41 protein-coding genes and 1 riboswitch (1 of these 42 only partly in view) are annotated in these 57671 nt (G+C 57.4%); of the genes, 30 read left to right on the top strand and 11 right to left on the bottom strand.

Annotation, left to right across the window (positions count from 1 at the left end; genetic code table 11):
• Nucleotides 1-53, top strand: a riboswitch (SAM riboswitch) (it extends 64 nt beyond the left edge of the window).
• A gap of 117 nt (nucleotides 54-170) precedes the next feature.
• From HMPREF2845_RS03435 to HMPREF2845_RS03420, 4 genes are all read left to right on the top strand, one after another.
• The gene (locus HMPREF2845_RS03435) at nucleotides 171-1076 is read left to right on the top strand and encodes a methylenetetrahydrofolate reductase (protein ID WP_070633903.1); all 906 of its coding nucleotides are present in this window, start codon (nucleotides 171-173) and stop codon (nucleotides 1074-1076) included.
• Between the two features lie 147 nt (nucleotides 1077-1223).
• On the top strand, nucleotides 1224-3551 hold the full coding sequence (gene metE / locus HMPREF2845_RS03430; protein WP_070633902.1) for a 5-methyltetrahydropteroyltriglutamate--homocysteine S-methyltransferase: 2328 nt from the start codon (nucleotides 1224-1226) through the stop codon (nucleotides 3549-3551).
• Nucleotides 3552-4068: 517 nt separating this feature from the next.
• Nucleotides 4069-5508: an MFS transporter gene (locus tag HMPREF2845_RS03425; RefSeq protein WP_070593833.1), complete on the top strand. Its 1440-nt coding sequence runs from the start codon at nucleotides 4069-4071 to the stop codon at nucleotides 5506-5508.
• A gap of 107 nt (nucleotides 5509-5615) precedes the next feature.
• Nucleotides 5616-7598: a M13 family metallopeptidase gene (locus HMPREF2845_RS03420; protein WP_070633901.1), complete on the top strand. Its 1983-nt coding sequence runs from the start codon at nucleotides 5616-5618 to the stop codon at nucleotides 7596-7598.
• A gap of 119 nt (nucleotides 7599-7717) precedes the next feature.
• On the opposite strand, the gene HMPREF2845_RS03415 is transcribed toward HMPREF2845_RS03420, so the two are convergent.
• From HMPREF2845_RS03415 to HMPREF2845_RS03400, 4 genes are all read right to left on the bottom strand, one after another.
• Entirely contained in the window at nucleotides 7718-8455 is a 738-nt protein-coding gene (locus HMPREF2845_RS03415) for a DUF6318 family protein (RefSeq protein WP_049340842.1), read from the bottom strand.
• Nucleotides 8456-8556: 101 nt separating this feature from the next.
• Nucleotides 8557-9279, bottom strand: a complete 723-nt coding sequence (locus tag HMPREF2845_RS03410; RefSeq protein ID WP_049352829.1) for a DUF6318 family protein — start codon at nucleotides 9277-9279, stop codon at nucleotides 8557-8559.
• Between the two features lie 129 nt (nucleotides 9280-9408).
• Entirely contained in the window at nucleotides 9409-9648 is a 240-nt protein-coding gene (locus tag HMPREF2845_RS03405; RefSeq protein ID WP_049354346.1) for a hypothetical protein, read from the bottom strand.
• 237 nt (nucleotides 9649-9885) lie between these two features.
• Nucleotides 9886-10545, bottom strand: a complete 660-nt coding sequence (locus tag HMPREF2845_RS03400; RefSeq protein WP_049358424.1) for a hypothetical protein — start codon at nucleotides 10543-10545, stop codon at nucleotides 9886-9888.
• Nucleotides 10546-10814: 269 nt separating this feature from the next.
• Here HMPREF2845_RS03400 and HMPREF2845_RS03395 point away from each other — a divergent pair, with 269 nt between their 5' ends.
• The 3 genes from HMPREF2845_RS03395 (at nucleotide 10815) to HMPREF2845_RS03385 (ending at nucleotide 12474) form a co-directional block, all read left to right on the top strand.
• Nucleotides 10815-11573 carry an ECF transporter S component gene (locus HMPREF2845_RS03395; protein WP_236146169.1) on the top strand — a complete coding sequence of 253 codons (759 nt, stop codon included), beginning with the start codon at nucleotides 10815-10817 and terminating at the stop codon, nucleotides 11571-11573.
• A gap of 44 nt (nucleotides 11574-11617) precedes the next feature.
• Nucleotides 11618-11962, top strand: a complete 345-nt coding sequence (locus HMPREF2845_RS03390; RefSeq protein WP_052265082.1) for a hypothetical protein — start codon at nucleotides 11618-11620, stop codon at nucleotides 11960-11962.
• Nucleotides 11963-12132: 170 nt separating this feature from the next.
• The gene (locus tag HMPREF2845_RS03385) at nucleotides 12133-12474 is read left to right on the top strand and encodes a hypothetical protein (protein WP_210394518.1); all 342 of its coding nucleotides are present in this window, start codon (nucleotides 12133-12135) and stop codon (nucleotides 12472-12474) included.
• Between the two features lie 233 nt (nucleotides 12475-12707).
• Here the strand turns inward: HMPREF2845_RS03385 and HMPREF2845_RS03380 are convergent, their stop codons facing one another.
• On the bottom strand, nucleotides 12708-13223 hold the full coding sequence (locus HMPREF2845_RS03380) for a hypothetical protein (RefSeq protein ID WP_083308728.1): 516 nt from the start codon (nucleotides 13221-13223) through the stop codon (nucleotides 12708-12710).
• A gap of 364 nt (nucleotides 13224-13587) precedes the next feature.
• Here HMPREF2845_RS03380 and HMPREF2845_RS03375 point away from each other — a divergent pair, with 364 nt between their 5' ends.
• The 7 genes from HMPREF2845_RS03375 to HMPREF2845_RS03345 all read left to right on the top strand — a co-directional run bounded on the left by HMPREF2845_RS03375 (nucleotide 13588) and on the right by HMPREF2845_RS03345 (nucleotide 26884).
• On the top strand, nucleotides 13588-13965 hold the full coding sequence (locus tag HMPREF2845_RS03375; RefSeq protein WP_052265084.1) for a hypothetical protein: 378 nt from the start codon (nucleotides 13588-13590) through the stop codon (nucleotides 13963-13965).
• Between the two features lie 32 nt (nucleotides 13966-13997).
• Entirely contained in the window at nucleotides 13998-14528 is a 531-nt protein-coding gene (locus tag HMPREF2845_RS03370) for a hypothetical protein (protein ID WP_044150872.1), read from the top strand.
• Nucleotides 14529-14556: 28 nt separating this feature from the next.
• Entirely contained in the window at nucleotides 14557-15459 is a 903-nt protein-coding gene (locus HMPREF2845_RS03365; protein WP_070633900.1) for a hypothetical protein, read from the top strand.
• Between the two features lie 325 nt (nucleotides 15460-15784).
• Nucleotides 15785-18808: a chitinase gene (locus HMPREF2845_RS03360; protein ID WP_070633899.1), complete on the top strand. Its 3024-nt coding sequence runs from the start codon at nucleotides 15785-15787 to the stop codon at nucleotides 18806-18808.
• 149 nt (nucleotides 18809-18957) lie between these two features.
• Nucleotides 18958-20235, top strand: a complete 1278-nt coding sequence (locus tag HMPREF2845_RS03355; protein WP_246824591.1) for a type 1 periplasmic-binding domain-containing protein — start codon at nucleotides 18958-18960, stop codon at nucleotides 20233-20235.
• Between the two features lie 118 nt (nucleotides 20236-20353).
• Nucleotides 20354-24742 (top strand): FtsK/SpoIIIE domain-containing protein, encoded by a 4389-nt coding sequence (locus tag HMPREF2845_RS03350; protein ID WP_070633897.1) that lies wholly within the window; start codon nucleotides 20354-20356, stop codon nucleotides 24740-24742.
• Nucleotides 24743-24859: 117 nt separating this feature from the next.
• A complete protein-coding gene (locus HMPREF2845_RS03345; protein ID WP_070633896.1) occupies nucleotides 24860-26884 on the top strand; it encodes a serine/threonine-protein kinase in 2025 nt (674 codons plus the stop codon).
• 112 nt (nucleotides 26885-26996) lie between these two features.
• On the opposite strand, the gene HMPREF2845_RS03340 is transcribed toward HMPREF2845_RS03345, so the two are convergent.
• The 3 genes from HMPREF2845_RS03340 to HMPREF2845_RS03330 form a co-directional block, all read right to left on the bottom strand.
• On the bottom strand, nucleotides 26997-27374 hold the full coding sequence (locus HMPREF2845_RS03340; protein WP_052265085.1) for a hypothetical protein: 378 nt from the start codon (nucleotides 27372-27374) through the stop codon (nucleotides 26997-26999).
• 41 nt (nucleotides 27375-27415) lie between these two features.
• Entirely contained in the window at nucleotides 27416-33811 is a 6396-nt protein-coding gene (locus tag HMPREF2845_RS03335; protein WP_070633895.1) for a DUF6531 domain-containing protein, read from the bottom strand.
• Between the two features lie 178 nt (nucleotides 33812-33989).
• Nucleotides 33990-34274: a pyrophosphorylase gene (locus HMPREF2845_RS03330; protein WP_005507345.1), complete on the bottom strand. Its 285-nt coding sequence runs from the start codon at nucleotides 34272-34274 to the stop codon at nucleotides 33990-33992.
• Between the two features lie 302 nt (nucleotides 34275-34576).
• Here HMPREF2845_RS03330 and HMPREF2845_RS03325 point away from each other — a divergent pair, with 302 nt between their 5' ends.
• The 7 genes from HMPREF2845_RS03325 to HMPREF2845_RS03295 all read left to right on the top strand — a co-directional run bounded on the left by HMPREF2845_RS03325 (nucleotide 34577) and on the right by HMPREF2845_RS03295 (nucleotide 39589).
• Nucleotides 34577-35059: a DUF4190 domain-containing protein gene (locus tag HMPREF2845_RS03325; protein WP_070633894.1), complete on the top strand. Its 483-nt coding sequence runs from the start codon at nucleotides 34577-34579 to the stop codon at nucleotides 35057-35059.
• A gap of 176 nt (nucleotides 35060-35235) precedes the next feature.
• Nucleotides 35236-35895, top strand: a complete 660-nt coding sequence (locus tag HMPREF2845_RS03320; RefSeq protein ID WP_070633893.1) for a hypothetical protein — start codon at nucleotides 35236-35238, stop codon at nucleotides 35893-35895.
• Nucleotides 35896-35988: 93 nt separating this feature from the next.
• Entirely contained in the window at nucleotides 35989-36681 is a 693-nt protein-coding gene (locus tag HMPREF2845_RS03315) for a hypothetical protein (RefSeq protein WP_070598854.1), read from the top strand.
• A 74-nt stretch (nucleotides 36682-36755) separates the two neighbouring features.
• Complete coding sequence (locus tag HMPREF2845_RS03310) at nucleotides 36756-37415, top strand: hypothetical protein (RefSeq protein WP_070633892.1); 660 nt, start codon at nucleotides 36756-36758, stop codon at nucleotides 37413-37415.
• Between the two features lie 246 nt (nucleotides 37416-37661).
• Nucleotides 37662-38114 (top strand): hypothetical protein, encoded by a 453-nt coding sequence (locus HMPREF2845_RS09220; RefSeq protein WP_210394517.1) that lies wholly within the window; start codon nucleotides 37662-37664, stop codon nucleotides 38112-38114.
• Nucleotides 38115-38292: 178 nt separating this feature from the next.
• Complete coding sequence (locus HMPREF2845_RS03300; RefSeq protein WP_070633891.1) at nucleotides 38293-39003, top strand: hypothetical protein; 711 nt, start codon at nucleotides 38293-38295, stop codon at nucleotides 39001-39003.
• A gap of 337 nt (nucleotides 39004-39340) precedes the next feature.
• A complete protein-coding gene (locus HMPREF2845_RS03295; RefSeq protein WP_141744415.1) occupies nucleotides 39341-39589 on the top strand; it encodes a hypothetical protein in 249 nt (82 codons plus the stop codon).
• Nucleotides 39590-39685: 96 nt separating this feature from the next.
• Here HMPREF2845_RS03295 and HMPREF2845_RS03290 read toward each other — a convergent pair whose 3' ends face one another.
• Complete coding sequence (locus HMPREF2845_RS03290; protein WP_070633890.1) at nucleotides 39686-42682, bottom strand: choice-of-anchor M domain-containing protein; 2997 nt, start codon at nucleotides 42680-42682, stop codon at nucleotides 39686-39688.
• A gap of 290 nt (nucleotides 42683-42972) precedes the next feature.
• Between HMPREF2845_RS03290 and HMPREF2845_RS03285 the strand changes: the two genes are divergently transcribed.
• From HMPREF2845_RS03285 to HMPREF2845_RS03260, 6 genes are all read left to right on the top strand, one after another.
• A complete protein-coding gene (locus HMPREF2845_RS03285) occupies nucleotides 42973-45309 on the top strand; it encodes a TIGR03773 family transporter-associated surface protein (protein ID WP_070633889.1) in 2337 nt (778 codons plus the stop codon).
• Complete coding sequence (locus tag HMPREF2845_RS03280; protein ID WP_070633888.1) at nucleotides 45296-47041, top strand: anchored repeat ABC transporter, substrate-binding protein; 1746 nt, start codon at nucleotides 45296-45298, stop codon at nucleotides 47039-47041. The genes HMPREF2845_RS03285 and HMPREF2845_RS03280 overlap by 14 nt, the downstream gene beginning before the upstream one ends.
• A gap of 93 nt (nucleotides 47042-47134) precedes the next feature.
• Nucleotides 47135-48232: a TIGR03773 family transporter-associated surface protein gene (locus HMPREF2845_RS03275; protein ID WP_070633887.1), complete on the top strand. Its 1098-nt coding sequence runs from the start codon at nucleotides 47135-47137 to the stop codon at nucleotides 48230-48232.
• Complete coding sequence (locus HMPREF2845_RS03270; protein WP_012904336.1) at nucleotides 48229-49107, top strand: metal ABC transporter ATP-binding protein; 879 nt, start codon at nucleotides 48229-48231, stop codon at nucleotides 49105-49107. The genes HMPREF2845_RS03275 and HMPREF2845_RS03270 overlap by 4 nt, the downstream gene beginning before the upstream one ends.
• Nucleotides 49104-49958, top strand: a complete 855-nt coding sequence (locus HMPREF2845_RS03265; RefSeq protein ID WP_049350274.1) for an anchored repeat-type ABC transporter permease subunit — start codon at nucleotides 49104-49106, stop codon at nucleotides 49956-49958. The genes HMPREF2845_RS03270 and HMPREF2845_RS03265 overlap by 4 nt, the downstream gene beginning before the upstream one ends.
• 313 nt (nucleotides 49959-50271) lie before the next feature.
• Nucleotides 50272-51342 carry an alcohol dehydrogenase catalytic domain-containing protein gene (locus HMPREF2845_RS03260; protein ID WP_049352853.1) on the top strand — a complete coding sequence of 357 codons (1071 nt, stop codon included), beginning with the start codon at nucleotides 50272-50274 and terminating at the stop codon, nucleotides 51340-51342.
• Nucleotides 51343-51938: 596 nt separating this feature from the next.
• On the opposite strand, the gene HMPREF2845_RS03255 is transcribed toward HMPREF2845_RS03260, so the two are convergent.
• Nucleotides 51939-53261 (bottom strand): NADH dehydrogenase, encoded by a 1323-nt coding sequence (locus HMPREF2845_RS03255; RefSeq protein ID WP_049360724.1) that lies wholly within the window; start codon nucleotides 53259-53261, stop codon nucleotides 51939-51941.
• Nucleotides 53262-53531: 270 nt separating this feature from the next.
• Nucleotides 53532-55097, bottom strand: a complete 1566-nt coding sequence (locus HMPREF2845_RS03250) for an MFS transporter (RefSeq protein WP_049338178.1) — start codon at nucleotides 55095-55097, stop codon at nucleotides 53532-53534.
• Nucleotides 55098-55274: 177 nt separating this feature from the next.
• On the opposite strand from HMPREF2845_RS03250, the gene HMPREF2845_RS03245 reads away from it, so the two are divergent.
• The 3 genes from HMPREF2845_RS03245 to HMPREF2845_RS03235 all read left to right on the top strand — a co-directional run bounded on the left by HMPREF2845_RS03245 (nucleotide 55275) and on the right by HMPREF2845_RS03235 (nucleotide 57387).
• A complete protein-coding gene (locus HMPREF2845_RS03245) occupies nucleotides 55275-55853 on the top strand; it encodes a TetR/AcrR family transcriptional regulator (protein ID WP_070633886.1) in 579 nt (192 codons plus the stop codon).
• Between the two features lie 138 nt (nucleotides 55854-55991).
• Nucleotides 55992-56312 carry a putative quinol monooxygenase gene (locus HMPREF2845_RS03240; RefSeq protein ID WP_070593866.1) on the top strand — a complete coding sequence of 107 codons (321 nt, stop codon included), beginning with the start codon at nucleotides 55992-55994 and terminating at the stop codon, nucleotides 56310-56312.
• A gap of 262 nt (nucleotides 56313-56574) precedes the next feature.
• On the top strand, nucleotides 56575-57387 hold the full coding sequence (locus HMPREF2845_RS03235; RefSeq protein ID WP_070633885.1) for an NUDIX hydrolase: 813 nt from the start codon (nucleotides 56575-56577) through the stop codon (nucleotides 57385-57387).
• The last annotated feature ends 284 nt before the right edge of the window (nucleotides 57388-57671 follow it).

Here is a 57671-nt window from a genome sequence, read left to right as displayed (position 1 = left end):
CACCGTCACGGTGCAGGGTACGGACAAGGTGCTCCCGCCAGAACCGATAGAGAAGAATACCCTTCGGCACCCCTTGATGATGTGCACCCGCAAACCGGTACAGCACATCCTGCAGAAGAATTCGCGCACCCTCACGGTGCGTATCTATCGGGTGAACACGAAGGATGGTTATGGCTACAGTTCACCCGGCTCTTTCTTTTGAGCTATTCCCTCCGCGCTCACAGGCGAGCTGTGAGTCGCTGCTCCGCACCATTGCGGAGCTTGAGGGCACCAACCCCGACTACGTGTCGGTCACCTACGCCGGTGACGCTAAGCGCCGCCAGAAGACCTTGGCGCTGCTCGACCACCTAGTGCATGAAACCTCCCTCACCCCGCTGGCTCACCTGATTTGTGCAGGCCACTCGGTGCATGAGCTGGAGCGCGCAGTCCGCCTAATTCTGGGTCTGGGAGTGCGCGGCTTCCTGGCTCTTCGCGGTGATATTCAGGAAGGTCAGGTTTCTGAACTTCCTTTCGCCCGCTACCTGGTAGAGCTCATTCGCCGCGTGGAGCGTGAAGATTTCGCCCACCTGGCGGCTGGCAAGGTGTCGATTGGTGTGGCGGCGTACCCGCAGAAGCACCCCGAGTCCGCATCCCTGCTGCAGGATATTGAGATTCTGCTGTCCAAGCAGCGTGCCGGCGCGGACTTCGCGATCACTCAGGTGTTCTTTGAGGATGAGCGCTACAGCGCCCTGGTCGATTCGGCGCACCTGGCAGGCGTGGATATTCCGATTATTCCGGGCATCATGCCGGTAACCTCGCTGAAGCGGTTGCAGAATCTCTGCCAGATGGCGGGCATGGAAGTCCCGACGGACCTCGCCTACGCCCTAGAGACAGCAACCAGTAGCGCTGAGCTGCACCGCATCGGTGTTGAGTACGCGTTGAACCAGTGCCGCGCCGTGATGGACGCGGGCGCGCCGGGTCTGCACTTCTTCACCTTCAACGAGCATGCGGCGGTTCTGGACGTTCTGGACCAGCTGGACCTACCCCGATACAGCAACCGTTTCTCTCAGCCGCTGAGCGAACTGGAATACGCCTAACCCCCATAACGCTCCTTGTCGGATGCGTTTCCATAATCTCCCCCACAAATATTCCGGGAGTTACGACCCCCGTTTCACCGCCCACCGCTGGGTGGCGAAACACCGGAACTGACTCCCACATCTATCCCCAGTAAAGGAAAAATTACTATGTCGAACACCGCATTCCCCGCCGCAACCATTGTTGGTTACCCCCGCGTGGGCCGCTTCCGTGAGCTGAAGAAGGCTCAGGAGGCTTTCTGGAAGGGCAAGGCAACCCTGCAGGAGCTGCAGGACACCGCCGCTGACGTGCAGCGCACCTACTTCGAGCGCGTGACCGCTGCCGGCCTGAAGGCTGATAACTACTCGATTCCGGCAACCTTCTCCTACTACGACCAGGTGCTCGACGTTGTTCGCCTGTTCACCCTGGTTCCCGAGCGTCTGGCTGAGGCTAAGGATGCACGCGGTCTGCTGGATCTGCCCGGCTACTTCGCACTGGCGCGCGGTACCGAGACCCTGCCTCCGTTGGAGATGACTAAGTGGTTCGACACCAACTACCACTACCTGGTGCCCGAGATTGGTGCCGGCACCGAGATTAAGCTGAACCTTGAGGCCATTGACGAGCAGCTCGAGGTCGCTAAGGAGGCTGGTGTGAAGGTTCGCCCGCAGATTGTTGGTCCCCTGACCCTGCTGCTGGGCGCTAAGGCTGAGCAGGGTTCCGCTGAGGACTTCTCCCCCGTTGACCGTCTGGATGAGTTCGTTGCCGCTTACGCTCAGGTGCTGGAGCAGCTGGCTGAGCGCGGTGTTGAGTGGGTTCAGCTGGATGAGCCGGGCCCGACCGTGGACCGTGCCGACAACGCGAAGGTTGCTGAGCTTGCCGAGCGCACCTACCGCACCCTGGCTGCCGGCGAGAAGCGCCCGCAGATTCTGGTGACCAGCCCCTACGGTTCCCTGCGTGAGAACCTGCCGGCTCTGCTGGGTACCGGTATTGAGGCTCTGCACCTTGACCTGGTGCACGGCGTGTACTCGAAGGCTGAGCTGGAGTCCGTTTCTGCCGCTGGTGTGCACCTGGTTGCCGGTGTTGTGAACGGCCGTAACGTGTGGCGTGCCGATGTTCGCGCGGCTCTGAAGACTCTGGAGGCGCTGCCCGGCGCATCCGAGGGTGCCGTGTCGGTGTCCTCCTCGACCTCCCTGCAGCACGTGCCGCACGACCTGGCTCTGGAAGACCCCGCCGAGGTTCCCGTGGACGGCCTGGCATTCGCCGACCAGAAGGTTGCCGAGATCGCCCTGCTGGCTCGTGGCCTGGCTGAGGGTGAGGCTGCTGTTGAGCCGGAGCTGAAGGCTGCTGACGAGGCGCTGGCTCGCTTCGCCGCTGACCCGCGCAAGCACAACGACGAGATTCGTGCCCGCGCCGCAGCTGTGACCGCTGAGGACTTCAACCGCCCGACCATTGATGTTCGCCGCGCGGCTCAGGCTGACCTGAACCTGCCGAAGCTGCCGACCACCACCATCGGTTCCTTCCCGCAGACCGCTGAGATTCGCCGCCGCCGTGCGGAGGCTCGTGCGGGCAAGATTTCCGCCGAGGAGCTGAACGGCTTCCTGCGTGACGAGATTGCCTCGGTCATCAAGCTGCAGGAGGAGCTGGGCCTGGACGTGCTGGTTCACGGTGAGGCTGAGCGTAACGACATGGTTCAGTACTTCGCTGAGAACTTCGACGGCTTCGCAACCACCCGCCACGGCTGGGTTCAGTCCTACGGTTCGCGTTGCACCCGCCCCTCGATTCTGTTCGGTGACGTGAAGCGTCACGGTGAGGGTCTGCGCGGTGAGGCGTTCACCGTGCCGTGGAGCTCCCACGCACAGTCGCTGAGCGACAAGCCCGTCAAGGGCATGCTCACCGGCCCCGTGACGATTCTGGCGTGGTCCTTCGTGCGTGACGACCAGCCGCGCCGCGAGACCGCTAACCAGGTGGCTCTGGCTCTTGCCGACGAGATTGCCGACCTGGAGGAGGCGGGCATCCGCATCATTCAGGTGGACGAGCCGGCTCTGCGCGAGCTGCTGCCCCTGCGCCGCGATGAGCAGCCGCAGTACCTGGATTGGTCGGTGAACTCCTTCCGCCTGGCTACCAGCGGCGTGAAGGATTCCACTCAGATTCACACCCACCTGTGCTACTCGGAGTTCAACGAGATTATCGACTCGATTAACGCTCTGAACGCTGACGTGACCAGCATTGAGGCGGCTCGTTCGCACATGGAGCTGCTGGCTGACATTCCGGAGAGCTTCGTTTCCGGTCTGGGCCCGGGCGTGTGGGACATCCACTCCCCGCGTGTTCCTTCGCAGGAGGAGATTGAGTCCCTGCTGAAGGCTGCGATTGGTTACGGCACCATTGCTGACCTGTGGGTGAACCCTGACTGCGGCCTGAAGACTCGTGATTACGAGGAGACCAAGCAGTCTCTGCGTCACCTGGTGGACGCCACCAAGGCGATTCGCGCGTCCCTCTAGGAGGCGCCTCTTGGTTCCGCTGCCTGCTGCGGGTTGACCGGATGATGGTTTGCTCGCGGTAACCTGCGGCAGGTGGCGGTTGTTCGGCTTCGTGCCGGTATGCGTACCGACTGTATGCCGAGCTTTTGGGGATAGATAACGGGCCCGCCCGTACGGTTTTTCTTCTGCACTGTACGGGCGGGCTTTTCTGTGCTGTTTTGGGGCGCCAATGCACTGGTGTTCAAGTGGTTTTTTATTTGAACTTAGGGTATAAATTACTCTAATTTTAAGTGTGGTCTGACCAAAACACATACTTACTCAACCGAGAAAGTATTTATATTCATTACACGACTTGAGGCAATGTTGCCCAGTAGACAGATGTACATCACACAGATTTAGCACTTCCCCGTAATTCCGGGATAAAAACAGCATTAATAGAATAATCACTCTGAATATCCGTTCACCCTAGTGAACATTCTACTGAAAACATTCCCATCAGATTAGCATTTTTATAAGCCGCTGTTTTTAGAATTCCAGCATGACTACTACCACTTCATCAAAGAAGAAGAAGGGTTCTGTACCCCGCTGGCTCGCAATTCCGGCGCCCAAGCCTCAACTGAGCGAGGCTGAAGTTAATGCAAAGTACCCGCGCATGCGTCTGCAGGTTTTCATGGGTATTTTCATCGGTTACGCGACCTTCTACCTGATTCGTAACAACGTCCCGCTGGTCACCCCGATTCTGACCAAGGAACTTGGCTTCAGCAACGCGGCTATTGGCGCGCTGTCTACGGCGCTGCTGCTGGCTTACGGTTTCAGCAAGTTCTTCACCGCAATGATTTCTGACCGCTCGAACGCGCGTCTGTTCCTGCCCATCGGTCTGGTGCTCTCGGGTGTTGCCAACATCCTGCTGGCTATGACCGGTTACATGGGTGAAGGTGCGGGCGCGGCGGGCTACGGTGCCGCTATCGCCTCCATCATGGCGACCATTATGGTCTTCAACGGCATCTTCCAGGGCATGGGCTGGCCGCCCTCGGGCCGCGTGCTCGTGAACTGGTTCTCCACCAGCGAGCGCGGCGCGAAGGTTTCGTGGTGGAACACCGCCCACAACGTCGGTGGTGCGCTGTCCGGCCTGCTGGTTGCGTGGGGCTTCTCCATGTTCGGCAAGACCTGGGAAGTTGCTTTCTGGTTCCCCGCAGTTATCAGCTTCGTTCTGGCGTTCGTGGCGTGGCTGCTGATCCGTGACAACCCCGAGGCTGAGGGTCTGCCCACCGTTGATGTGTACCGCAACGACCCGCACAAGGTTGAGTCCACCGCTGAGGATCGTGCAGAGTCCACCTGGACCACCATCCGTAAGCACGTGCTGACCAACTCGACCATGGTGTACCTGGCTCTGGCGAACGTGTTCGTGTACACCCTGCGTTACGGCGTGCTGGTGTGGGCACCGAAGTACCTGCACGATGTGCGCCACGCTTCCCTTGAGGGTGGTATTGCGGGCTTCTCGATTCTGGAGCTTGCCGGTATTGGTGGTACCGTCCTGTGCGGTTACGTTTCTGACCGCATGTTCAAGGGTCGCCGCTCCCCCGCGGGTATCCTGTTCCTGATTGCGACCGTTGGCGCGATTCTGCTGTACTGGCTGCCTTCTTCGGATGCGCCGCTGTGGATTGCGTACGTTGCGTTGGCTCTGATTGGTGGCCTGATTTACGGCCCGGTCATGCTGATTGGTCTGCAGGCTATTGACCTATCCCCCTCGCATGTTGCGGGTACCGCTGCGGGCTTCACCGGCCTGTTCGGTTACGCGTTGGGTGCGACCCTGGCTTCTGCCGGTATCGGCATTATTGTTGACCACTGGGGTTGGGGCACCGCGTTCGTCTTCATGATTGTGTGCTCGGGTCTGGCGGTTCTGTTCCTCTGGCTGGTTAACGGTGCTGAGAAGCGTCTGATGGCTGAGCGTGCAGAGAAGCTGGCGGCTCAGGCATAATTGCCCAGTCTTTCGTGTAGGGAAGCCACACGTTTGCTGGTGAGTCACCATATGGTGGCTTGTCGGTAATCGTGTGGCTTCTTACGTTAAGAACCTAGAATGGAACCATGACTACTAACTCTGGAATCACTAAAGAATGGGTGGATGAAACCGTCAAGCCGGGCGACGATTTCTTCCGCCACGTCAACGGTAAGTGGCTTGCTACCCACGAAATCCCGGCGGACCGCCCCAAGGACGGCGGCCTGTACACCCTCCGCGATAACGCAGAGAAGCACGTGCGTGAGCTGGTGGAGAAGATTGCGAAGGAGCAGCCGGAGTCCCGTATTGGCGCACTCTACAACTCCTTCATGGATGTTGAGAAGATTGAGGCGGACGGCCTGGAGCCGCTGCTGAAGGAAATCGCCCCGATTCTGAACTCGGCAACCCCCTCCCACCTGGCTGTGACCCTGGCGCTGCTGTCTCGTGCGGGTCTGCCGCAGCTGTTCGCCTGGTACACCAGCAACGACCCGAAGGACCCGAAGAACTACACGTTCTTCCTGTACCAGTCGGGTCTGGGTCTGCCGGATGAATCCTACTACCGTGAAGAGAAGCACGAGGCTGCATGCGCGGCGTACGTTGAGCATATTGCCCGCATGTTTGAGCTGACCGGTCTGGCTGAGGGCTTCGGCCTGACCCCGGAGCAGGCGGCTCAGCTGGTGTTCACCCACGAGTCGGAGCTGGCTCGCCTGCACTGGAACGTCGTGGAGAACCGCGACGCTGAGGCGACCTACAACCCGTACCAGGCGACCGAGCTGGACGAGAAGTTCCCCGGCTTCCCGTTCTCGCAGTGGCTGCTGGCTCTGGGTGCCGACCCGGAGACCCTGGGTCAGGTTATTGTGGCTCAGCCGTCCTTCTTTGAGGGTGCGGCTAAGCTGTTCACCTCCATCCCGCTGATGAGCTGGAAGCTGTGGGCTGTGTGGACCGTTCTGCGTTCGCGTGCGCCGTTCATGTACGACGAACTGGTTCAGGAAAGCTTCAACTTCTACGGCAAGACCCTTTCCGGCACTCAGCAGATTCGTGAGCGCTGGAAGCGCGGCGTGGGCGCTGTCGAGAAGGCTCTGGGTGAGGAAATTGGCCAGGAGTACGTGGCTGTGCACTTCCCGCCCTCGCACAAGGAGAAGATGCTGGTTCTGGTCGGCAACCTCCTGGAGGCGTACCGCGAGTCTATTGAGTCACTGGACTGGATGACTGAGGCAACCCGCCAGAAGGCGTTGGAGAAGCTGTCGAAGTTCGTCACCAAGATCGGTTACCCCGATAAGTGGCGTGACTTCTCCGCACTGGAGCTGGTACCCGGTGACCTGTTCGAGAACCTGCGCCGTACCGGAGCGTTTGATGCTGACTGGCTGATTGCCCGTAAGGGTCAGCCGGTGGATAAGTCGGAGTGGCTGATGACTCCGCAGACCGTGAACGCGTACTACATGCCGCCGGCGAATGAGATTGTGTTCCCGGCAGCGATTCTGCAGCCGCCGTACTTCAACCCGGATGCTGACGATGCGGCGAACTACGGCAATATCGGCATGATTATTGGCCACGAGATTGGTCACGGTTTTGACGATCAGGGTTCCCGCTATGACGGCGACGGCAAGCTGGAGAGCTGGTGGACTGAGGAGGATTACGCGAAGTTCAAGGAGCGTACCGCAGCACTGGTGGAGCAGTACAACGCGTACGTTCCGGTGGGTCTGGATCCGAAGTTCCACGTGAACGGTGAGCTGACTCTGGGTGAGAACATTGGCGACCTGTCCGGCATGTCGATTGCATTGAAGGCGTACCGTCTGGCGTTGAAGAAGCAGGGTATTGAGTCGCTGGATGAGGCGCCGGTGATTGACGGCATGACCGGTATTCAGCGTTTCTTCTTCTCGAATGCTCGCGGCTGGTGCACGAAGTCCCGCCCGCAGCATGCTGAGGTGATGATTTCGGTGGATCCGCATTCGCCGGATGAGTTCCGTGTGAACGGTGTGGTGCGCAATATTGATGAGTTCTATGAGGCGTTTGGTGTCTCTGAGGGCGATGCACTGTACCTGGCTCCGGAGGAGCGCGTGCGCATCTGGTAGCATCCCGATAAGGGTATATGCTTTATTGCGTATATAAGTGAGGCGCCCGCCTCGTGGTTTCTAGCCACGGGGCGGGCGCCTTTTACTTGTAGAAGTTATACGCCTCTAGGCTGAAGCTTTTAGGAAGCAGAAGCCGATGCAGTGGCACTAGAAGTAGCAACCGGATTCACTGTAAGCTTCCAGTCGCCATTCTCATAAACTCCACGAATGATGGCATCTCCAGTAATTTTGCGGTATTCCTTGGGAGACTCCATCACTTTCCCCTTGTATACAGCAAACTCACCGTTCTCCAAAACCATCTTTACATTCCAGATATAGCTATCACCATCGCGGGTCGGTTGAGGCGTATTCATAGCGACAGTAACAGTTTGTTCTTGGCGCCAGACCTCCCCCTTTTGCAAAGCATCATCGAAGCTACCAGGCGTGGGTTCAAGGGTGGTCTTCAATTCTGAAATATCAATACCGCTTTCACGCAAAGGTTCAGTCTTTCCGGTACGCCCATAATATTCAGAAGCGGCGCCAAAGAATGCAATGGACTGGTAGAAGCCTTCCACGCTGTTCTCGTTAGCAACAGCGGGCTTCACAGGTACAGGAACATTCTTGGGCGGCTCGGTACGGGTACCTTCCTTATAACCTGCAGGCTTGGAAGTGTAGCCGTCCAGGACCGCAACGCCGGAGTAGTCGCTACGAACGCTCTTAGATGCGGAAGCAGATGCGCTACCGGATGCATTGCTGGATGCCCTCTCGGATGCGTTGCCGCTGGTTGCTTGCGGCTGAGCGCCGCACGCTGCCAGGAGGGTTGCGCCACCGGCGGCTACAACCATGCCGAGGGCAGATCGGCGGGTTACGTTCTTCATTGGTTCTCTCTATCTACGGTGGTGGCGCCCGCCTCGTGGGTTTATTCCACGGGGCGGGCGCCTTTCTATTTCAGAAACTATACGTTTCTAGGCTGAAGCTTTTAGGAAGCAGAAGCCGATGCAGAAGCCTCAGATTCAGACTTCATGCCAGTCAGCTTCCACGCACCGTTCTCGTAAACACCGCGCAGGGTACGCTCGTTGACGTTCTCACGACCGCTTTCGGGGACCTCCAGAACCTTATCCTTAGATGCCATGAATTCGCCGCGGGTAAGGGTGAAGCGAGCATTCCAGGTGTATGCCTTACCATCGCGGGTGGGCTGTGCGGAGAGCAGGGTGATGGTAACAGTCGGGTCGTGCATCCAGACTTCGCCCTTGACCAGCTTTTCCCCGAGGGTGCCGTCTTCCGGCTCGAGCATCGACTTGAGTTCGCTCTTGTCCATGGCGCTTTCACGCAGGGGCTCGGTCTTACCGGTACGCATGTAGTATTCCATGGCTGCGCCGAAGAACGCGATGGACTGGTACAGGCCCTCCACGCTGTTCTCGTTAGCGACGGCGGGCTTGGTCGGCACGGGCACGTTCTTGGCCGGCTCGGTGCGGGTTGCCAGCTGGTAGTCAGCAGGCTTGGAGGTGTAACCGTCCAGGACAGCAGGACCGGAGTAGTCGGCGCGTGCGTTGTTAACTTCGGCATCCGAGGTAGAAGCGCTACCGGATGCAGATGCAGAGCCACTGGATGCCTGAGACTGCGAACCGCATGCCGCCAGGAGGGTTGCGCCACCGGCTGCGGCAAACAGGCCGAGTGCGGATCGGCGGGTTACGTTCTTCATTTTTTCTCTCTATCTGTGGTGTGTTTTCCGCACCGTGGTGCGGGTGATGCCTGCGGCATCTAACGGGAAGACGGCACTACACGAATGTAGTGCCGTCTTACAGTATATGTTTATTGGGCTTGGTATTTTTTAGCCGCCGTAATAGTAGTAGTGGCTGTAGGAGCTGCCGTAGTAGTCGCTGATGACGATGCGGGTGCGGCGGCCGTAACGGTCGGAGTAGTAGCGGTTGTAGGGGGTGCGGCGCACGGTCGGGCGGTAGGTGGTTGCCTGTGCGGGGGTGAGCAGTGCGCCGAGGGCGGTTGCTGCGCCTGCGCCTGCGGCGGCGAGTGCTGCGCGGCGGGTAAGGCGTGCAGGCTTCTTGGTGGCCATGATGTGCCTTTCGGGGTCGGTGTTTCTGTGAAGTGACGTGGCGTGTGCACGGCGTGCGGCTGTGCATTAACCATTTCTTATTGTATGCCTCAACGTTAATGTTTTTACGTGCAGAGTACACCTTCTAGTTGAGGCTTAAACCATGCGGGCTAGTCCACGTTTTCCTGGCAGAAAAATTGCGGAAATATTGGTTGAGAAACACGCCGGGCGCACCCTAAATACGGGCTGAATCGCGGGCTACATGTCTACTTCGGCGAGGCCAGAAATTTCCTTGTCCTTGATGTGCGGGATGGTGGAGCTCCAGTTCATCCACGCCTTGACCTGCGCAGCTTCTTCGGGGTTGTTCATATCTGGCCAGCGGTCGTTTTCCATCTTGAATCGGGTCATTGCGAGGAGGGGGTAGCCCTCATAGATGGGCCCGAAACGCGCAATACGCTCACCCGATTTTGTGTCGAAGGTGACGGAGTCTGGAATTTCGCTATCGTAACTCTCCCTGTATGTGACCTTATCAATCGCGTTGAGCGGGTAGAAGGTTTTCTTGCCGTGCCCGTCGTCTTCTTCAACTCCTTCCGGCGAAATTTTGGTGTAAGAACCAGTCACATCATTGAAGAAGTACAGAAAAGCACACGTGAGAAGGAAAAATCCGACATCTGCAAAATGGAATCCTACGTCGCCCAGCAAATGAGCTATAAACATCAGAGCAGGCATCATAGGAAGCACAACGACAAGCGCAATTATTTCAAGGCGGTCGCCTCGAGTAATGTAAATGTTTTTGGCGTACAACTTCTTGTCTCGGCGTCGGTTGATTTCGTAGACAATGATGGACCGGAACATCTTATACGTCTGCAGGACATTTACTACGCCCCAGAGGGCAATCATGGTGTAGTTCATCATCATGGTGGTCAACTACCCTTTCTATTTATCGGTGACCGGTAGCCTTCCGGCAACGGTGCGGAGAGTGCGGGTTCGTTCTCAGAGTAGCCGAGGAAATCTGGTGGTTAGGCACGGATTTGGGCTATCTGCGCAGTGGTTGCCGAGTCTTCACCGGAGCATTGCGTCGAGTTAACCTCCCGTCTAGATTGGGTGCGATAGGCTAAGGATGTGCCCGCCACCTCACCGGGGCGGGTGCGATTCACCAACCACTACCGCACAAGGACGTACACACCATGAGCGCAGCAGAAGACGGAGCCCTCGCAGGACTTATCGTCGCCCTGATACCGGGTATCCGTATTAAGCTCGGCAAACCCACCCTAAACAAAAGGCAGAAAAGACCCATTGCGGCGTTTATTTTCTTCTGGCTTGTATCTATCCTTGGGTTTGTTGGTGCGCCGATATTTCTCTTTTCGACAGGGACACACGAAGGCCTCGCGGATGAGTCACAAGCGGGGGTGGTCATTGCCGCTTTCCTGATTGGTGTCTTAGGCATAGGCCTGCTGGGTGCTATTCCTCTGAACCACTGCTACGCCTTCTACCTCGAGTTGCGTGAGGACCACGTGCGGTGGCGTAATTGGCGGTGGAAGGAACGCACTTTCACCTACCCCTCCATCACGTTTGCCCATGTGGAGAACAACGGCAAGAACGGGTTCTTGCGTATTGGTAGCACTGAGATGGGTAAGCGTACTTGCAGCTTTGACCCGTATCAGTTCGATGCGACGATTCTGATGGCGCAGGTGCTGTACCGTGACGATCACGGGCGCTGGGCGGAAGAAGACGGCCTGGATGTGATGAGTGTGGTGGGGATGTATGGTTCTTCGCGCGATATTTATGCCCAGTTTTATGACTTGTGTAAGACGAAGTATGTGGTGGGTGTGACGAAGAGTGAGCGTCAGCGTCGCCGCCGTAAGGCTGCGCGTAATGAGGCGCGTAGGCTGGAGCGTCAGCAGGCGCGCGGGGTAAAGAAAGCTCCGAATTCTCGTGAGAAATGAGGTGAGTGATGGAATCTCATAACAAATGGTCAGAAAGAATAACAATGCTTTTTCTGACGATGTGCGTTGGGTATATCTTTTTTATTATTCCTATAAATCTGCGTGATGACAGTGACGGTTTCACCGCCACCTGCACCGTGACTAAGGCGTACACGCAAGAGCGTCGCGGAACGGACCTTGGTGGCATGACTGACATTGGTTTGAAGGGCGTCTTTGAGACGGAGGAGTGCGGCACACTCACAATGTTTGAGCCCCCTGAGGGTTGGAAGATCTCCGCATATGTCAAGACCGCACAGCCTAGAAAAAAGTACCTATTTCACGTGTCTAATCGTTCACCTAAGAAAGATCAAGATTTTGTAACGACCCGCTTTGAAGAAATCAAGGAATAATATTTCCAAGAGGCGGGCTGTCTGCAGATTCATCCACCCACGATCCATACCCAATCAGATATCTCTAAAGTGAGTGTTTCAGTATGTTTATCATAGACTGCATAAAAGATTGCATAAAAGGCTTCTCCGAAGGATTCTTTGGTGAAAAGCGTCCAAGCAATATCATAATCATGACAAGCATCGTAGCAATTATTATTTATATCCTCGTACGCTTTCCATATGAATTACGAGACGACAGTGATGGTATCACTGCTACTTGCACCGTAACGAAGGCATACACCAGGCCTCGAGGCGGCACGATAGGCGAGCTGAATGATAATGCTCCGGTGGGCGTCTTCGAAACAGAAGAGTGCGGCACTTTGTCAATGTATCGGGCTCCAGAAGGCTGGAAAATCCCCGCATACGTTAAAACTGCTCAGCCGGGTAAAAAATATCTATTTCATGTATTAAATTCATCCACAAAAAAGGAACGGGATTTTGAGACAACCCGCTTTGAAGAAATCAAAGAATAACCAGCTCATGAGCTAAAAATAAAGCCCCGGGTGGTGCGAGTTTTCAACTCGCACCACCCGAGGCCTTCTATATGGCATCTGTGGTCTATTTCCCCTTGGCTTGCTTCTTACTATCTGCCAGACCAGATGCCTCCTGCAGCCTCAAGTAGTAATAAACAATGGACTCACGGTTAGTCCACCCATCCACCAGAGCACGATCTGCGGGGTTGCGCATATCTGGCCAGCGTTTCTTCTCAATTCTGAAACGAGTAATAGCCGGTAGGCGGTAGTTTACCGTAGATGGGCTGGAGCGTCACAATCTCATCACCGGATTTTGTGTAGAAATGAAGGGACGCTGCACGCTCACGATCCGAATTGTCCTTGCACACCACTTTATCGATTGCGGTGAAAGGGTAGAAGGGGTCGCCCACCTGTTCCACACCATCCAAGGAGACCGTAACGTACCAGTAGCGGATGCCAGGAAGACCCCTCGTGAAGAAGGGTGAGATGATGAAAGCTGCGATGTCGAACCAGTGAAATCCCAGGTCCATCCCTATATGCATGATGAACATAGGGACCGGGAACATGAGAGCTGCCACCGACCAGAAGGCGACTTCAAAACGGTTCAGGCGAACGACGTAGATGCCTTCTGCGAGTAGTTTCTTGTCTTTGTGCCGGTTCATCTCGTAGGTGATGACGGCTCGGAGTACTTTGTACCCGACGACGGCTCCGTATATACCCCAGAAAATAAGCATGATGGTGTTGACCATGGTCGCTCACTAACCTTTCTATCTATCGGTGATTTGCTGCTTTCCGGCAACGATGCGGAAGTCAGCGGATTTGTTCTCAGGGTAGCTGAGGAAATTGGGTGGTCACGCACAGGTCTTGGTCCTCTGATGAATGGTCGCCCAGTCTTCACCCGAGCCTTGCACCCAGTTAACCTTCTGGTCAGATACCGTGCGATAGGCTAAGGATGTGCCTGCCGCCTCACCGGGGCGAGCACGATTCACCAACCACTACCGCACAAGGACGTACACACCATGAGCACAACCGAAGTAAGCAGCGAAACACAAAAAGGCAACGAAAGCCTAGAAACCTAGCAAGGAAAGCTAACTATCTACAAGAGGCAAACCGATGGAAATTAATTACAAGCGCCGCCAGAGAATAGCGCTCATTATTTCGTTCATCATTCTTTGGTACGTGTTCTTTGTTGTCCCTAAAGACTTACGTGATGACAGTGACGGTATCACCGCTACCTGCACCGTAACTAAGGCATATACGAGAGAGCGCGGCGGCACAGTAAGCGGTATGAACGATATTAGACCCAAAGGTATTTTTGAGACAGAAGAATGCGGTACTCTCACGATGATTGTTCCTCCGGAAGGTCGCAAGATTCCCGAGTATGTTGAGACCGTCAAGCCTGGCAAAAAATACCTATTCCATGTCGCAAATTCATCACCTAAAAAGGAACAGGATTTTGAGACGACCCGCTTTGAAGAAATTACAGAGTAACAACCTGCAGCCCAGAAAGAAGGTGAAGAGCAGTGAAAAAGAACTCCCCGAGGAAAAAGAACGTTTCAAAGAAAAGGAACACCTCAAAGAAAAAGAGTTACCCAGAGGCAAATTACATTACCGAAACTGGGGCTATAAAGAAGACCCGCAAAAAGAGGTACGTCAAGAAAAAGAAGAATAAAGTCGACTTCATAGAGTATCTTCGCGACATAGCAAAAGATGTATGGGATGCACGTGGCTCCATCATAACCGTAGTAGTCATTCTAGGGTTCTTCGCGTCCTTACATTTTATGACCAACTACAACCCGGGCAATGAATCCGCTATCTGCACTGTTACCTCCGTCGAAATCATTGAGCATGAGGACCCCTACTCAATCTCCGGTGAGTTCGAAACGGAAGAGTGCGGAATCATCACATCAAGCAAATCCCCTGATGGTATCCCCATCCGCAAATACCTCCAGAACTTTAAGACGGGCAAGAAATACAGGGCATACAAGTCCTTCTCTACCCGTAACGATGAATTCGACTTCAGCGTCCTCCGCTTTGAAGAGATCAAAGAGTAACCCCACCCCCCGCAGAAAGGATCCCACCGTGAGCTTTATCGGCGACTTTATCATCGGCTTTTTTGGAGAGGCCCTCGCCTCCTCACCGACCCTGCAGCGAGTATGCCTGTGGATTCTTTTCTCTATATCCATTCTTCTCATGCTTGTCCCCGTCATGACGGGTGAATACGCGTGGAGCATCCTATCCATCTCGATCATGCTGTTTTCGGTCGTGACGATTGACGGCACGCATGAGCAGTGCGTGAAAAACACCAAGAACGGCGGCGCGTACCATTACTTTCTGCTGACGGTGGGCACGTTCTGCGTTGCCGCAATTGCTCTGCTCGCTGCTCTCTCCCTGGCGGGTGTCCCGCAGGTTGCCCTCACCCCGCAGGCGGGCGGCATCAATTTCGCGCCCTGGTATGTGGCGGTGTCCGCGCTGGTTCTTCTGCTGTTCTTCTACAACGCCGCGGCGCCGAACGAGGAGATCCCTAACCTGCGACGCATGGAGCGCATCAACCGGTACGTACGCCTGGTGGTGCTGGGTGTGAGTGCCCTGATGGCGCTCTTCTGCCTGCTGATTCCGGTGGTTTCGTTCGCTACTGCCGGTTATGAGCCTGTGGGTGTTTCGGTGGTGCTGTGCCTGGTGCCGGTCTTCCTGATTTTTGTGCGCCGCTCCCTGTTCAAGCTGTGGGCGGCGACCTTTAAGGAGGGCGCTGCCGGGTACGGCGTGTTGCGTGGCTTCTGCGTCACCCTGGTGGGTTTGGGTGGATGCTTGGCGGCGGCCCGTCTTGCCGTGGATGTTGTGCAGTCTGGTAGCGGCTTGTCGCTGGTGTATGTGGTGCCGGTGATCGCCTCGTACCTGCTGGCGAAGAGGTACCTGACCGTGGGTGTTGCTATCCCCGAGAAGGAAGACGAGGAGGACCCGGAGGCGGAACCTGCAGCCAGCTAAACCGTGGAACCCCGTGGGCTGAGAGATGACCTCAGCCGCGGGGTTTTTCTATGTCAAACAGAGTTCGGTAAGTGCACTAGTTTGAAACGAAATGAAAAATACCTTTAACTATCACCTCAAGGTTGAATTGAATATCCTGATGAGGCACCGACTAGGAGGAAAAAATATCAACCTTCCCATATTGGACTGATAAAGTGGTACGGGGCTTTTTCTCTTTCCGGCTTTGCCCCTGACCCTTTCCACTCAGGTGGGCACTATACAGTGGCGTTTCAGACTTGCCGCTGTTATGTGTCTGCACGGTATATAACTCAACGAAAAGATCATCATGACCAACCACACCACAGCGCGTCAGCGTCTACTCCGCTTCCCTTTGATTTTGGGTGTCACGACGGCACTTATTTTCTCTTCCTGCTCCACGGGCACGAACAATAACAGTGCCCCTTCCGATAAGGGTACTGTTACTTCTCAGAGTCCCCGCCAGGTAGAGAACGCTACTAATGTTCTGCAGAACGTGAATATTCAGATGGGTCGTGATGGCGAGGTTTCGTCGATTGAGTCGACCAACATTTACGTCAATGACAAGGATCGTACGAGCTCCTCGAGCAATGTGCAGTTCAAGCCGAAGGACGTCGTTAATGACCTTCCTGTGCGTGTGAGCCTGCAGTATTCTACTGAGCGCGGTAGCGGCACTAACCTGAATGATTTGAACGGCTACAGCGGCGAAATCACGATTAAGGTTACGGTTGAGAACCTGACGGTGAAGACCGAGGATGTCACCTATGATGCGTCCGGTACTAGCCGTACTAGCCCTGCACCGGTTGGTACTCCGTTCTCTATTGCTGCTTCTACTGTTCTTTCGGGTTCTCCTACTCAGGTTATTACGACCCCTGATGCTGCTGATTCGTCGACGAATGGTGTGGTGAGCACCAACGATGAAGGTAAGGCTGTTGTTCAGTGGGGTGCTATTTCGGCACCTCCGGTCACTGCTAGTTCTTCTTCTTTTGTGTTGAAGGTTAAGGCGAAGGATTTTAGTGCGCCTACCTTCAATATTTCGGTGCAGCCTGGTTTTGCTTCTGATTTGTCTGGTGCGGGAATCATTACTAATGGTTTCACTTCTCAGGATGCGTCTCAGGTGGCGCTTCTGCAGCGCACTATTGATACCGTCAACGAGGTTAATACGACGCTGACTAGCGCTAGTTCGCAGGTTGCTCAGGTGCGTCAGAGCCTGGATGATACGTCTGCGACTTTGGGTAAGGACACTGCCGAGCATCTGAAGACTCAGAATGAATCGTTGACGAAGACTATGCAGGGTCTGCAGGCGAATATTGAGAGCCTGCAGAAGGATCTTTCTGAGGCTTCGCGTACTAATAATTCTCAGCTGATTTCTCAGTTGGAGCGTACTGTTGCTGCTCTTCACTCGATGCTGGGTGATACGACGGCTCGCCCCAATGTGTCTGTTTCGCATAGCGGCGGTCGTTGTGTTGTGCATCGTGAGGAGGGTGCGAGTAGCCGTAGCGTGTACGGTAATTTGGTTCAGCTGTCTGCTGTTCTGAATGCGTATGCGGAGGCAAGTTCGGACTGCCAGCAGGATCTTACGGCTTCGATTCGTGAGATTGTCGGCCCGGAACACCCGACCGCTGAGACTTGTTCTTCTAACGGTTCGGTGACCTGCGCCCTGTTCAGTGCGTCGGTGACGGTGCAGAGCTCTCTGATTGCACTGGTTGCTACTGGTGAGAAGATTGTGGATCACCTGCAGCCGGAGTATTTGAAGGGTGCGAACAACAACTATTCGGCATTGAAGCGTCAGATGGATGAGCTTGTTGAGCAGGTGGAGAAGGACCCGTCTTCTCTTGATGCTGATGCTGTGCGTTCTTTGAGTGAGAAGGTTAGTGCGGCTCGTCAGAGCGTGAATCAGATGAAGGAAACGTCGAGCCGTCTGATTGAGAGCATCAAGAACGTTCATTCTCGTGCGGCTTCTGCTCGTGCGGAGCTGGTGGACGGTTCTGGTTCTATGAGCGCTCAGAATAAGGAACTGGCGGAGCAGCTTTGTGCTCTGTCTACTGAGCGTGGCGGTTCTCTGTCTGCTGAGCAGGTGGAGCATCTGCGTGGATACCTGACGGCTTCTTCTTGTGGTGGCGCGGCTTCGCCGTCTGCTTCCCCGTCTTCTGAGGCGCCGTCTGAGGCTCCTAGCCCTGCACCGTCTGAGTCTGCTTCTGTGGCTCCTTCTGAGGAGCCGTCGAAGAAGGTTGAGGCTCCTTCCGCCGCTCCCTCTTCTGAGGCGCCTTCCGCCGAGCCTACTGCCACGGAAGGTAATACTCGCGTCATTACGGTGGAGAACGCGAACGAGCGTACCTACACTTCGAACACTCCGGCAGCACGTACTCCGATGGAGCAGCGTATTGCTGCCGCGGTAGCTGCGTGGGATGAGGTTCTTGCCGCTACTTCGATGGATGACCCCAAGGAGGGCCTGGCCCGCGATGCCAAGGACCTTAACGACGCTGTGAACGCGGTAGATGGTGCCCTGGGCGAGGTTGAGAAGACCCTGAACGATGCCGCAAACGCGCAGAACCAGGACGCGGAAAAGAAGGAAGAGCCTACTGAGGAGGCTAAGGTTTCTCTGCGTGATCGTATCCATTCAGCTTCGGATGCTGTCAACGCTTTGGGTAAGAACCTGGAGGATATGACGAACATGCAGGCTGACCTCTCCACCGCTATTAAGGAAGCGTTCAAGGAGTCTGCCAATGAGACTCGCGAGAGCCTGACGAGCATGATTAGCGAGGAGATTCGTAAGGTTTCGAGCGATGGTTCTTCTAGCGCTTCGGCTGCTAAGGAGGCGTTCTCCGCTTCGATTGCTGGCATTACTGATACCGCGAATACTGTGGTTCAGGTGGCTGGTGAGTCTATCGAGGTTCAGCACAAGGATATGAATGATCGTATTGAGGGCCTGCGTCAGTCTCTGGATTCGGTGACTGAGCGTTCTCTGGTTGCTCTGAGCACCCGCGCTGAGAACGCTACCCGAGATTTGGCTGGTGCATCCGTTCAGCTGAATAACGACCTGTCGAAGCTCATGCTCGATTTGGGCGATAGCAACGCTGAGGGCGCTGGCCTCTTGGGCGCGCTCAAGAGCAATAGCGCGAAGGCTGGTGCGGCTGATTACCAGCTTGCTTTGGCGATGCAGAATGCTCAGGGTTACACGAACCTCCGTTCTGAGGACATCGCTGCTCTGCAGAAGCGTCAGGCGCAGTTCAAGGCGTCCCTGCAGCGTCTGCGTTCGCTGCCGACCTTCCACCTGTCGAATGCTGGCAGTGCAGAGGTGAAGACGGTGTACACCTTCCAGATTGGTGATTAGCCGTGGGGTTTTCCCCTCATTTGGGCTCTGATTCAGGTCCTCACCGCCGCGAGGGCAGGCGGCTCACTCAGCGCACCGTGGTGTGGTGTGTCAGTCTGTGTGTGCTGTTTAGCCTTGCGGTGGTGGGGATCTGGTATGGCGTGCGCGCTGTGACTCCTCAGCCTTTGCCGCTTGGCACGGGTACGAACCCTGCGTCTGCGGTGACGGTTCAGCAGGCTATTTCTCTTCCTGCGTCTGGTCGTGAGCCTGTTATTGGTGTTGTTACTACTTTTGGTGATGATGCTGAGGGGTCTGCGTGGCGTCTGAATGCTCAGGGTGCTCGTGTTGCGCAGTACCGTCTGGCTTTGGGTAAGTCTTCTGTGAAGGTTCTTTATGCGAACGATAAGGGAACGGAGCAGGGTGCCCGTGAGGCGGTAGAGAAGCTCTCTTCTGAGGGTGCTCTGGGTATTGTGCTTGCTTCTCGGGGTGAGCATCTTCGGGGTGCTACGGCTGCCGCTAAGGAACGCAATGTTGCGGTGATTGAGGCGTATGACCGGGTAGATGCTGGCGATGGGGTATGGAGTTTTGCTCTGGACCCTGAGCAGGAGAAGCAGGTCTATACGACTGCTATTCGTTCGCTCGCCGGTGCATCCAGCACGGGTTCTTCGCAACAGCTTAATGGTGTGCGCACCATCCTGCTGGATGCGGGTGAGGGCTCTGCACCGGACCTTCCCTATACGAATCGCGTTCAGGTTTCTGCTGATGAAGACAGCATGAAAGACATTCTCAAGGAGCTGACGCGCCTTCTGGGGGACAAGTCTTCGGGCTCTTCTCCTGTTCTGGTTTTGACGGGTTCAGCGTCGACTCAGGCAAAGGTGCTTCGTTCTCTTCAGAGGGCGGGTATTACTTCTCCGGTGATTGCGGGTGAGGAAGCTTTGACGGAGCCTTTTATGCGTCTTCTTCTGGAGAACGGTGGTTCCTTGACTGACAATATTCGCGTTGTGGGGCGTGTGCAGGCACGTGCTGCGGCGTTGAGTGCTGATGATGCCGGTCGTGCTTCTTCGGCGTTTGTCTCAACGGTGGAGCGTATGAAGAACGATTCTTCGCTCAAGGATTTGTCAGGCGAACAATCGTTCTCGAAATCGGCAGCGTGGGCGGATGCTCCCGCCCATAACGCGCTCTTGGCTTTTGCGTATGCCACGAGCCAGGTTCGTGAATACACTCCCGAGGCGGTTCGACGGGTTCTAGGAACCCTTCGTTTGGACGCTAAAGATTCTACGGTCGCGTATCCGTTGGATTTCTCATCTTCTTACGCCGCGGGCGGGCAGGTTGGTCTTCTTTACCCGACCGCGGAAGCTTCGATGATTCAGGGCGGGTCTTCCTCGACGGATGCGGTGAATCCGCCGGTGTGGATGCTTCGCACGTTCACCTCAGAATCTCGCGACTAGCTTTTCCGAGCAAAGCCTAATCCGTACAGAGCCAGCCCATCACACCCCGGCTTTCGGGTATTACTTCTAGTCCGTCCACCAGCGGGGCTCACGATTTATCTATTTTGGAGAACACCTTATGCGCTTTTTCCTTGATCTTGAAGAGCATAACGGGAGCTATGAACTAGACTCCTGGCAGCCTGAGACGACCATCGCTGATCTCATCCAGGCGACCGGTGGCCCCTCCCTGCCCGCCGACGAGCCGCTGTATTGCGATAACCGCCCGGTGACGGCATCCTCCACCCTGGCGGAGGTCAAGCCGATGGAAGGTATGCGTATCTCTAGGGCACCGCTCTCCTACCCTTCCCTGGTGCAGGGCTGGAGCGTCTGCTTGAGCGGCGGTTCGACGGTTACCCTGCCGCGCCCTATCCCCTCTTCGCGTCCTCTGGTGGCGGGTCGTTCCCCGTACGCCGATATTGTGCTGCCCACGGCGAGCGCATCGTGGGAGCATCTGCACCTGCAGGTGGTGCATGATGAGTCGACAAACACTCAGAAGGTGCGCATCACTGACCCGGGTTCTACGAACGGTAGTTTTGTGGACGGTCAGAAAATCCCCGAGGAGGGTCTGACTGTTTCTGAGAGCACCACCATCCATGTTGGTGATTGTGTGCTGACTCTGCAGCCTGCTCCTCAGGAGAAGGCTGCGCCTCGCCCCGGTAGCGCCCCGAATGTGAGCGCGTCGGGTACTGCGCCGTTTAACCGTCCGCCGCGTCAGGGTGCGTTGAGCGCCCCGGAGAAGGTGGAGGCGCCTACCCGCAAGAACGTTTCTGACCCGCCAAAGTTCAATATTGCGATGGCGGTGGGCCCGATTATCATGGCGGCGGCAATGGTCGCCATTATGCAGGAGATTCGTTACGCCCTTTTCGCGATGCTCAGCCCCATTCTGAGTATTGGCATGTGGGTGGAGCAGAAACGTCGTCACGCTAAGGATAAGGTGAAGGAGCGTGTGCGTTTTGAGCAGGAAATGGAGAAGTTCAAGGAACGTATCGCTCTGAGTAACCGTGAGGAAATTGAGCGTCTTCACGACCTTGCCCCGGCACCAGATGCCGTTCAGCTGCGGGCGCTTCTTCCCGCGATGACGCTGTGGCGCCGCCGGAGCACCAGCCCTGACCTGTTGACTTTCCATGTGGGTACTGGGCATATTCATTGGGCTCCTGAGCTGACGAAGCCGAGCAATCCTGAGCCTGAGGTTCAGCATATTCTTGAGCACAATACCCTGTGGGATGCCCCGCTGGTTGCTGACCTGCGTGAGGGCGGCGCTATCGGTATTGTGGGTCCGCGTGAGCAGTCTCTTGCCCTGGCGCGTAGCCTGGTGTTGCAGGCGGCAACCCACACGGGTCCTGCTGATATGACGATTGCGGTCTGCGCTGATTCGGCGCGCTCGCAGGACTGGGTGTGGACGTCGTGGCTTCCGCATATCCGAATGGCGCAGAACCAGCAGATGCGTTGGTTTGCTTCTGGTAAGGAGCAGTCGGATCAGATGCTGCGCTCTCTATACAACGACATTGAGTCTCTTCCGACCCGCGGCCTGTGCGTGGTCGTTGATTCGGATACCCTCACTGAGGGCCGTGAGTCGCCGGCACGCGACCTTTTGGCGTACGGCGATGAAGTGCGTCTGATGGCGAATAAGACTGCTGCTGCGGGCGCTCGCCGTGTTGCCGGTATTGTGCTGGCTTCTTCTGTTGATCGCCTTCCTGCGTCGTGTACTTCGGTCGTGGAGATTGGTGAGGAGGCTTCTATGACCTATTCGGAGCCTCGCCGCCGTTACACGGTCACTGACGGTGTGCTCGCCGGTGTGAGCGCTGAGGATGCTCTTCATGTGGCGCGTACTTTGGCGCATCATGAGGACCCTGAGCGTCTGCTTCTGGGCGGCGGTTTGCCGCAGCTGGTAAAGCTGCCTGAGCTGGTTGGTTTGCCGACACCTCCGGGTGCTGAGGATATTGAGGCGTTTTGGTCGCAGGCTAATGGTTTCAGTACTGAGATTGGTGTGGGCGACTCTGGCGCGTTCACGCTGGATTTGGTGAAGGATGGTCCTCACGGTCTGGTGGGTGGTACCACTGGTTCGGGTAAGAGTGAGTTTTTGCGTTCGTTGGTGGCGGGTTTGGCTGCTCACCATGATCCGAGCCGTTTGAACTTTATTCTGGTTGACTTTAAGGGTGGTGCGGCGTTTAAGACGTGTGAGCGTCTGCCGCATACGATTGGTACTTTGAGCAACTTGGATGCTCAGTTGGCGCACCGCGCTATTGAGTCGTTGGAGGCGGAGATGGATCGTCGTCAGCGCCTGTTTGCGGCTGCTGGCGAGGGTGTGGACAACATTAAGGATTATTTGGCGACGAACCCGCCGGAGCCGATGCCTCGCTTGCTGCTGGTGATTGACGAGTTTGCGATGCTGGCGAAGGACTTCCCTGATGTCCTGTCGTCGCTGGTGAGTATTGGTGCGGTGGGTCGTACCCTGGGTGTGCACATGATTTTGGCGACTCAGCGTCCTGCTGGCGTGGTGAATGACGATATTCTGGCGAATACGAACTTGCGTGTGGCGTTGCGTGTGCAGAGCCGTGAGGATTCTTCGAACGTGATTGGTGTTCCGGATGCTTCGGAGATTTCGCGTTCGCAGATGGGTCGCGCCTATGTGAAGCTGGGCCAGAATGATATTTCGCCGGTGCAGACTGCCCTGATGACGGGTCAGAGTGGCACTGAGGTGGTGACTTCTCTGGAGGTTCGTGCCACCGATAGTATCGGTATTCCTCGTTCGGAGCGTGCACGCCCGAAGGTGTCGTCGAGTGATGCGAATGACCTGGATCTGCTGATTGATGCTGTTGTGGCGGCTCATGCGGCTCGTGGTGCGGTTGCTCCTCGTAAGGTGTGGCCTGAGCCGTTGGGTTCGTATGTTGATTTGGCTGATTTTGGTGTTCGCGGCTTTCCCGACCCGGATCTTCCCACTGTGGGTGGTGTCCGGGACGGTGTTCTGATGTGTACTTTGGGTGATGAGCCTGAGCTGCAGCGTCAGGTGCCTATGGGCTGGAATATTGAGATGAGCAACCTGCTGTTGGTGGGTGTTGCCGGTAGTGGTACGACCACGACGATTCAGTCGGTGGTGCTGGGTTTGGCTCAGCATTATTCGCCGGAGGACATCGATATTGTTCTGGTGGATATGGGCGCTGATGGTTTGTTGCCGTTGGGTTCTTTGCCGCATGTTGTTTCTGCTGTGGGTACCGGTCAGGGCGCTAGGGAACGTCAGGCTCGCTTCTTGCGTTTTGTGAAGTCGGAGCTTGATGCTCGCCGTGCTGACGCGTCACGCCGTAAGCCTCTTTTCATTGTTTTGGATGGTTTTGCGACGCTGCGTGATGAGTTCTCTGATGCGGTGAGCATGGATTTGTTGGCGAATTTTTACCGCGTGTATGCGGATGGTCCTGCTGTTGGTATTCACTGCGTGGTATCAACGAGCCGCGCGAAGAATATTCCCTCGCAGATTCTTGATGCTTCCTTGCAGACGTGGTTCTTCCAGCTGAGCGATGTCCACGATTATTCTTCGCATGGTATTCGCGGTACGAATGTTCCGGCTGCGGTTCCTGGGCGTTGTGTTGACCCGAAGCGTCTGCGTCAGATGCAGGTGGCTACTCCCGCTGTTGGCGTGGAGGAGGCTGTCTCTATGATTCGTGAGCGCTTCCCGCAGGCTCCTGCTAAGCGTGATGTGATTGGTCAGCTGCCGACGTGGGTTTCGTGGGAGAGCATGCCTGCTGCCGAGTTTTCTCCTAGCCTGTGGCGTATCCCTGTGGGTATTGCGGAGGCTACGTTGGAGGCGTGCGCTTTCGAGCTGTATGAGGGTGAGCACGCCATGGTTGCGGGTAATCCGCGTTCGGGTAAGTCTTCTCTGCTGGTTGCGTTTGCTCGCCTGGTTTCTCGGGCGAGGGCTGCGGCGGAGCAGGCGGTGTCTGCCGCGTTGGCGTCTGGTGATGCCACCGCGGCGGAGAACGCACGCATGGATGCCGCTGAGGTTCCGGAGGTTTGGGCTGTCTTCGATCAGCGTTCCGGTCTGGTGAATGCGCCGGAGGGCGTTTTTGACCGGGTGTTTGAGAGCAAGAATGCTTCTGCTCAGGTGCAGGCGGCTTTGCAGGATGCCGTGGGCCCGGTGCTGTTGCTGATTGATGACGGTGACCGTGTGGATGACCCGATGAACGTTTTTGATGCGATTGTGAAGGGTGACTTCCCGGACGTCCACATTATTGCTACGGGTAAGCCGACTGATTTGCGTCCTTTGTATAGCCATTGGACGAAGGCTATTCGCAAGTTCCGTACTGGTGCTGTGGTTCAGCCGAATGTTGATACGGATATGGACATGTTCGGTTCTATTCCGAGGCGCGCCCCGGTTCAGCTGAGCGTTGGTCGTGGCTACGCGTTCCTTGCCGGGTCGCCGGTTCTGGTGCAGCTGATGAGCCCTGAGGATTCTCAGCACCGTGGCGGGCTGTAGGGCTTGTTCGGCGTGTGGTGAGGTATGGTGTAACTTTACCGACTGTTTTGCTGTAGGGATCGCCCCGTCTGGGGCGTCTTCCTGCGTGTTGTGAAGTTGATGTTAAGGAGTTAGCCCGTGACTGTACCTGCTGGTTCGCCGCAGTACTCCGGCTCGGAGCGCCGTGATGCTCATCCTGCCTCGCAGGCTGCTGGTCAGCCTGCGGGGGGCTTGGTTGCGGGCGCTCCCCTTGGCTCTTCGTATCGTTTGCTGCGCCGGGTGGGTTCTGGTGCGGTCGGTGAGGTGTGGGCTGCTACGATGAGCGGCTCGTGGGCTCTGTATGCGGCGAAGGTTTTGCGTCCGGAGCTTGCGGAGAACCCTGTGGTTCTTGAGTCTTTTGTGCGTGAGCGTTCGGTGTTGTTGGCGTTGTCGCATCCTCATATTGTGCCGTTGACGGACATGGTGGTTGAGGGTGGCGTGCTGGCTCTGGTGATGGAGTTTCAGCATGGCGGTTCGTTGCGTCAGAAGCTGGATTCTGAGGGTCCGTTGCCGGTTCGTTTGGCGTTGAGTCTGATGGTGCAGGTTCTGAATGCGGTGGAGTTTGCTCACCGTCAGGGCGTGATGCATCTGGATATTAAGCCGGAGAATGTTCTGCTGAGCGGTGTTTTGGGGGAGTCTCTGGATCAGCAGGTTCGTGTGGCTGATTTCGGTATTGCTTCTTTTACTGGCTCTGCGGGTTCGGGGGCTTCTCGTTCGTTTTCTGGTACTCCGGGGTATATGGCTCCGGAGCGTTCTGCGCATGGTGTGGCTACTCCGGCGGTTGATGTTTATGCGTGCGCTGTGACTCTTCATGAGTTGTTGGTGGCGGCGCGTCCTCTTCCGGCGCGTGGTGGTGCGGTGCAGGTGTCGCCGCAGATTCCGGCTGAGGTGGCTGAGGTGCTTCACGGGATGTTGGCGGAGAACCCGGTTCAGCGTCCTGGTGCGGCTGAGGCTGCCGCTAAGTTGCGTCTTTTGGCTGAGGGTTTCGCGGCTGATACGGTGCTTCCTCGCTGGGTTGAGGTGTCTTCGGGTGCTGTGGGGTACACGCCTACGGTGGTTCACGGTGCTGAGCCTGCTGTTTCTGCGGCGCCTGGGCAGAATGTTACGGAGCTGTATGGTGCGGGCATGCCGTCGCTGGGTCAGGCGCAGAATGAGACGGTTATCCGGGCTCCTTTTGTGGTGGAGCAGCCGGTATATGTTCCTGATGAGGTTGTTGAGGATGAGGAGCCTGCCCGTTCGCCGTTGCGCCGCCCGCTGGTATGGGGCGCTATCCTGGGTTCTCTAATCCTTGTGGGTATGCTCGCTTTTGTGGGTTTGAGCGGCGGTAAGGGTGCGTCTAAGACGGCTGAGTCGTGGTCTGCTTCGAGCCGTAGTTCGGCGTCTTTGCCGAGTGGTTTGGGTACCCGTATTGAGGGTACGTATAACCCGCGGGATAAGAGTGCCCGCCTGACGTTTGAGTTTTCTTCGCAGAAGTCGGCTCTTCGGGGCGATATTTTGCAGGTGCTTCCCGGTGTTGAGGGTGGTTCGTGTGCTTCGGTGACGTGGGATGCGGGTCAGGCGTCTTCTGGGGTGTCGAAGAATCAGTCGAGTGTGACTGCGGTGGATGTTCCGTGTTCGTGGAATCTGTCTGGGGTGAGTATCCCGGCTAATGGTGTGGTGCAGGTTCGGGCGAATGTGTCTGCGGAGTTTAAGGATTCGCGTGCTTTTGAGGAGTGGGTGAACCGTATTGATTCTGAGACGTCGAAGGCTATTTCTGATCGGGAGGTTCGTTCGACGGCGTACCCGATTCAGCGTTTGCGTTCGATTGAGTTGCGGGTTCCCTCTCGTGTGGTGAATCAGAGTGTTTTGCCGGTGACGGTGGTTCCGGTGTGGCCGAGTGGTGCGGATGAGTTGAATCCGTTGATGGTTTTGCCGCGTACGGGTGAGTTTTCGACGCTGGTTCAGGCGATTTCTCCGGATGCTCAGTTGATTAGTTTTTCGGATGGTTGTTCGGGGCATGTGTTGGTGTCTGAGGATCAGCGGGTGGTGACGGCGCTGTCGGTGACTTCTAAGTGCCGCCTGAACGCGCAGATTGGTAATTTCACGAACTTGTCCAGCAGCGACTTCGCAATCATCACCCGCTAACGGTAGTGCTCAGGCGAGCAGCTCCTGGTATGCAGAAAGCCCCTGGGCTGAGAGGTAATCTCTCAGCCCAGGGGCTTTTATTATATAGGACTATTTATTGGTTTTGTATTCCTTATTCCTTGATTTCTTCAAAGCGGGTCGTAGTAAAATCCCGATCCTTTTTGTCGGATGAATTTAATACGTGGAACAGGTATTTTTTGCCAGGCTTGACGGTCTCAACATACTCGGGAATCTTGCGACCTTCCGGCGGTACATACATTGTGAGAGTGCCGCATTCTTCCGTCTCAAAAAGACCTTTTGGCGTGTTGTCAGTCATGCCACTTACAATTCCTCCACGCGGCACCCAATAGGCCTTGGTCACGGTACAGGTGGCAGTAATGCCATCACTGTCATCGCGTGATTGTTGAGGGAGAATGACAAGCATATATACAGCAATCATTAGCAGAATGAGCATCATTATTTTTTGACGAAGGCCATAATTAGCACCCATTGAATACCCTTACCATAATTCTTTAACAAAAGAGAAAATTATTAAATATCCCATTTATTTAAATCAATCTTATCGAAGAACTCTCCGGATTTTTCAAAAGCGTTTGAAATGCCAGATTTTGCATGAGATCCCGTCTTTTTTGCCGTGTTAATTATATCGGATCGAGCGCTTTTTGCTTCTTCTGGACTCATCTTTAAACTTCCCTTCAATGCGCCCTTATATAGGTCATTGACGAATCCTTTTTTAAGCTTTTCTTGAAGTTCTTCTCCTGATGTTAACTTACCCTGCACGCTTGCATCATAGTAATACTGATATGTATTTTTAACCATTCCAGCGCCAGCATCAATAAGAGTATCACGCATGATATTTACAGGTTCACGCAGGATATTAGTAGACCCGCGAACAATATTATCAAGGATACTATCAGACTTATTCAAGGAATTCAGATTCAGAGAAACCTGGTATGGCGATGGTGCTGTTTCAACTGGCAGCGCCAAATTCTTAAAGGGACTGCGTTTCGAATCATAGTATCCGGGGACTCCAAATCCAGCTTTTACTAATCCACCAGTCATGGCACCTAAAGTAGACGCAAAAGTGCCAGAGGTGAACATCCCTAAAGCGGTCATTGGATTTTTATCCTTCACATTATCATCCAGATAATATGAAACTGTGTTGTTTATACCACCAGAGACACCATCTTTCACCATATCTTCTAGAATTTTATCTTCGGTCAGCTCCTGTCCAAACTTGCGAGCATAAGGGGTAAGTGTAGACCTAATCGGAGCAGTAACCTCCGCAATTGGGGCGGTTACCTTTCCGGCCATTGCAGAGATGGCCTGTTTTGCCTTTGATACCTTCTCAACTGCTTGAGTGACCTTCGTCACCCCATCGGCTAGTCTCTTTAAATTGCCCAAACCGCCGGTTACCAAACCTGTTATGGCGCCAGCAACAGCTCCCTTCCAAGCTTCATTAACAGCCTTCGACCAGTCAACCTTTCCGCCGGAAGCTTTCTGCTCGATTACTGACATGCCAGCACCCATCAATGCACCTGATGCCGCACCGAATGCGGCACCACCCAGAGGTCCCAAGCCAGTACCAATAGCACCAACTACAACACCGGCAATAACCATCGCACCGCCAGCCACGTACTCCCAGTTGTTCCTAACCCAACCAGCGATACCAGAAGGTCTCGCTTGCTTCTCAAACTCCTCAATTGATACCGGCGACAAACCCCACGGATCCACCAAAGAAACCGGGTTACCACCCACCAGCGAGAACGGGTCAGCACCCCAACCAGCACCCACCGGCGCAGCCAAAGGATCAGGCGCAGTAAAGCGAGCCACACGCGAATCCACCACGCGGGCACCCAACACCTCAAAACCGGTAGAGCCCAGTACCACACCCGAAGCGGTAGAAACACCAACCAGCGAATCCGGCAACACCGGCGTAGCACCAGCAGAAGCACCCTGAGCAGAAGGCACAGCAGGCGCAGCAACACCCAAAGAAGCCCAACCATACGGATCCAACAGACCGGCACCAGAACCAGCACCAGGCACCAACGAACCCACAGAAGGCAACGACGAGCCGCCCACACCCAGCACACGCGGAACAAACGAATTCTCATCCCACACCAGCGGGTGCATCACCGAAGCAGCAAAACCAGCCACAGAACCAACACCAGCACCGGCACCAGTACCGGTTGAGGGTACACCAAACTCGGGTACACCAGCAGACGCACCACCGGCAGCAAGCACACGACCATCAGTAGAAGCACACAACAGGGAGAAGGACACAGCCGAATCCTCAGCAGAACCCCACGACGCCACCGAGCTCACAAACCCAGCCGCACCATAGGTCAACGACGAACCAGAACCATCCGAAGAAACCTGCAGAAGACGCGAATCATTACCGTCATACGAGAACACACTCGTCGAAACCGGCACCAGGGTAACGCCCTCAACCTCCACGGAATCCGGGCACTGCGGAAGCCACGCCTGAGCATCCTCAACAGCAGAGGCAAACTCAGCCGACTGGGAGTCGGCCTTCGCCTCATCCTGCACACCGTAGAGGCATACTGCGCGAACGCGGGCACCCTCATCAGTGACCAGCACCTTCACCCAAGCATTCTGCGGCTGGGCGCTATCAAAGTACTCAACACACACCAGCGCGCCAGCAGCATCATAGGTCCAACGCAGAGTCTCAGTACCGCGAACGGCAGAAGAGAGCATCTGCGCGTCAGTGTAGGTGTACATGACCAGACCAGCAGGCGAATCCACACCGCTAATACGACCCAAATCATCACGAATAATCTCAGTGTGCAGAGCCTCAGAAGAGTCTGCCTCAGCGGGCTGCTCGGTCACAGAGGTCATGTGCGCACCACGGTAACCAAACTCACGAACCCAAGTACCCGCCAAATCAGACACCTGCGCACGCACCAGCGCATCTACCGCGTTGTACTCGAAAGAAGACTCCACGCGAGACTCAGAGGTAACGGCGGTTCCATCCAGACGGTACGCGGTAATGTCAGTCTGCTTGACCATGCGGCCAGCAGCATCATACACATAAGCGCTCGAACCCAGAGGGTGCACAAACTCAGTACGCAGACCATCAGCATCGTAATCGTAGGACAGCTCATAGCCGCCAGTCTCGTCCATGTACGCGGTGCGGAAAGACTCCGGAATCTGAGCACCAAACTCACGGCGCTGACGAACCAGACGACCCAAACGGTCATAAGACTCAACCGTCACTACGGGAGCACCAAACGCATCAACGCCCGCGTGATCATAAGTCGTCATCGTACGGCGCGCAGAATCACGCTCCATACGGTACAACAGAGAGCCATTCACCGAATGGGAGCAGGGAACACCGTCACGGTCATAACCGAAGGAATGTACAGCACCATTACCGTCAGTGCTGGTCAGCAGACGACCGGCAGCATCATAGGTAGAGGTAGTGCGCACACCCAGCGGATTGGTTGCCGCCAGAACATTGCCCATCAGGTCATACTCGTAGCTGGTAATACGACCGGCAGGGTCCATCACGGAGATAACGTTACCCGCCTCGTCATAACGGTAATGGGTCACGCCACCAGCACCATTAGTCACCGCAACCACCTGAGAAGCGGCATCATAGGTGAACGAACGAGTACCCCACTTGTTATCGCGGATGCTCTTCACACGGCTACAAGAATCCCAGGTGTAGAACACCGGAGAAGCCACACCAGAACCGGTAATGGACAGCACACGACCGCACGCGTCATAGCGAACGCGCGCCTCAGATCCGTCACCGTACACCTGGCGAATCAGTCGGGAATCAGCGTCGTACTCGTAACGAGTCACAGACTGCTCAGGAGTACCGGCAGCCTCATAGGTTGCAGCCAGTCGACCGCACGCATCGTAGCTGTACTCGGTCACACGGCCCGCAGGGGAAACCATGCGCACCATCTGGTTAGAGCCGTTGTACTCGTAGCGGCTCAGACCGCCCTCAGCGTCCAGTACCTGCACGGGGTTACCCGCGCCGTCATAAACCATCGTGGAGACAGTCGGGTCGTCAGCATCTGCACTAACCTGCGGGCCAGAATCCTCGGAGAGAACCTCGGTACGCACCGGGCGGCCCAGGTGGTCACACGAGATACGCACGCGGTCAACACCATCATTGGTGGTGAAGGTCTTGCGCGAGGAGTCGACGGAAGTACGTACACTCACGCCGGTCGGGTCAATCAACGCAGTCAGGGTGCTTGCGGCATCATACTCGCGAGTCCATACACCACCGGCAGGGTCAATGGTGCGAACCAGGCGCATCAAACCATCGTAGGCGTAGCTGAACTGCGCGCCACCCGGCAGGGTAATGCGGTCAATATTGCCGTTCGTGTCAAAGGAACGCTCCATGCGGCGACCCAGGGGATCTACCACGGCAATAATGTCACCGCTCGGACCGTACTCATACTCGGTACGGGCACCTGCAGGATCCACCGACGCCACCAGGCGACCACCAGCAGCGTACTCAAAACGCCAGCGGGAACCATCCGGATCCTGACGGCACACCATGTGACCAGCAGAATCATAGGTGAACTCAGTCTCCAGCCCAAGAGCAGAAATAATCTTTACCAGGTGACCCGCAGCAGAGTACTCACAACGGGTCAGCTGCTGCTCAGCATTACGAATACCGGTCAGCAGACCAAAATCGTCATACTCCAAGGAAACAGTAACACCCTCAGGGCTCACCACACGCTGCAGCAGGCCGTCAGACCACTCAAAACGGGTCACATGACCGTTACCATCAGTCATGGAAGAAGGGTTACGCTCAAAATCGTTGGCGTACTCGTAAGTCACCGTAGTCATCGGGCTTACGGCAGGGCTCTGGGCAGACTTCTGCCCCGAAGCAGTCTCATCGAGAGTGCGACCCTGAGCCTCAGCCTCCAGACGGGCACGACGAGCCAAACGGGCGGCACGGCGGGCACGCGGATCCGTCTCAATAGCGCTCATTGCCACGGAGACTACGCGGTCATGCTCGTCATATGCGAAGAGGGTTTCAGTACCCTCATCGGTAACCTCGCGAATAATGCGGCCGCGCTCATCGCTACAGCGGGTAATGCGAGAACCATCGCGGTCCACTACACTCACACGGTTGCCAAAGTCGTCGTAGGCATAGCTAGCACGCCCGCCTTCTGCGTCAACAATACCGGTCAGGCGTGCGTACTGGTCACTAATCCACAGATTCGTGTAAGAGGCATCCTCATTCGAAACGTCAGTAATGCCGTTCGGCAGGTAGCGGTAGCGAACACGACGACCATATTCGGTGTCTTGTTCGGTAATACGACCGGTCGGGTCATAGTAGTTCGTCACCTCAACAGTGCCGGCACTAGCCACCACACGGTAAATCAGGTCGGCAGCGTCATGTTCATAACGGCGGGTACCAGCATCACCATGCACAGCACACAGGTGAGTACGACCATCAAGGGTGACGTACTCGTAACGCACCGACTGACCGCGTGAAGAATGAATAGCGCCGACAAAGCCACCTTCGGTGTACTCCACGTCGATACGGGCACCGTGCTGATGCACGATAGCACCAACGCGACTCTCCTCATCGCGCAGGTATGCGACAGCAGTACCTGCTCCAGCGCTCATACCCAGGTAAACACCGGTGAGGCTAAAAATGTGCTGAGTTCCAGAGTTGTCGGAGATACGCAGCAGGGACGAAGCTTCATAGCCCGTAGCGTGCAAAATATAGCGCAGGGAGGGGTCAGCAATAGAACCCTCTTCACCCATCAGCTGGGTGAGGGGCAGCTCTTCAAGCCACCATGCTTCACGGGGAGCACGAGCATAGCCGTGGGTGCCGTCCTCACGAATCATTCGGTCGAAGGTAACCTCACGACCGTCAGCCATCGTCCAGACAGCATTCTCAGCATTCAGCTGCACACGGCTCTCAATATTTGAGGACCAACCAGCACCGAACACACCGGATACAGCGTGCTGACCGAACACAGCCACACTGTTGTACATGCGAGTTACAGAACAAGCAGAAACCACACCGGCAAACGCCATATCGGTCTCTTCTTCAATGAAGTTACCGGTCGCGACGTTCACAGGGTCATTCACATAACCGCTGGTAGTAGGCTTACCCACAACAGCAGGCGCCAGAATTTGCAACTCGTGACGCTCAGTGCTAACACCAGATGCACTGATTGCACCTTCCAGAGTTGAATTGGCAACGGTAACAATCTGGCTCGAGCTACCGTACAGTTCAAAAGTATCGGCTACGATGCCCAGCCACGTCTTATCGTTGGCGTTCGACCTGTTCCACGCTTCAAACGTGCGGATGAGATTTTCAGCGTCGATGGTTCCCCACTGGCACTTAGCCGCAAATTCAGAAGCAAGGTTACGGAGCTTACCGGGCTCAGCGTCAAAGCTAGTGCCAAGGTTTGCCAAAGTATTAGAGAGGGCACGCACGGTTGAAGGGCGCGCCGAAGAAACAGTCATGCCCCCCGAACGAGTTTCAGTACTCTCGCGCTGGCCTGGGGAAGTGGTGTCAATCGTAGTATCCGGAATGTACGACACGGGACTCGGGGCTCCGTCTCCAAAAATACTATCCCACCACTTGTAGAATTCGCGCCAGTCACCCTTAAACTTTTCCTCATAATCACGCATGAGTTTACGGTTCCGCTTTTCTATTTGGGCAGCCTCTTTAAGGCGGTCCACCACATCAGCCAGCTGGCGGAAGACGTTAGCGATATTACGACCATCACTAATAGTGGTATCAATATTCGCTGCCGCGATATCGGCATAGTGACCTACGAAGTCCTCCAAAGCAGTCGTCAGCGAGTTCTTAAGAGGAGGTAGTGCGCTGTCAATATTCTGCGCAACGGTGCGACAAGCGCCAGCAAGGGCATCCGACGTAGCATCATCGTACTTGACTTCTTCAGTATTCAGATTCATGCTCTGTTGTCTTTCGGTGTGGTTAGTACGGAAGTGTGGTGATTAAACAAGTCTATGCAGGCATGCTGCCATGCCTGGGAATAACGTGTACTCAAGCCAATTAGCAGAAAACGCCGCCTACCGCTCACCGCCCCGTAGCCGGGGAGCGGGGCGGTAAACGGCGTTTACCAGGGAAGGCTTAGGAGCCGCCACCTGCCTGGAAGATATCGGTAGAAATCTGGTTGAGCTGCTCGCGCAGGTCGGTCAGTTCCTGAGTCAGGTTACGCAGGGTGTTTTCTACACCGGGCCAGGTGTCATTGCGGAAACGCTCAGCCAGGGGGCCGTCCCAGTTGTTGGGGTCCTTCAGCTGGTTACCCTGCTGGTTGAGGTTGTTGATTTCGTTCTGCAGACCGCCATTGATGATGTTCTGGAGAGCAGTAATGGCATCCTTGGCTGCCTGCGATGAGAGTACGCGATCGGACACGATGTTCCTCTTTCGTCGTTGAGTTGCCGGAAGATGTGCATTAGATACGCGAATATCAAATACGCACCGTTAGTGCTTTGCACCACTCCGAACATTACACTATTTCGCGGCAAAGCGCATCCTCCACACCCTGTTGTGAGAAAAATTTCTCATAGTAGACATTGCACAACAGTGCGTGCATATACATTTATCTACTCTCATCAAGGGATTTCTCCCGCTACGGTATCCTTAGGAAATGCCAGCCCACTCGGGGTGGCACCCTATCAATAGAATCACCAACCACATACGAAATGAGGACTTTCATGTCTGAAAACACCCCGCAGTCGGCTGCACCGCAGCAGCCGCAGTTCACCCAGCAGGCACCCGCCGCACAGCCCGCATACGGCGCACCCGTTGAGGCACCGAAAAAGAAGAAGTGGGCGGCAGTAACCGCACTGGTCCTGGGCATTATCTCCGCCCTGACCGGCATTCTTGTCCTGGGCGCATTCACCGCAATCCCGACCGTTATTTTCGCGATTATTGCCCTAGTCATGGTCAAGCGCGGCACCGGCAAGGGCAAGGTCATGGCTATCATTTCGCTCGTGCTGGTCGCGGTTGCGATGGTCACCTTCGTTCTGGGTAACAATGTGCGCGCTCAGAAGCGTGCGGAGCGTGAGCAGATGGCTCGCGAAGCGATTCAGAAGTGTGAGAGCAAGGAATTTGTGGGCGCCTACTACACCGAGAAGGACGGTAAGCGTTACTGCGCATACGGCGGCTGGCTCTACCCTGTAGACAACGACAAGTAGACCGACCGACCGTCTGGTTTATTGACCGATGATGTGATGGATGGGGGCGTTCGCGTGTGCGGCAGTCGCCGTGCCTGCGAGCGCCCCTCAACCGTATCTTCTGGAGGCGCCGCCGCCTAGTTTGGGTGGGGCGCGTGCTCTTCCTATTCACCAACCACACGAAACGAGAACCCACCATGCGCACTTTCCTGGTTATTTTCTGGGGTGCCGTCGCTTTACTTACAACAGTGGCGACGTTTTATGTCCTCATCAATTACGAGGTGCAACGTTGGAAAGATAAAAAGCGATGGCGTGAGGGTATTTATATCCGACGGGTTACTCGGCTCGAAGCTTTATGCCTGATATTTGTTCCCGTCCCGTCCGTGCTAATGGCTTTCTTACATGTTTATGTTGAAGAAGAATTCGGCACAGGCAATGAAATACTCTACCTATGCTTGTCACTTGCAGTCCTTCCGCTGTTGCGGTACGTGCATGTTGCCTACGTGAAGACCTCCGCCGACGGCATCGAGCAACGCATCTGGTTATCCAACCCGACCCGTTACCCTTTCAACGCGATCAACCGCGTCGTGTTCTACAAAGCAGCAAAATATGAAGACGAGGACATGGTGGGGTTCTACGCCAAGTCAGGCACCCAGATTGCCCTGTTTAGCCCGTTGCCTCATAAAAATTACCGGCTCATGGCGATTGTACGGTTCAGGATTGAAAACGAACGCTGGCCCGACATGGACAACCCGGATGACGTAGCTCAGGTGGACCGTTTGGATTGTGCCGCGAAGACGATGCGCTACTTTGAGAATTTGGGGAAGGTTACTGGCCTTGCCGATGTCTACATGTAACCCTCCCAATAAGCACCGGCTACCTCCCCCCTACATCCGAAGAGTCGCAACCGGCACGAACACCACCACCACCGCGAAAGAGGAGCACGCATCATGCACACCTTTTTCCTCCTGCTCTGGGGCATCTGCACCCTCGCATCAATCATCGGCGCCATCCTTGTCGTTGTCCTGCATAATAGGCACCTGCGCCAGGATATGAAGCTCCGCGACGAGGGCATCTACATTACGCGCGTGCCCCGCCGCGAAGCGCTCGTATGCCTTCTCACGCCCATACTCCCGGCAGGTTTCTTCGCGCTCTACCTCTACACGCAGGTAGAGCTCGGTATCCTCTTCAACCTGCTGGCGTTCATCATGCTGCTCTTCTTCCCCTACCACTTTCTGCACGTTCACCTGGTGTACACGAAAATCACGCCAGATGATGTGGAGCAGAAGCTCTCACCGTTCGCCACCGTGACCTCCTACCCGATTAGGGCTATCGACCAGGTTTTCTACTTCCAAGGTGAGGCGGAGGAAGTATTGGAATGGACCGGGGTAGGATCTGACAAGGCCACCTTCTACACCAAGAAAGGCAAGGAAATCGCCAAGCTAGACCCCGTTGGCAAGAACCACCGGCTGCTGGCAATCGTACGGTTCCGGCTTGAGTTTGACCGCTGGCCCGATATGCGGGACCCGCAGGATCTGGCGTATGTTGATACGTGGGATAGCCTCGAGTGGACCCGACCCCTGTTTAGGAAGCTGTACAGAAGACGCAACAAAATCACCGGCCTAGCGGATATCAAGATGTAGCGCCGCACGGCAGCCGATACGATAGACCCAAACGCCGAACCCTATTCACCAACCACACGAAACGAGAACCAACCATGCGTATTTTCCTCATCATCATATGGGGCGTTATGGCCTTCATCTCGGTAACCGGGACGCTCTACATCATCATCAATTACGAGATTCAGCGCTGGAAGGATATGGAGCGCCGCCGCCAAGGCGCGTACATCCGGCGAGTCAATCAGGCAGAGGCTCTCCTGACAATATTTACTCCTGGATTTCCGTGCCTCTATCTCTTTGCTCATCTTATAGACGAGGGGTCTCCAGGTGCCTTTTATGAACTCCTTGGGATATTTCTGTCAATCGGATTCATGATGTATGCCTGGTATGTGCATGTTGCCTATGTGAAGATCTCCCCTGAAGGTATTGAGCAGCGCATGTGGTCAGCACGCACGACCGTCTATCCCTTCAACGCTATTGACGGCATTGAATACTATGAGGCAACCTCTACAGACGACCAGGATCTTGTGTCTTTCTACAGTAAATCCGGAAAACTAATTGCCGCCTTCTGCCCGATTATTCACAAGAATTATCGTCTAATGGCGATTGTGCGGTTCAGGATTGATAATGACCGCTGGCCTGATATGAATAATCCGAGTGATATTGCTCGGGTGGATGCTCTAGATAGTGGCCCTGATACAGTCCCGTACTTCAGGGAAAAAGAGAAAGTCACCGGCCTCGCCGACGTCTACATGTAACCAACCACCACACTAGGACACCCCATGCTCAGGAAATTCCTTGCCGAAACCGTCACCAACGGCTCCATAGGACTCAACCGCCCCAAAGGCTATATTCCTCTGGGACAGCGGCAGAAAAAGCCGCTGCTGGCTGTGTTAATTTTGGACGCTTGTACAGTGGTTGTTTGTCTTCTGTGTCCTCTACTTTTCAGAGCAGAGAGCCTTGTTGACTACATTCCAGCCTACATATTTACAAACATAGTTGGAATGCATTTCTGGTTTATGTCCATCCATGTTCACTCTTTCTACATCCAGCAGAATGCAACTTCCGTGAAATGGCGGAACTGGCGATTCAAAACCCGCGAGTTCGACTACAGCAGCATCACCAAAATACACATGCAGGTCAACGGCAAAGGCGGACACCTACTCATCAGCAGTAGCCAGATGGGACGCTACCGCCTGGGTTTCAGCCCCGTCTTCTTTGACGCAACTTATATCTACCATATGATTCTTTTCCGTGAGCGCTACGGCGTTTGGCCACCCAAGTACATCCCTGAGCTCTTCGTAGAGTTCGGTGATTACGAGGACATGGACGCTCTGATTAAGGTCATCTGTTATGCCCGCACGTATGAGATTGGTTCCCCCGAGGCTGGGGAGTACCGACAGATCCCGGAGCACCTGCAGCGCATCCTCGACCGCGCCGCGGCAGAGTCCAAATAGTTGAAAGGGAAATAGCATGAACGCTATCTCTGAAACCTTCAGAATCCTATGGCTAATCTTCCTGTGGTTCTGCTTTAGCTTCATAGCTCTTGCATCTCTAGTGATGGCCGTTATTGGGGTATGGCCTTGGGGTGCGCTGTTCTTCGTTTTAAGCCCTCTGAATCTTGCTTACATAGATATGATTAACGCTGAAAATATTGGCTATAAAGCGACCGGAGGCCTCTTCCACCGCTTCTTTATTTTCGTTTACTCCATCAACGCGGTGGGCTTGATTGTTCTGACGGTTCTGACGGCTTTCGGTGTACTCCAGGGGGACCCGGCTCCGTGGACCCCTGAGACGAACTTTGCTTCCTGGTACATGGTTGGCGGGCTAATCATCGTCGCCTTCCTCATCTACCGCATCGAGCCTAATGATGAGATTCCTGACCTGCTGCGCATGGAGCAGATGAATAGGCGCTCAACCCGTGTGGGCGTTGTGTCGGCGGCTATTTTCACGGTTCTGTGCCTCGTGGTTCCTCTGACTAGTTTCATGACTGCAGGCTATGATCCGGTGGCTCTGGCGGTTGCGCTTTTCCTGGCCCCTGGGTTCCTGCGTGTTGTGCGTGAGGGCCTCTTCTACCTGCAGGGCACCCGCTTTGAGGAGGGATCTGAGGGGTACCGTACCCTGCGTGCCGTGTGTATTGGCGTGGCTGGTTTGGCTGGGTGTATTGCGCTCGGGTATGTGGGCTATTCGCTGGTTCGTCTGGAGTTGCTGCCTGCGCTGTTCTTTGTTGCCTCGGTAGCGATGAATGGGTGGTCGGTGAAGAAGTACATCACCGTGGGTATCACCATTCCCGAGGAGGAAGACGAGGATTCCTCTTCCAATGCCGCTGTTCAGGAGGCGGAGTAAAACATGCTAGATACCATCTTTAGTATCTTCTGGGGAATTATTTTGGTGCTGTCCTTTGCTTCTATCCCCTACATTATTATTAGGTACGAGATTAATCGACGCCAAGATAAGAAAAAGGAAGCACAGGGAATTTTTAATAAGATTGATTTAAAGAAGTGGGACATTTAATGAGATTACCTTTTTCCACTAAGTTATAAATAGGGGAGCCGATGGAAATTAATTATGCTCGCCGCCAAATAATAGGGTTGACCCTTTTGATAATGCTTGCTGTATACATGTTTTTGTTGTTCCTCAACATTTACGTGATGACAGTGATGGCATTACCGCAACCTGTACCGTGACTAAGGCATATTCGGTACCGCGCGGAGGAACAGTAAGCGGCATGAATGATATTAGACCCAAAGGTCTTTTTGAGACGGAAGAGTGCGGCACGCTCACAATGATTACTCCTCCGGAAGGTCGCAAGATTCCCGAGTATGTTGAGAGCGTCAAGCCTGGCAAAAAATACCTATTCCATGTGTCGAATCGTTCAACTAATAAAGAGCGGGATTTTACTACGACCCGCTTTGAAGAAATCAAAGAATAACAACCTCATAAATTAAAAACAAAGCCCCCGCAGCCGAGAGTCATCCTCTCAGCCGCGGGGGCTTCACCGTATCAGCGTGTCCTCACGCGGCGAGCGCTAGGAGGCGCGGCGGCGGGAACGCAGCACCATCACGGTGCCGGCACCGAGCACCAGTGCGCCGCCCACAGCCACAGACACCGCACCGAAACCAGTACGCGCCAGGCCGCCCTGCTGGGAGCTCACGCCACCCGACGCAGCAGACACACCGGACTGACCCAGGGAGCCGCCGCCGGTACCACCGCCGGAAATACCACCCGGGTACACGCCGCCAGCAGAACCATCAGCCGAACCCTCAGAGGAACCCTGCGCGTTCACATCACCGGCGGCACCGGAAGCACCAGCCTGACCGGACTGACCACCCTGCGCGGCACCAGACTGTGCGGAGCCGGGCTGGTTAGCACCAGCGGTACCGCCCGGGGTTGCCGAATCCACACGGCGCACACCGCTAAAGTCGTCCTTAGCCGCATTCGGGTCCTTCGGCACGGCAGTCTCAAAGGAGCACGCATCCGACGCCTTCTTACCCACAGCAACCGCAAGCTGCTGCACCGGGCTGTTCACCTCAGTACCATCAGCCAGAGTCGCAGAATAGTGCACGTCAAACATGTACTGGCCGGGCTCAGAGAACACCCAGTTCGCGTGCGCGTGCGTCGCGTAATCAATGTCGATCGTGGTCTTGCCGGTCGTCGAATCCAGCAGCACATCCGCACCGTTCAGCGACTCGGTGAACATGCCGAAGCGCGCACCCTCAGGCATGACCTTCGGCACCACGTGCAGGCGCACGGGGCCGCGCAGCTGCGAGTAGTCAATGTCCTGCGTGTTGTAGCCGGGCCAGGGCAGGCCGCTCTGCTGGGTCTGCGGCAGGCCGTAGAAGGCGGTGCCGACCGGGCCCATGAAGTTCAGCTTCTCATCAGCCATACGTTCGGTGCGCACACGGCGGGCGTTCTCGCTGACCGTCCACACGACCGAATCGAGCGGGCGCACGGTCGAATCAGCATCAATGATGCCGCTGTCATCGCGCAGACCCACGGACAGCTGGCGATCCTTCAGGGTCGCCTGGATGTCCAGGTGGCCGTGCGAAATCTTGGTGCGGCCGTCAATCTGACCGGGCACGCACTGGTTACCCGGGGTTCCGGGGGTGGACGGCTGAGCAGACGGCGCCGGGCTAGTCGGTGCCGGAGTAGTCGGTGCCGGAGTGGAGGGCACCGGAGCAGGCACGCTCGGCTCTGCGGAGGCGGTCGGCACCGCAGGCACGGTCGGAACCTCGCTGGGAGACACCGACGGAACGGTGCTGGGCTCAGCGGTCGGAGCCTCGCTGGGTGCCTCGGAAGGAGCCTCGCTCGGCTCAGCAGAAGGCTCGGCAGAGGGTGCGACGGTAGGCTCAGCGCTCGGCGAGGGGTCCACCGGAGCAGGCTTCGGCGCATCGCTAATGGGTGCGCTATCGGGAGCCAGCGCACCGTGCGCAGTGTACTTCGTACCCGGCTCGTAGTTCGCCGCAACCTCGGTGGTGGAGGCGGAAGCGTTCATATCCGGGTGAGTCAGCATCTTCACGCGCAGCGCCGTGCCCTTGTAGAACGACTCGTCACGGAAGGTAAAGCGCGCCACACCATCCTCGACGGAGCCTTCCAGGTCGAGGTACGGGTAGACCGGGTCATCCTGGGCGTAGAAGCCGCCGCGCATGAAGCCGCGCACCTTCGGGTCCTTGAAGCGGACCTCAACGGTGCTGAAGCCGTTGCCATTCGGGGTGACGGTCACGTCGTAGTCCATGCTGGTCGGCGTGTACTGCTCGGTGCTGAGCACGGTGTTCGCCTCGTCCGGGATTTCTTCGGGCCAGGAGCCGTTACCGTCGTCGCTGTACACGCTCTCAGCCTTGCCGGGCTCGTAGGCAAGCTTGTGCGAGATCCAGCGGGACGCCTCCGCGCTATTCGCATCGGAGGTGTCCGGGGTGAAGACCGCCTGCAACTGGGAGCCCTCGCTACCGAGCATTTCAGACCAGGTGGCGGTACCGTTCACGACCGGCAGGTCAGTCAGGAAGTAGCCGTTGTTGTACAGGGTCAGGGTGCCCTTGAGGTTCTTGTTCGCGGCGGTGAAGGTGATGTCGCTGAGCTTATCGTCAGCGTCCTTGTTCTTAGCCGGGTCGGCGTCCAGGCGGTGCGGTGCCACGGACAGCATGTACTTTGCAGCGTCCAGGTCACCGACGGGTGCCGCATTGTAGCGGTCGACGGTGGGCACGGCGGTGGGGGTGCCGTCACCGAGCACGGGCTGCATGCCGCCAACCTGCCAGACCAGCTTCGACGGCTTGGAGCTAATGATGCGACCGTCGGTGGAGCGCGCCACGGTGCGGTAGGTGACCACGTAGCGGCCGGGGCGGGTGAAGGTCGTGGTGTTGTGGGTGTGGCTACCCTTGTCGAGCAGCCAGGAGTGCCAGCCGGTGGAGCTGCTGGAGAGCATGCGGTACACGTCGGCGGGGGCGTCGTCCGGGTTGTAGCGGAAGAGCTCCATACGGCCGGGGCCCTCAACGGAGAGAATGTCGGTAGCGAACACGCCGTCACGGAAACGCTCGGTGGGCACCTTCGTGGATGCGCCCAGGCCAGCCCAGATGGGGTCCTGGTTACCGTAGGTCAGGTGCGGTGCCATGTAGAGGGTCTGGCCGGGTTCGCCGAGGAACGCCAGGGAGGGCGAGTCGCCCAGGGTCATGGTGTACTGCGACTTGCCGTCCCTGGTGCTGTAGCCCTTGCCGACCCAGTTGACGGTCTTGTCCAGTTCGTAGGTGTCTGCGCCGGTCTTGTAGGGGTTCGCCTCGTTCATGAGGACGAAGGTGCCGTTCTGCTCGTCCCAGTATGCCTTGGGGGCGTCAACGTGGCCCTTGGTGGTGACGATTTTGCCGTCGTCGGGGCCTGCTGCGGCGGGCAGGGAGGGGGCAGCGCCGGCGAGCGCGAGCAGCGCTGCGGCGGAGAGGAATGCGGCTGCGCGGCGGAGGGCGGGCTTGCCGCCGGGGATGAAGAGTGCGGGGGTGTGTGTGGTGACCCGTCGTTGGGTCTGCTTCTGAGAGCTCATGACAACCTTTCTCATTTTTCTATCCTCTAGGGTAGCTCTTTTGCAAATAATTGTCATTTAGAACCTAAGTGAGTATAGTGATTCTCAGAAACACGTGTGCGCCGAGGCGCGCCCAAAAACGCACACCACGTACATCCACAAAGAGAAAAACACGGCAGAGCGCACCCCGGACGCAGGGGAGAAACCGGCAGCAGGCCGCCGGGCCCAGCACCGGGCAAGCCCCGAAAGCAACGGGCCCCGAACACACCGGGCAACGCGCCAGCCAACGAGCAGTCATCCAAGGAGCCACCATGCAAGGACGCACCAAACCCCTGAGCCTACTCAGCGCAACCACCCTCGGATGCACCCTCGCACTCGGGGCGCCCCTCGCCCTCCCCCAGGTCGGCACCTTCACCGCCGCACAGGCGCAGGAAAACCAGGCTGGCGCCCAGGCAGGTACCGAGTCGCGCAGCTACGTCAACTACGAAGGTGACTACGTCATCGCGGGCGTACACACCGAAATGCTCAACGCATTCCTCGACGGCAACCAGTTCACCCTCGCCACCCTCGCAGACACCGGCCCCGGCCAGCAGGGACGATTCAACCCCGCCCGCACCGTCTTCCACCTGCCCGACGTCGAGGATGCACACACCAAGGTCGTAGCAGGCTACGACTACATTGCCCCCGAAGGCACCGACATCTTCTACATTCCCTCCACCCGCACCCGCGGCCTGCTCTACCCCGGCCTCGGTGCGGAAGGAATCCGCCCCGGCGCGCTCAAGGACAACACCATCAACCTTGAACTCGTGCGCAGCAGCGTACCCGAAGGCGGCCGCGCCGAAGTCTTCACCGAATCCGGTCGCGACAACCCGCGCGTCTTCAGCACCAACGACCAGCTCGCACCGCACACCATCACCGCGGGCGGCCACGAGCACCTCAGCTGGGCGTTCACCCGCAAGGGCATCTACCAGCTGACCTTCCGCGCCACCGCAACCCTTGCGGATGGCACCCCGGTCAGCTCCGAGGCGACCTACACCATCGCCGTGGGCACCAACGCCGAGGACGGCTTCAAGCTCCTGAACGCGCAGAACGCCGCGAAGGAAGCAACCAGCGAGGCAACGAAGGAAGCGACCGAAACCCCCGAGGCGACCTCCACCGCTACCGAGAGCGCCACCAGCAGCCCCAGTGCATCTACCTCCGCAAGTGCCGAGGCGAGTGCATCTGCTGAGGCGAGCGCATCCACCGGTATTCGCCGCGTGGATGGATCCGTGAACGGTCAGAACGCCGCGCAGGTGACCGACCCGAACGGCGCGAAGGCGGCGGCAAATGGTGAGCAGGCATCCCAGGGCGGATCCGGTGTAACCGCTATCAGCGGCACCGACAACACCAATAACGGCTCTGACAAGGGTGAAAACAAGGACAGCAACGCCACCAGCGCGAAGGGATCCAGTGTGAAGGGCTCCAACGCCCAGAACATTAGCGCCCCCAGCAACGGCGGCGGCATTACCGGCAACGGTGTGCTGTCCTCCGGTCTGCCCGGCAGCCTGAACCAGCAGTGCATCGCCACCGAGGTTCCCGCCGAAGATGCCAAGGGCTCTAAGGACTCTAAGGACGCTCAGAAGGACAACAAGCAGAGCAACCAGGCAGCCCAGGCACCGACCAGCATCCCCACCCTCGCTGTTGTCAACACTGCCGAGCACAGCGGCCGTGAAGAAGTCACCCACGGCCACTTTGACGTAGGCCCGATCCTCAACGGCGGCAACCTCACCAGCAGCGTGAAGGACGACCGCACCAGCCCCGCCCGCCACGTCTCCCCCGGCGCCCTCGAGTTCGTACTCAATGACGCCGCGAAGATCAACCTGCCCGCAGGCATGGAGAACATCGCCCCGGCGGGCACCCCCGTGCACATGATCGGTGCAACCCAGCAGCAGGGCGTGCCCTGGCTCGGCTGGAGCACCCAGGACCCCGAACTGCTCAAGCAGCTCGACGGCCCCGTCACCATGAGCCTCAACGGTTTTGAGGGCCCCGGCACCATGTCCACCTTCCTCTCCGGTAACTTCGGTTCCGCAGGTCAGAAGGTCTTCGATTCGCGTAGCGGCGGCTCCTTCCAGGTGCCCGCAAACACCCACCAGCACAGCAACTGGGTGTTCACCGCTGAGGGTCGCTACACCGTGACCATCGGCTGGACTGCACGCCTGAAGAACGGTCAGCAGGTCAGCAGCGAATCGGTTCTGCACTTCACCGTCGGCAACCCCGATAACGCCCCGGCAAGCGATAACGCGCAGGGCGCGGCAGGCACCAAGCAGGACGGCGGCAACGCTAACAGCGCTAACGGCGCCAACAACGGCGGCGAGAAGAGCACCGCAAAGAACCCCGTCAACGGCACCGTCGACGAAGCCACCGGCATCGTCACCAAGCCCGACGGATCCAAGGTGCGCATCGTCGGTAAGACCGCCTCCGGTGAGGATTGCGCTCTGACCAGCCAGGAACTCGCCAACGCCCAGAAGGCAGCCGCGGCGGGTAAGCTGCCGAACACCGGTGTGGTCATCGACCCGTTCATGGTCAGCACCTCCATTCTGGCGCTGGCACTCGGTGCCATGATTCTGCGTTCGGCACGCCGAAAGGGCCGCAGCGGTGACACCGCATAGCGGGCATACCGGCGCACACGCTTATAGTCGGCGAACCGCCCTCACCCTCGCCTCCCGTATTGCGGTGGGTGCGGGGGTGGGGGCTGGTGCCTTCGCACTGAGCGGATGCGCCAGCACCGTGAACGCTTCCTCCGACCGGATGCGCGTGGTCGCCACGACCCCGATCCTGGCGGACTTGGCGCAGCAGATTGCAGGAGAGCGCGCCAGCGTGCACTCCCTCGTGCCTGCCGGTGCTGACCCGCACTCGTATGAGCCGAGCCTGCGCGATATCCGCGATGTCGCCTACGCCCGCTGCGCCCTGACGAACGGTCTGCTGCTGGAGCAGCGTAAGCTCAGCAAAATGGTTGAGGCGAACCTGCCCGCAGGCGTTGTGTCCGTGGCGGTTGCGGAGAAGATTGAGCAGTACGGCGGCAAGCTCGAAGCCATTGTTGAGGATGCCTCCCTGGACTCCATCTGGCTGGGTTTGCGTGTTGAAGAGGGCGGGCAAAACGAGTCCGCCCCCGCCGACTCTTCGGATGCAGGCATGCGCTTTGAGGTGCAGAGCGTGCGGGCGCGCACCTCTACCGATTCGTCGAATGCGCAGTTGGCGGCGTTCATTACGCAGACCTTCGGTGCGGTGGAGATGCTGTGCGATTCGCATGCGCGTGGCGTGAACCTCACCCGTGAGGGGGACACCGCGATCCGCACCGGCGATATGGGTTCGCTGGAGCTTCCGTTGCAGGCGCATACGCACCTGTCGTGGGCGTTTAGTGATGCCGGCGAGTACGCGATTGAGCTAAGTGCCACCGCGGTCAATGCGCCGGAGTCGGTGCGTTCTTCGCGCGGCACCCTGTACTGCGCGGTCGGTCGTGACCCGCAACAGCTGGTGGACCGTCTGGCGAAGGAGCAGAACGTTTCTGCCGCCGAGATCAAGGTTCTTTCCGCAGGTCACGCCGATATTACGGCACGCACCGGCGACGGCAGGCTCGTGCTTCGCGCGGATTCCTCCCAGGGCGCCGTAGAGTACGAACTGAACCGTACCGTGGTCGCGGTCCCCTCCCGCACCCTGCAGGAGGTGCCCGCCGGCGGAAGCTACCGTTTCCTGCGTTCGGGTGCTTCGGAGCATCGCGGTCAGGTGTACCTGCTCGCGCAGGCCGTTCTGGGCAAGCACGTGCACGGCGAAATCGACCCGCACATTTGGCATTCGGTGCCGAACGCGAAGGCGAGCGTGCAGGTCATCCGTGACGCGCTCATCTCCGCCGATCCAGCGGGTGCGAGCGAGTACGCGACCCGCACCGAGCAGGTCATGAAGGAGCTTGACGCCCTGGACGCTCAGCTGCGTCAGGTGTACGGGGGCCTGCCGGAGTCGGCACGCAACCTGGTCACCACGCACGACGGCTACCGCTACCTGGCGAGCACCTACGGGTTGCACATTGCCGGTTTTGTGAGTGCCAGCGCCAGCGGCGAGCCGAGCATTCAGCAGCGTCAGCGCCTGCGTCGCACGGTCGAGGATTTGAAGGTTCCAGCAATTTATCTGGACAAGTCCACGGCGATGCGTTCGCCGGTTCTCACGGAGCTGGCTCGGGAGGCTCAGGTGCGTACCGGGGTGCTCTACTCGGACACCCTGGATGCGCAGGCTCCTCACTACGCGCAGATGATGTTGGCGAATGCTCACACGATTGCGCTGTGCTCGGGGGCTAGTTCTGGCGGCGATTCTTCGGGTGCTAGCTGCTCGGAGGCAAGCACCTCATAACCCGGTTTTAAGCTACCCACAAGCTCATATAGCCGTACCAGCATATAGATAATCTTTCACACACCGTTTCGGTCATGATTCTAGGAAGTCCTCATGATGAACTCAACCACCCCCTCCCGTTCCTCACGTAGCCGCGCCCTGCCCGCCCTGGCTCTGGGCGCCAGCCTCATGCTCACACCCCTGGGTATGGCACACGCGGAGACCACCCCGGCAACCGCTGAGGCAACCACCGAGAGCGCCTCGGCTCGGCCGAGCGACAGCAACCTCAGCCGCGGCGAGCGCGCCCTCACCCAGACCCTGTCGGCGGAGCAGCCGGTCGCATCCGGCCGCACCGAAATTTCTGCCGGTCACGTGGATATGGGTCCTCGTTTCAACAACGGCAAGTTTGAGCTCATGCTCCACGACGACCACGGCGAAACCCCCGTCTGGCGCAGCCTGGACGAGGTCATCTACCGCGGTAGCGACCAGGCGATCCTTGAGGTGCCGAACGACCCGCGCTACTCCTTCGTGGGTGCGCCCGCCGGCTCTAAGGTGTACGTCATTCCGCAGACCGAAACTAAGGGCGTGATTTGGCCGGGTTGGAACACTCAGGATCCGCAGCTGGTGTCCAAGCTGAACCGCGGCGTGAACCTGACCCTGGAGCAGGTGAGCGGCCCCGGCACGTTTAGCCTGTACCTGGAGAACGGTAACTTCTCGGCACCGCAGGTGCTGTGGTCCTCGACCAAGAGTGAGCCGCAGAAGCTGTGGGTGGAGAAGAACACTCACACCCACGCAAACTGGGTGTTTACCGCCCCGGGCGAGTACCTGCTGAAGGTCACCGCGAGTGCTGAGCTGTCTGACGGTTCGACCGTGTCTGATACCCGCTACCTGAAGTTTGCGGTGGGTGATTCTGCGAATGCTGATGCCCTGTACGCGATGGAGGCGCAGGCTCGCGGTTCGGCGTCCTCGGGTTCGGCTTCTTCTGCTTCTCAGGCGTCCGGTACCCAGGCATCCGGCGCGCAGGCGTCCGGTTCTTCTTCTGCCGCCGCAGCGAGCGACCAGAGCGGTTACAAGGCAGAGTTCACTATCCCCTGGGGTGCTATTGCCGCAGGCGTGGCAGCTGTGATTGCCGTGGGCGCGTTCCTTTCGTTCCGTCGCCGCTCCTCCGCGCAGCGTGAGGCTCTGGATGAAGTGCGCGGTGACCGTTCGTGAGCGCGTCGGTAACAGCGGGTACTGAGCCCGTTCTAGAGATTTCAAACCTGTACGCCGGCTACGCGCGCCGTTCCATCCTCAAGGATCTGTCCCTGACCCTGGAGCGCGGCGAGTTTGCGGGTCTGATTGGTGCTAATGGTGCCGGTAAGACCACGCTGCTGCGCACCATTTTGGGTCTGATTCGCCCGGCGTCCGGGCAGGTTCGGGTGTTGGGTGAGTCGCCGCGTGTGGCGCGTGCGCATATTGGTTATGTGCCGCAGAAGCACCAGTTCCAGTGGGATTTTCCGCTGACCGTTAAGGACACGGTGATGACCGGTCGCGTGCGTGAGATTGGGTTCTTCCGCCGCCCGGCGAAGAAGGATTGGGTTCAGGTTTTTTCGGCGATGGAACGCACCGATGTTCTGCACCTGCAGGATGCTTCCATTGCGGAGCTTTCCGGTGGTCAGCGTCAGAGGGTTCTTTTGGCGCGCGCTTTGGCGGCGAACCCCTCCCTGCTGCTGCTGGATGAGCCGTTTACGGGCGTGGATGCGCCGACTCAGACCACTCTGACTCGCCTGTACCGTGAGTTGGCGGGCGAGGGCATCACGATTCTGATGTCTACGCATGACATGCTGGCGGCGCGTGAGTCCTGCTCGCGTCTGTGCGGTGTGCGCGGCAATATTCACCTGGATGGTCCGGCGGACTCCTTTAGCCTGGAGCAGCTGCATACGTGGTTGCACGGTCACGATATTGAGGAGGCGCAGGGTCACGCCCGCACGGGCTTCACCTGTGCCGGTGGTGCGTTGGATGAGTACGGCCACGAGCTGCCTGATTCCTGCGCTTCTGACTCTTCTCTCTCCCCCGCCCATACTGCTTCTACCGGGGGTGCCCGTTGATTACTCCTATCGATTTTCTTGCCGATCTGTTCAACCCGTCTCTGGCGTTCCTTCCGCGCGCCCTGGCGGCGGTGCTGCTCGCGTCGGTGGTGACCGGCGTGGTGGGCTGCCACGTGCTGATGCGCGGCATGGTCTTCATTGGCGATGCGGTGGCGCACTCGGTGTTTCCGGGTCTTGCGGTGGCGTTCGTGCTGGGCGGCAACCTGGTCATGGGCGGTCTGACTGCGGGCGTGGTAACGGCTATTCTGGTGGCTATTTTTAGCCAGAATCAGCGGCTACGCGAGGATTCCGTGATCGGTATTTTCTTCGCGGCGTCCTTTGCGTTGGGTATTGTGATTATTTCGTTGGCGCCGGGCTACTCGGGGTCGGTGCAGGACTTCTTGTTCGGCTCGATTGTGGGTGTCTCGAATGAGGACATTACCCAGGCGGCGATTATGGGTGCCGTTATTCTGCTGGTGCTGTGGCTGTTCCACCGCCAGATTGTGACGGTCAGCCTGGACCGTGAGAGTGCCCGCGCGATGGGCCTGCCGGTGCTCGCCCTGGATATTGTGCTGTACGTTCTGGTGACCATTTCTGTGGTGCTGGGTCTGCAGACGCTCGGTAATGTGCTGGTGTTGGCGCTTCTGGTGATTCCGGCGTCGGCTGCCCGCCTGGCGTGCCGCCGTCTGGGGTCGATGATGGTGTTCTCGCCGGTGTTTGGCGGTATCTGCTCGATTGTTGGCCTGTACCTGTCGTGGGCGTTTAACCTGCCGACCGGTGGCACGATTGTGCTGTCGATGGTGGCGGCTTTTGTGCTGGTGTGGGCGGTGACGGCGGTTCGTTCGCGAGCGCGTGCCCAGCTCAAGAGCTAAGCCCAGCTGAAGAATTAAACCCAGCTCAACCTCGACTCAATCCAACTTTTCTCGATTAAACGCACGAGTAAACGCACGAGGCGCATCCCTGTTTGGGGGTGCGCCTCATGCGTTTTTTACAGGTTTTAAATACCCAAAGTGAATCATGTTCATGTTTAAAGAACCAAAAGATACACTCCGCGTAATAAAAGCGCATAATTCAACACGTCGGGTTTAATGAAAATACAACCTATCAAATATTTCTTATGGGTTGATACATGTAGTGATAAAGCAGTCACTGCACCCTCATTAGAGCTTCAAAGAAGGAGTCATCATGAAGGCATATGTATACCACGGCCCCGACCAGAAGGGCGCCTGGGAGGAAGTCCCGAACCCCACCATTCTTGAGCCCACGGACGTTATCGCCCGTGTCGACACCACCACCATTTGCGGTACTGACCTGCACATCCTGAAGGGCGACTGCCCCGAGGTGGACCACGGACGCATCCTGGGCCACGAGGCTGTCGGTACCATTACCGAGGTTGGCTCCGCGGTGACTGACCTGAAGGTCGGCGACCGCATCATCATTCCCGCCGTGACCAGCTGCGGTAAGTGCTCCTACTGTAAGGCGAACCAGCCTTCGCACTGCCAGACCGTTGGTGGTGTCGGCTGGATTTTCGGTTACATGATTGACGGCACCCAGGCAGAGTACGTGCGTGTTCCCTACGCAGAGACCTCGGTTCACCTGGTTCCGGAGGGTCTGACCGATGAGGACGTCCTCTTCCTCACCGACGCACTGCCCACCGGCTTCGAGATCGGTATTCTGAACGGCAACACCAAGCCCGGCGACACCGTCGCTGTCGTGGGTGCAGGCCCCGTGGGTCTGGGTGCAATCATGACCGCTAACCTCTGCGGTGCCGGCCGCGTCATCACCGTCGACTTCGACGAGAACCGCATGAACAAGGCACTGGAGCTGGGCGCAACCGATAAGGTCAACGCGGGCGACCCGGACTTCATCGAGAAGATTAAGGCTCTCTCCCCCGACGGCCTGGGCGTGGACGTGGCAATTGAGGCTGTGGGCGTTCCGCAGACCTTCGAGACCTGCACCAAGATTGTTCGCCCCTACGGCAATATCGCTAACGCTGGCGTGCACGGCAAGCCCGTTGAGTTGCCCCTGAACACCATGTGGATTTCTAACGTTCGCATCAACATGGGTCTGGTCAACTGCAACACCGTCGGTAACCTGCTGAACATGGTCCGCTCGGGTCGCCTGAACGCTAAGGCAATGGCAACCCACCGCTTCACTTTCGACCAGTTCGAGGAGGCATACGACCTGTTCTCCCACGCTGCTGAGCACAACGTGGTGAAGGTTGTTATCTCCCGTAACCCCGAGGTTGCGGCATAGACAGCGGTAGGCTCATATACCGCTCATACTGAAACCCCAAACTTTCGTTAGGGATTTCGGTGGGATGTCTTCATTACACTGCGAACATCCCCACGATTCGCCTCCGGGTGGGAGAGGGTAGGTCCCACCCGGAGCGCGAATCGCCCTCCCCTACCCCGAGATGTAGTTATTTTCTGAAGAGACAAGATTGTCTGAAGATACAGGATTTTCTGAAGATTCAAGAGATACGCCAGCTCGGGGTTTTCTGTTCCCTCAACCCATTCTTTGGGCAACCCGTTCTTTGGCGGGCTCAACCTGTTCTTTTGTGGGTTGAGGGGCGGTTCCTCACGCGTGATGCCTCCTCTGCCGGGCGCTCTGCCGACCCGCTCTTGCGGGTTCTTCTGCCAGGCAACCTCTACTGGTGGAGGGGCGCATCATTTGGCTCTTCTTGGTCGGGCGGTACCTCCGATTCTGCTCCTCCTTGAAGGGAAAGGAAAAGGGTCGCACGCTTACGATTCAATGGCGATTCGTAGGCTGCGACCCTTTTCTCATGCCCGGATTCCGGCACTGCGGGGATTTTCTGTGCTCCGGGGTTTTTCTGTGTTCCGGGCGGCTATTTAGTTTTTAGGCTTCTCACCGTCAGCCTTCTCGCCGATAGCGGCGTTCTGTGTGATGGGGTTGAACACCTCCGTGGGATCATCCTCTCCGAATGCGGCAGATACCCCAGATACGGCAGAGGATTCGGTGGCGTCTCCGGTGACGGGCTCGGTGGGTGCATCAGCCGGATCCTCGGCAGGCGCGCCAACGGGCACCTCCGCAACGATGGGCTCCTCCGAGGCGGGTGCCTCCGGAGCCTTCTGCGCATCCTCCTGCTGATCCTGAGCCGGAGTCTCTACGGGCTGCCCAGAAACACCCTGCTCAGTAGCTACCGGCTCACCGTGCGCAGAATCCTTCTGTGCATCCTTCTGCTCATCCTTGTGCGCGTCCTTATGTTCGAGCGTGTAGATGATGCGAGGTTCCAGACGCTCAAAACCGATCTTGGAACGCACCCAGTTCACCGCCCGGTCAATGCGGTCCTCACCCTCGGTAGTTTCAACAACCCGGTAGTTACGCGGTAGCATCACGCTATCACTGAGCACACGCGGGTACTCGTCAATCTCCTGAATACCCGCCATGTACATATTTTCGCGGAACTGCTGGGCGAACTCCTGCTGACCCAAGAACAGCTGGTCGGCGTAGGTTTTAGCCGACAGGCGCTCGCTGTAGGCATGCTTCGAATCGCGGGTGCCCTTCTTAGAGCCGTAAATATCCCAGAAGTAGAAGTACACGTTGTTCGCGATAATCGCGTAGATAATGCGGTTCTGCAGGTACACGAGGGCACCGACGGCGACCGCACCAACAATCAGGAGCACCACGGCGAGCGGGGAGAGTGCAAAGTCAGACAGATTGCCGCGGTGGTTCGTGAACAGGCCAATCAGGTAGGCGATGGTGACCACGATGATGGGCACGCCGATGAAAATCACGGCCAGCGGAACCCAAATGTACAGCAGAGCACGTAGAATCAGGCGGTAGTAGCTAATCGAGTCGCCAATGGGGATGGGCGTGGGCTTCACGGAGGAGTGCGCACGCTTCATGAGCAGGCTGAACACGCGGTTGCTGTCGATGCCGACTTTACGCAGCTTCGATTCGAGGGAGGCACGTTTGAGGAAGACCCGGTAGTTTTCGAGGACGACGCGCTGGTCGGAGGTGAGGCTCTCCGGGTCAGGTAGCGCGCTGATATCCATGCCAGCTTCGGTCAGTAGCTTGCTCCACAGCTCTAGGCGTGCCAGTTCGGAGGGTTTTGCCGCCGCCTGCGCCTGGTAGTTCTTGTAGGAAATGAAGATGGTGCTGGCACCAATCAGCAGTGTAATGAAGGGTGCTATCCAGTCTTTGAGTCCCATGGTGGCGTTCCTCCTTGAGTTGTGTGGAGCCGCTGGTTCCTCGGTCTTGTCAGCGCGTCTTTTCAGGACGTCTTTTTGGGGCGTCCTTTGCGGGCGCGAGCCCGCTGTTTTTACCGTACCACCGGCACCTGTGCTGAACCTTTAAATGCGCAGGTGGAAGGGTTTCAAAAAAGCCCCGCCTCCCGATGTTGCGGTAGCGTCAGGAGGCGGGGCTTATGTGTTCCGAATTAGTGCGCTCGCTGGGTTAGCGCGCAGAGTTAGTGCGCGGAATTAGTGGTCAGCGGGCTTCATTTCGCGCGGTGCCTTGCGGATCATGAAGTAGCTAATGACGGCCATAACACCCATGAGCACGGCGCTGAATGCGGAGCTCAGCACCACGCCGGAGTCGAAGGCAGCGAATGCGGAGGAGAGCAGCTGGTTCGCCTGCTCGCCACCCACCTGGCTTGCGACCGTCACGGCACCGCCGAGGGTTTCGTGGGCGTGGTCGGCGAGAGTCTCATCCAGGCCGTCGGGTACAACCACATTTGCGCGGTAGACGGCGGTGAGCATGCCACCAATGATGACGGTGCCGAGCACCGTACCTGTCTCGTAGGAGGTCTCCGAGATCGCGGATGCCGCACCAGCCTTACGCGGCGGCACGCTGGAGAGCATCAGGTCGTTCGAAATGGTCTGCGCAATACCGATGCCGGTACCGAGCACAATGAAGATCAGGATAATCACCAAGTCGTTGTGCGCACCCAGGAAGGCGAGCACCGCGAACGCGGCAGCGTGGAGCGCCAGACCGAAAGACACCACCTGCGCCGGGTGGAAGTGCACCGCCACGCGCGCAATCACCAGACCGGCGATAATGATCGCCAGGGTACCGGGAATCAGCAGCATACCGGCGTACATGGGCGGCAGACCGGAGACCAACTGCAGGTGCTGGGAGGCGAAGTAGATGAAGCCAACGTCCACCATCATGGAGATGAGGTTTGCGGTAATCGCGCCGGTGAACACGGTGTTGCGGAAGAGGCGCACATCCAGCATGGGCTGAATATCGTTCTTCTCGCGGTTGAGCTGACGCAGCACGAACAGGACGATGAAGCACAGTCCGGCAAGGATGGTGCTAATTGCCACCGCATCGAACCCGGTTTCGGAGGTGTGAGTCAGACCGAAGGTAATGCCGGTCATGCCGGTCATAATCAGCAGGATGCTCAGCGGATCCACCGGGCTGGGGTTCGGGTCCTTCGACTCGGGAACCATAATCGGGGCGAGAATCAGCAGAGGAATCAGAATCGGCACAGCGAGCAGGAACACCGAACCCCAGTCGAAGTGCTCCAGCAGGAAACCACCCACAATCGGGCCCAGCGCCGCACCCGCCGAGAAGCCCGAAGCCCACACGGCAATAGCGATGCGGCGCTCGGTCGCATCCACAAAGATATTGCGAATAATCGACAGGGTTGCCGGCATGAGCATGGCGCCAAAAATGCCAAGCAGGGCGCGGGCAACCACGAGCATCAGCGCGGAGGGCGCGAATGCCGCGAGCGCAGAGATTGCCGCGAAGCCGGTCGAGCCGATGAGCAGCAGCTTGCGGCGACCGATGCGGTCACCGATAGCGCCCATGGGCACGAGCAGGGCGGAGAGCACCAGGGAGTAGGAGTCAACGATCCACAGCTGCTCCGCGGAGGAGGGGCTCAGCGCCTTAGCGATTGCGGGCACCGCGAAGGCAAGCACTGTGTTGTCGATGGAGACCAGGAGCACCGGGAGCATGAGCACACCGAGTGCCGCCCAGCGCTTGGTCTTCTGGTCGGGGGCGTGAATGGGCAGAGCCGTGGTGTGCGGATTGTGATTCGTCATGGGTTGTTTTCGTGCGTCTATAAGGTGTCGGCTGATGCGGCGGACGCGGCGGCATCAGCTCGGCCTGTCTTTTGGGCTAGGTCTTTTAGTGAGGTTTTAGGGGTCCGGACGGGGCCATAAACGAAGATTAACTATACCAACTGGACGGTATAGTTTCAAGCGGTTAGACTGGTACACATGACCACCCCCAACCACCGAAAACAACGCGCCACCAACCCCCGCGAACACATCCTCGACACCTACGTCGACCTGCTGATTCGCTCGGGAGAACGCGCCGCGACCCTCGACGCCGTCGCCACCGCCGCCAAGGTTTCCAAGGGCGGGCTACTCTACCACTTCGCCTCCAAGAAGGCGCTACTTGAAGCGCTCGCAGAACGCACCCTCACCCTGGCTGAAGAGGACTTCGCGGCGATGGAGCAGGCACCCGAGGGGGCAAGCGCCTACTACATCAATTCCTCCACGCCGGATAACACCCCGTTCGACCGTGCCCTCATTGCCCTCAGCCGCCTGGCGCAGAACAATAATGAGCTCGCCCAGCAGACCATGAGCCGCGTGCAGGAGGGATGGCATGCACTCGTCCTCGCTGAGCTGGGTGACGAGCAGATTGCCCGCGCCGTGCTGCTTCTGGGTGATGGCATGTACTACAACGCGGCATTCGGAGGCGACTCCGCCAGCCCGCAGAGGGCTGCAGCCATCGCGGCAGACCGTGCGGCGCTGGAACGCGCCCTGCAGGTTCTCAAGGCGGCGGCTCATTAAACCCACAAAAGCCACCCGATACAGCGGTTAAAGCCACAAGCTAAAACCGCTGCCTCAAACCCTATTCTTCAGCGCCGGCGAGCACCCGGGGCTTAAACTGGAAGGGTACGTATCTACTCTTCAACCTAAGGAGTTCCGATGATTTTCATTGCTGTAAAGTTCCCCGTCAAGCCCGAATACGCTGACCAGTGGATTGAGAAGACCCGCGCTTTCACCGAGGCAACCCGCGCCGAGGAAGGCAACAAGTTCTTCGAGTGGTCCCGCAGTGTTGAGGACCCGAACGAGTTCGTTCTGCTCGAGGCTTTCAACGACGACGCAGCTGGCCCGCACGTGAACTCTGACCACTTCCAGCAGGCCATGAAGGACATGCGTCCGCTGCTAACTGCAACCCCGAAGATTATTTCTCGCCTGATCGACGGCGAGGGCTGGGAAGCTATGGGCGAGCTGCAGATCGACTAATCTGCACCCCCGACATGCACCCTAGAATTGCATAGTTAGACGTTGCATAAGTAGACGCTGGAGCGCCTCTCCTCTCTGTCCTATTGGGCAGGCAGGAGAGGCGCTTTGGTGTGTCCGGTACCTGAACTTTTCCCCTTGACACGACGCGGATGGTACCGGTTTTCGGGTCAGCGGGTGCCTTGCGTGCATTTTTACCCTATTAACCCCTTAAAATGGGTAGAGTATGCACACCTATCGATACCCATTCGCACAGGAGGCCTGAATGAGCATCGCATCCCAGCCTCTTCCCGGCGCAGTCGCCACTGAAGAGCACAACGACGTGGACCACACCTCTGTATCCCTCGCCGTCTCGACCGTTATTCTGGCACTGCGCCCCAAGGAAAACGAAACCCCCCCTACCCTGTGGCTGCCGCTGGTTCGCCGCCTCCGCGAGCCTTATAAGGGCCAGTGGGCGCTTCCTGGCGGTCCGCTCAACCCGAATCTTTCCCTCGAAGAGGCAGCCGCTTCGACCCTGAAGCGCGCAACTAACCTGCAGCCCGGCTACCTGGAGCAGCTCTACGCATTCGGTGACGTTCTGCGCACCCCCGAGGCGCGCGCCGCCCGCGTTGTGGGCGAGCCCGACCCGGCACCCGGCACTGATCACGAGCGCGTGGTTTCCGTGGTGTACTGGGCGTCGATTCCCGCCACCGAGGTCGCGAACACTCGCGTGCACGAGAACATCCGCTGGTTCCCGGTGGATGAGCTGCCCGAGCTCGCCTTCGACCACAACGAAATCATTGAGTACGCGCTCTACCGCCTACAGAACAAGGTCGAGTACTCGCGTATTGCGCACTCTTTCTTGGGCGAGGAGTTCACCCTGGCGCAGCTGCGTGAGGTGTACGAGGCGATTCTGGGTCGCACCCTGGATCCGGCGAACTTCCGCCGCCAGATTGCGGCATCGAAGTCGATTATTGACACCGGCCGCCGCGTGGAGGGCACCCGTCACCGCCCGCCGCGCCTGTACCGTTACAACGACGCTCAGGCGTACGCGGATGCGGGCCCGCTGGGCATGTACCGCGAGCGCCACGAGGCGTAATAGCCTTTCGCGCGTTGTACGCGCGCAGATTTAATGCCTAAAAGGAGGGGCGGCACCGTGCGGTGTCGCCCCTCTTTTTGCGTTCTCTAGGGGGTATCGGCACTTGTCAGGCGGTTTTTCGGGAGGGTGTTTGACTCAGCACCCACACAGTTTCTATGCTTGAGCCATCAGCTCTCTATCCGCGCTACCCCACCGTGGGGGGGTAGCCTAAGGGACTGAACATATCGATTGACCGAAGCCACCCAAGGCACGACCGGGGTGCCCTTCGGAATCTAGGAGGCATC

Origin of the sequence: Rothia sp. HMSC065B04, from assembly GCF_001812285.1 — a bacterium.
GTDB lineage: Bacteria > Actinomycetota > Actinomycetes > Actinomycetales > Micrococcaceae > Rothia > Rothia mucilaginosa.
This window is presented reverse-complemented; position numbering and strand designations above follow the sequence as displayed.

Excerpts from the sequence above, each read along its gene's own strand:
- HMPREF2845_RS03435 (WP_070633903.1), top strand. The coding sequence starts at position 171 with ATGGCTACAGTTCACCCGGCTCTTTCTTTTGAGCTATTCCCTCCGCGC.
- metE (WP_070633902.1), top strand. The coding sequence starts at position 1,224 with ATGTCGAACACCGCATTCCCCGCCGCAACCATTGTTGGTTACCCCCGC.
- HMPREF2845_RS03425 (WP_070593833.1), top strand. The coding sequence starts at position 4,069 with ATGACTACTACCACTTCATCAAAGAAGAAGAAGGGTTCTGTACCCCGC.
- HMPREF2845_RS03420 (WP_070633901.1), top strand. The coding sequence starts at position 5,616 with ATGACTACTAACTCTGGAATCACTAAAGAATGGGTGGATGAAACCGTC.
- HMPREF2845_RS03415 (WP_049340842.1), bottom strand. The coding sequence starts at position 8,455 with ATGAAGAACGTAACCCGCCGATCTGCCCTCGGCATGGTTGTAGCCGCC.
- HMPREF2845_RS03410 (WP_049352829.1), bottom strand. The coding sequence starts at position 9,279 with ATGAAGAACGTAACCCGCCGATCCGCACTCGGCCTGTTTGCCGCAGCC.
- HMPREF2845_RS03405 (WP_049354346.1), bottom strand. The coding sequence starts at position 9,648 with ATGGCCACCAAGAAGCCTGCACGCCTTACCCGCCGCGCAGCACTCGCC.
- HMPREF2845_RS03400 (WP_049358424.1), bottom strand. The coding sequence starts at position 10,545 with ATGATGATGAACTACACCATGATTGCCCTCTGGGGCGTAGTAAATGTC.
- HMPREF2845_RS03395 (WP_236146169.1), top strand. The coding sequence starts at position 10,815 with ATGAGCGCAGCAGAAGACGGAGCCCTCGCAGGACTTATCGTCGCCCTG.
- HMPREF2845_RS03390 (WP_052265082.1), top strand. The coding sequence starts at position 11,618 with ATGCTTTTTCTGACGATGTGCGTTGGGTATATCTTTTTTATTATTCCT.
- HMPREF2845_RS03385 (WP_210394518.1), top strand. The coding sequence starts at position 12,133 with ATGACAAGCATCGTAGCAATTATTATTTATATCCTCGTACGCTTTCCA.
- HMPREF2845_RS03380 (WP_083308728.1), bottom strand. The coding sequence starts at position 13,223 with ATGGTCAACACCATCATGCTTATTTTCTGGGGTATATACGGAGCCGTC.
- HMPREF2845_RS03375 (WP_052265084.1), top strand. The coding sequence starts at position 13,588 with ATGGAAATTAATTACAAGCGCCGCCAGAGAATAGCGCTCATTATTTCG.
- HMPREF2845_RS03360 (WP_070633899.1), top strand. The coding sequence starts at position 15,785 with ATGACCAACCACACCACAGCGCGTCAGCGTCTACTCCGCTTCCCTTTG.
- HMPREF2845_RS03350 (WP_070633897.1), top strand. The coding sequence starts at position 20,354 with ATGCGCTTTTTCCTTGATCTTGAAGAGCATAACGGGAGCTATGAACTA.
- HMPREF2845_RS03340 (WP_052265085.1), bottom strand. The coding sequence starts at position 27,374 with ATGGGTGCTAATTATGGCCTTCGTCAAAAAATAATGATGCTCATTCTG.
- HMPREF2845_RS03335 (WP_070633895.1), bottom strand. The coding sequence starts at position 33,811 with ATGAATCTGAATACTGAAGAAGTCAAGTACGATGATGCTACGTCGGAT.
- HMPREF2845_RS03325 (WP_070633894.1), top strand. The coding sequence starts at position 34,577 with ATGTCTGAAAACACCCCGCAGTCGGCTGCACCGCAGCAGCCGCAGTTC.
- HMPREF2845_RS03320 (WP_070633893.1), top strand. The coding sequence starts at position 35,236 with ATGCGCACTTTCCTGGTTATTTTCTGGGGTGCCGTCGCTTTACTTACA.
- HMPREF2845_RS03315 (WP_070598854.1), top strand. The coding sequence starts at position 35,989 with ATGCACACCTTTTTCCTCCTGCTCTGGGGCATCTGCACCCTCGCATCA.
- HMPREF2845_RS03310 (WP_070633892.1), top strand. The coding sequence starts at position 36,756 with ATGCGTATTTTCCTCATCATCATATGGGGCGTTATGGCCTTCATCTCG.
- HMPREF2845_RS09220 (WP_210394517.1), top strand. The coding sequence starts at position 37,662 with ATGCATTTCTGGTTTATGTCCATCCATGTTCACTCTTTCTACATCCAG.
- HMPREF2845_RS03300 (WP_070633891.1), top strand. The coding sequence starts at position 38,293 with ATGATTAACGCTGAAAATATTGGCTATAAAGCGACCGGAGGCCTCTTC.
- HMPREF2845_RS03290 (WP_070633890.1), bottom strand. The coding sequence starts at position 42,682 with ATGAGCTCTCAGAAGCAGACCCAACGACGGGTCACCACACACACCCCC.
- HMPREF2845_RS03285 (WP_070633889.1), top strand. The coding sequence starts at position 42,973 with ATGCAAGGACGCACCAAACCCCTGAGCCTACTCAGCGCAACCACCCTC.
- HMPREF2845_RS03275 (WP_070633887.1), top strand. The coding sequence starts at position 47,135 with ATGATGAACTCAACCACCCCCTCCCGTTCCTCACGTAGCCGCGCCCTG.
- HMPREF2845_RS03260 (WP_049352853.1), top strand. The coding sequence starts at position 50,272 with ATGAAGGCATATGTATACCACGGCCCCGACCAGAAGGGCGCCTGGGAG.
- HMPREF2845_RS03255 (WP_049360724.1), bottom strand. The coding sequence starts at position 53,261 with ATGGGACTCAAAGACTGGATAGCACCCTTCATTACACTGCTGATTGGT.
- HMPREF2845_RS03250 (WP_049338178.1), bottom strand. The coding sequence starts at position 55,097 with ATGACGAATCACAATCCGCACACCACGGCTCTGCCCATTCACGCCCCC.
- HMPREF2845_RS03245 (WP_070633886.1), top strand. The coding sequence starts at position 55,275 with ATGACCACCCCCAACCACCGAAAACAACGCGCCACCAACCCCCGCGAA.
- HMPREF2845_RS03240 (WP_070593866.1), top strand. The coding sequence starts at position 55,992 with ATGATTTTCATTGCTGTAAAGTTCCCCGTCAAGCCCGAATACGCTGAC.
- HMPREF2845_RS03235 (WP_070633885.1), top strand. The coding sequence starts at position 56,575 with ATGAGCATCGCATCCCAGCCTCTTCCCGGCGCAGTCGCCACTGAAGAG.